Origin of the sequence: Pigmentibacter ruber (genome assembly GCF_009792895.1) — a bacterium.
Classification (GTDB): domain Bacteria; phylum Bdellovibrionota_B; class Oligoflexia; order Silvanigrellales; family Silvanigrellaceae; genus Silvanigrella; species Silvanigrella rubra.
On sequence record NZ_WSSC01000002.1, the window covers coordinates 230,687 to 288,357 of the forward strand.

General features: G+C 29.4%; 50 protein-coding genes (2 of these 50 running past the window's edge). 20 read left to right on the forward strand and 30 right to left on the reverse strand.

Features of this window, described 5'->3' with window-relative positions:
* From GOY08_RS07510 to GOY08_RS07520, 3 genes are all read left to right on the forward strand, one after another.
* A protein-coding gene (locus tag GOY08_RS07510) for a nucleotidyltransferase family protein (protein WP_158998278.1) crosses the window boundary here: on the forward strand, window positions 1-93 show its 3' portion. Its footprint begins 1,254 nt before the window's first position; the window shows 93 of its 1,347 coding nt (coding positions 1,255-1,347); its start codon lies beyond the left edge, outside the window; its stop codon occupies window positions 91-93.
* A complete protein-coding gene (locus GOY08_RS07515; protein WP_158998279.1) occupies window positions 93-2,636 on the forward strand; it encodes a PEP/pyruvate-binding domain-containing protein in 2,544 nt (847 codons plus the stop codon). The genes GOY08_RS07510 and GOY08_RS07515 overlap by 1 nt, the downstream gene beginning before the upstream one ends.
* Before the next feature lie 206 nt (window positions 2,637-2,842).
* On the forward strand, window positions 2,843-5,530 hold the full coding sequence (locus GOY08_RS07520) for a hypothetical protein (protein WP_158998280.1): 2,688 nt from the start codon (window positions 2,843-2,845) through the stop codon (window positions 5,528-5,530).
* Window positions 5,531-5,561: 31 nt separating this feature from the next.
* On the opposite strand, the gene GOY08_RS07525 is transcribed toward GOY08_RS07520, so the two are convergent.
* From GOY08_RS07525 to GOY08_RS07535, 4 genes are all read right to left on the reverse strand, one after another.
* Window positions 5,562-5,945 carry a (deoxy)nucleoside triphosphate pyrophosphohydrolase gene (locus GOY08_RS07525; protein WP_158998281.1) on the reverse strand — a complete coding sequence of 128 codons (384 nt, stop codon included), beginning with the start codon at window positions 5,943-5,945 and terminating at the stop codon, window positions 5,562-5,564.
* Window positions 5,946-6,079: 134 nt separating this feature from the next.
* Window positions 6,080-7,057, reverse strand: a complete 978-nt coding sequence (locus GOY08_RS07530; protein WP_158998282.1) for a hypothetical protein — start codon at window positions 7,055-7,057, stop codon at window positions 6,080-6,082.
* A gap of 435 nt (window positions 7,058-7,492) precedes the next feature.
* The gene (locus tag GOY08_RS15615) at window positions 7,493-7,627 is read right to left on the reverse strand and encodes a hypothetical protein (RefSeq protein ID WP_268892497.1); all 135 of its coding nucleotides are present in this window, start codon (window positions 7,625-7,627) and stop codon (window positions 7,493-7,495) included.
* Window positions 7,628-8,583: 956 nt separating this feature from the next.
* A complete protein-coding gene (locus tag GOY08_RS07535) occupies window positions 8,584-9,561 on the reverse strand; it encodes a hypothetical protein (protein WP_158998283.1) in 978 nt (325 codons plus the stop codon).
* 197 nt (window positions 9,562-9,758) lie between these two features.
* On the opposite strand from GOY08_RS07535, the gene GOY08_RS07540 reads away from it, so the two are divergent.
* Window positions 9,759-10,979, forward strand: coding sequence for an alpha/beta fold hydrolase (locus GOY08_RS07540; RefSeq protein ID WP_158998284.1), 1,221 nt, complete (start codon window positions 9,759-9,761; stop codon window positions 10,977-10,979).
* Between the two features lie 129 nt (window positions 10,980-11,108).
* On the opposite strand, the gene GOY08_RS07545 is transcribed toward GOY08_RS07540, so the two are convergent.
* From GOY08_RS07545 to GOY08_RS07555, 4 genes are all read right to left on the reverse strand, one after another.
* Window positions 11,109-12,590, reverse strand: coding sequence for an L-lactate permease (locus tag GOY08_RS07545; RefSeq protein ID WP_158998285.1), 1,482 nt, complete (start codon window positions 12,588-12,590; stop codon window positions 11,109-11,111).
* Window positions 12,591-12,658: 68 nt separating this feature from the next.
* Complete coding sequence (locus tag GOY08_RS07550; RefSeq protein WP_158998286.1) at window positions 12,659-13,351, reverse strand: methyltransferase domain-containing protein; 693 nt, start codon at window positions 13,349-13,351, stop codon at window positions 12,659-12,661.
* A gap of 88 nt (window positions 13,352-13,439) precedes the next feature.
* Complete coding sequence (locus GOY08_RS15620; protein WP_268892498.1) at window positions 13,440-13,571, reverse strand: hypothetical protein; 132 nt, start codon at window positions 13,569-13,571, stop codon at window positions 13,440-13,442.
* A gap of 120 nt (window positions 13,572-13,691) precedes the next feature.
* Window positions 13,692-14,141 carry a hypothetical protein gene (locus tag GOY08_RS07555; protein ID WP_158998287.1) on the reverse strand — a complete coding sequence of 150 codons (450 nt, stop codon included), beginning with the start codon at window positions 14,139-14,141 and terminating at the stop codon, window positions 13,692-13,694.
* Window positions 14,142-14,445: 304 nt separating this feature from the next.
* Here GOY08_RS07555 and GOY08_RS07560 point away from each other — a divergent pair, with 304 nt between their 5' ends.
* The 4 genes from GOY08_RS07560 (at window position 14,446) to GOY08_RS07575 (ending at window position 19,804) form a co-directional block, all read left to right on the forward strand.
* On the forward strand, window positions 14,446-15,828 hold the full coding sequence (locus tag GOY08_RS07560) for a DEAD/DEAH box helicase (RefSeq protein WP_158998288.1): 1,383 nt from the start codon (window positions 14,446-14,448) through the stop codon (window positions 15,826-15,828).
* Window positions 15,797-17,020, forward strand: a complete 1,224-nt coding sequence (locus GOY08_RS07565; RefSeq protein WP_158998289.1) for a DUF790 family protein — start codon at window positions 15,797-15,799, stop codon at window positions 17,018-17,020. Before GOY08_RS07560 ends, GOY08_RS07565 begins: the two co-directional genes overlap by 32 nt.
* Before the next feature lie 99 nt (window positions 17,021-17,119).
* Window positions 17,120-18,262 carry a hypothetical protein gene (locus GOY08_RS07570; protein WP_158998290.1) on the forward strand — a complete coding sequence of 381 codons (1,143 nt, stop codon included), beginning with the start codon at window positions 17,120-17,122 and terminating at the stop codon, window positions 18,260-18,262.
* 183 nt (window positions 18,263-18,445) lie between these two features.
* Entirely contained in the window at window positions 18,446-19,804 is a 1,359-nt protein-coding gene (locus GOY08_RS07575; RefSeq protein WP_158998291.1) for an alpha/beta fold hydrolase, read from the forward strand.
* A 23-nt stretch (window positions 19,805-19,827) separates the two neighbouring features.
* Here the strand turns inward: GOY08_RS07575 and GOY08_RS07580 are convergent, their stop codons facing one another.
* Window positions 19,828-20,775, reverse strand: coding sequence for a TerC family protein (locus tag GOY08_RS07580; RefSeq protein WP_158998292.1), 948 nt, complete (start codon window positions 20,773-20,775; stop codon window positions 19,828-19,830).
* Between the two features lie 235 nt (window positions 20,776-21,010).
* Between GOY08_RS07580 and GOY08_RS07585 the strand changes: the two genes are divergently transcribed.
* Window positions 21,011-21,499: a hypothetical protein gene (locus GOY08_RS07585; protein WP_158998293.1), complete on the forward strand. Its 489-nt coding sequence runs from the start codon at window positions 21,011-21,013 to the stop codon at window positions 21,497-21,499.
* Here the strand turns inward: GOY08_RS07585 and GOY08_RS07590 are convergent.
* From GOY08_RS07590 to lgt, 10 genes are all read right to left on the reverse strand, one after another.
* Complete coding sequence (locus GOY08_RS07590) at window positions 21,496-22,227, reverse strand: hypothetical protein (RefSeq protein ID WP_158998294.1); 732 nt, start codon at window positions 22,225-22,227, stop codon at window positions 21,496-21,498. The two genes, GOY08_RS07585 and GOY08_RS07590, sit on opposite strands and share 4 nt — an antisense overlap.
* Before the next feature lie 20 nt (window positions 22,228-22,247).
* Window positions 22,248-23,276 (reverse strand): anthranilate phosphoribosyltransferase, encoded by a 1,029-nt coding sequence (trpD, locus tag GOY08_RS07595; RefSeq protein ID WP_158998295.1) that lies wholly within the window; start codon window positions 23,274-23,276, stop codon window positions 22,248-22,250.
* Window positions 23,266-24,348, reverse strand: coding sequence for an alpha/beta fold hydrolase (locus tag GOY08_RS07600; RefSeq protein ID WP_158998296.1), 1,083 nt, complete (start codon window positions 24,346-24,348; stop codon window positions 23,266-23,268). Before GOY08_RS07600 ends, trpD begins: the two co-directional genes overlap by 11 nt.
* Before the next feature lies 1 nt (window position 24,349).
* On the reverse strand, window positions 24,350-25,699 hold the full coding sequence (glmM, locus tag GOY08_RS07605) for a phosphoglucosamine mutase (RefSeq protein ID WP_158998297.1): 1,350 nt from the start codon (window positions 25,697-25,699) through the stop codon (window positions 24,350-24,352).
* A 10-nt stretch (window positions 25,700-25,709) separates the two neighbouring features.
* Window positions 25,710-26,675 (reverse strand): CdaR family protein, encoded by a 966-nt coding sequence (locus GOY08_RS07610; RefSeq protein WP_158998298.1) that lies wholly within the window; start codon window positions 26,673-26,675, stop codon window positions 25,710-25,712.
* Window positions 26,675-28,069 (reverse strand): diadenylate cyclase CdaA, encoded by a 1,395-nt coding sequence (gene cdaA / locus GOY08_RS07615; RefSeq protein WP_158998299.1) that lies wholly within the window; start codon window positions 28,067-28,069, stop codon window positions 26,675-26,677. Before cdaA ends, GOY08_RS07610 begins: the two co-directional genes overlap by 1 nt.
* Before the next feature lie 11 nt (window positions 28,070-28,080).
* Complete coding sequence (locus GOY08_RS07620) at window positions 28,081-28,815, reverse strand: LolA family protein (RefSeq protein WP_158998300.1); 735 nt, start codon at window positions 28,813-28,815, stop codon at window positions 28,081-28,083.
* Window positions 28,816-29,301: an LOG family protein gene (locus GOY08_RS07625; RefSeq protein WP_158998301.1), complete on the reverse strand. Its 486-nt coding sequence runs from the start codon at window positions 29,299-29,301 to the stop codon at window positions 28,816-28,818. It lies immediately after the preceding gene.
* A 72-nt stretch (window positions 29,302-29,373) separates the two neighbouring features.
* The gene (locus GOY08_RS07630; RefSeq protein WP_158998302.1) at window positions 29,374-30,180 is read right to left on the reverse strand and encodes a phosphatase PAP2 family protein; all 807 of its coding nucleotides are present in this window, start codon (window positions 30,178-30,180) and stop codon (window positions 29,374-29,376) included.
* A complete protein-coding gene (gene lgt, locus GOY08_RS07635; protein ID WP_158998303.1) occupies window positions 30,177-31,334 on the reverse strand; it encodes a prolipoprotein diacylglyceryl transferase in 1,158 nt (385 codons plus the stop codon). Before lgt ends, GOY08_RS07630 begins: the two co-directional genes overlap by 4 nt.
* A gap of 120 nt (window positions 31,335-31,454) precedes the next feature.
* Between lgt and GOY08_RS07640 the strand changes: the two genes are divergently transcribed.
* Complete coding sequence (locus GOY08_RS07640) at window positions 31,455-34,997, forward strand: transglycosylase domain-containing protein (RefSeq protein WP_158998304.1); 3,543 nt, start codon at window positions 31,455-31,457, stop codon at window positions 34,995-34,997.
* Here GOY08_RS07640 and GOY08_RS07645 read toward each other — a convergent pair.
* Together GOY08_RS07645 and GOY08_RS07650 are read right to left on the reverse strand one after the other, a co-directional pair.
* On the reverse strand, window positions 34,994-37,219 hold the full coding sequence (locus tag GOY08_RS07645) for an ATP-binding protein (protein WP_158998305.1): 2,226 nt from the start codon (window positions 37,217-37,219) through the stop codon (window positions 34,994-34,996). The two genes, GOY08_RS07640 and GOY08_RS07645, sit on opposite strands and share 4 nt — an antisense overlap.
* An 11-nt stretch (window positions 37,220-37,230) precedes the next feature.
* Window positions 37,231-40,197: a response regulator gene (locus tag GOY08_RS07650; protein ID WP_158998306.1), complete on the reverse strand. Its 2,967-nt coding sequence runs from the start codon at window positions 40,195-40,197 to the stop codon at window positions 37,231-37,233.
* 173 nt (window positions 40,198-40,370) lie between these two features.
* On the opposite strand from GOY08_RS07650, the gene GOY08_RS07655 reads away from it, so the two are divergent.
* Entirely contained in the window at window positions 40,371-41,051 is a 681-nt protein-coding gene (locus GOY08_RS07655; RefSeq protein WP_158998307.1) for a DUF6901 family protein, read from the forward strand.
* 4 nt (window positions 41,052-41,055) lie between these two features.
* Here the strand turns inward: GOY08_RS07655 and GOY08_RS07660 are convergent, their stop codons facing one another.
* The 7 genes from GOY08_RS07660 to GOY08_RS07690 form a co-directional block, all read right to left on the reverse strand.
* Entirely contained in the window at window positions 41,056-41,856 is an 801-nt protein-coding gene (locus tag GOY08_RS07660; protein ID WP_158998308.1) for a response regulator, read from the reverse strand.
* An 11-nt stretch (window positions 41,857-41,867) separates the two neighbouring features.
* Window positions 41,868-42,251 carry an Hpt domain-containing protein gene (locus GOY08_RS07665; protein ID WP_158998309.1) on the reverse strand — a complete coding sequence of 128 codons (384 nt, stop codon included), beginning with the start codon at window positions 42,249-42,251 and terminating at the stop codon, window positions 41,868-41,870.
* 2 nt (window positions 42,252-42,253) lie between these two features.
* On the reverse strand, window positions 42,254-43,468 hold the full coding sequence (locus tag GOY08_RS07670) for a tetratricopeptide repeat protein (protein WP_158998310.1): 1,215 nt from the start codon (window positions 43,466-43,468) through the stop codon (window positions 42,254-42,256).
* A 34-nt stretch (window positions 43,469-43,502) separates the two neighbouring features.
* Entirely contained in the window at window positions 43,503-43,796 is a 294-nt protein-coding gene (locus GOY08_RS07675) for an HNH endonuclease (protein ID WP_158998311.1), read from the reverse strand.
* Between the two features lie 9 nt (window positions 43,797-43,805).
* Window positions 43,806-44,984: a hybrid sensor histidine kinase/response regulator gene (locus GOY08_RS07680; RefSeq protein ID WP_158998312.1), complete on the reverse strand. Its 1,179-nt coding sequence runs from the start codon at window positions 44,982-44,984 to the stop codon at window positions 43,806-43,808.
* 103 nt (window positions 44,985-45,087) lie between these two features.
* Window positions 45,088-46,080, reverse strand: a complete 993-nt coding sequence (locus GOY08_RS07685) for a hypothetical protein (RefSeq protein WP_158998313.1) — start codon at window positions 46,078-46,080, stop codon at window positions 45,088-45,090.
* A gap of 50 nt (window positions 46,081-46,130) precedes the next feature.
* Entirely contained in the window at window positions 46,131-46,976 is an 846-nt protein-coding gene (locus tag GOY08_RS07690) for a TrmH family RNA methyltransferase (protein WP_158998314.1), read from the reverse strand.
* Window positions 46,977-47,005: 29 nt separating this feature from the next.
* Here GOY08_RS07690 and hutU point away from each other — a divergent pair, with 29 nt between their 5' ends.
* Genes hutU through GOY08_RS07705 form a run of 3 tightly spaced genes read left to right on the forward strand, consistent with a single transcriptional unit; the run spans window position 47,006 to window position 50,486 of the window.
* Window positions 47,006-48,742, forward strand: a complete 1,737-nt coding sequence (gene hutU / locus GOY08_RS07695) for a urocanate hydratase (RefSeq protein ID WP_407947661.1) — start codon at window positions 47,006-47,008, stop codon at window positions 48,740-48,742.
* A 4-nt stretch (window positions 48,743-48,746) separates the two neighbouring features.
* The gene (locus GOY08_RS07700) at window positions 48,747-50,084 is read left to right on the forward strand and encodes an amidohydrolase family protein (protein ID WP_158998316.1); all 1,338 of its coding nucleotides are present in this window, start codon (window positions 48,747-48,749) and stop codon (window positions 50,082-50,084) included.
* Between the two features lie 36 nt (window positions 50,085-50,120).
* Window positions 50,121-50,486 carry a DoxX family protein gene (locus GOY08_RS07705; RefSeq protein WP_158998317.1) on the forward strand — a complete coding sequence of 122 codons (366 nt, stop codon included), beginning with the start codon at window positions 50,121-50,123 and terminating at the stop codon, window positions 50,484-50,486.
* A gap of 61 nt (window positions 50,487-50,547) precedes the next feature.
* Here GOY08_RS07705 and GOY08_RS07710 read toward each other — a convergent pair whose 3' ends face one another.
* Both GOY08_RS07710 and GOY08_RS07715 read right to left on the reverse strand, forming a co-directional pair.
* A complete protein-coding gene (locus GOY08_RS07710; RefSeq protein WP_158998318.1) occupies window positions 50,548-50,685 on the reverse strand; it encodes a hypothetical protein in 138 nt (45 codons plus the stop codon).
* A gap of 99 nt (window positions 50,686-50,784) precedes the next feature.
* Window positions 50,785-51,468: an L-threonylcarbamoyladenylate synthase gene (locus GOY08_RS07715; protein WP_158998319.1), complete on the reverse strand. Its 684-nt coding sequence runs from the start codon at window positions 51,466-51,468 to the stop codon at window positions 50,785-50,787.
* A 183-nt stretch (window positions 51,469-51,651) separates the two neighbouring features.
* On the opposite strand from GOY08_RS07715, the gene nuoD reads away from it, so the two are divergent.
* From nuoD to GOY08_RS07745, 6 genes are all read left to right on the forward strand, one after another.
* A complete protein-coding gene (nuoD, locus tag GOY08_RS07720) occupies window positions 51,652-53,355 on the forward strand; it encodes an NADH dehydrogenase (quinone) subunit D (RefSeq protein WP_158998320.1) in 1,704 nt (567 codons plus the stop codon).
* 10 nt (window positions 53,356-53,365) lie between these two features.
* The gene (locus GOY08_RS07725) at window positions 53,366-53,884 is read left to right on the forward strand and encodes an NADH-quinone oxidoreductase subunit NuoE family protein (RefSeq protein ID WP_158998321.1); all 519 of its coding nucleotides are present in this window, start codon (window positions 53,366-53,368) and stop codon (window positions 53,882-53,884) included.
* A 14-nt stretch (window positions 53,885-53,898) separates the two neighbouring features.
* Window positions 53,899-55,191: an NADH-quinone oxidoreductase subunit NuoF gene (gene nuoF, locus GOY08_RS07730; RefSeq protein ID WP_158998322.1), complete on the forward strand. Its 1,293-nt coding sequence runs from the start codon at window positions 53,899-53,901 to the stop codon at window positions 55,189-55,191.
* A gap of 5 nt (window positions 55,192-55,196) precedes the next feature.
* The gene (locus tag GOY08_RS07735; RefSeq protein ID WP_158998323.1) at window positions 55,197-56,666 is read left to right on the forward strand and encodes a 2Fe-2S iron-sulfur cluster-binding protein; all 1,470 of its coding nucleotides are present in this window, start codon (window positions 55,197-55,199) and stop codon (window positions 56,664-56,666) included.
* Window positions 56,667-56,679: 13 nt separating this feature from the next.
* On the forward strand, window positions 56,680-57,270 hold the full coding sequence (locus GOY08_RS07740; RefSeq protein WP_158998324.1) for a NuoI/complex I 23 kDa subunit family protein: 591 nt from the start codon (window positions 56,680-56,682) through the stop codon (window positions 57,268-57,270).
* Window positions 57,271-57,427: 157 nt separating this feature from the next.
* On the forward strand, window positions 57,428-57,671 hold the beginning of the coding sequence (locus GOY08_RS07745; RefSeq protein ID WP_158998325.1) for a metallophosphoesterase. 1,235 nt of this gene lie beyond the right edge of the window; the window shows 244 of its 1,479 coding nt (coding positions 1-244); its start codon is at window positions 57,428-57,430; the stop codon falls past the right edge of the window.

A 57,671-nucleotide genomic window follows, 5' to 3' on the forward strand; every position in this document is an offset into this window, starting at 1 on the left:
ATTGTAAGCGGTCTTTTAAAACTCTCATTTTTTTCATTTGAAAAAGAACAATATGATATAAATTTAATTAATCTCTATAAGGAAATGGAATAATGCAAATCTTAACTGGACAATTATTAAAGAAGAATACAAAGGATGTAGATTATGGAGGTAAAGGGGGAAATTGTCTTTTTTTAAAAAAAAATTCATATAATATTCCAGAAACTATTCTTTACAAATGCGATGAGATACAGAATTATTTAAAATTTAAGATAAAAAAATTTGATAAAATTATGCAAGAAATTCCCCTAGAATTTGATGAAATTAGAAAAGAAGAAGAGACAAAATATTTTAACTTACAATTAGAAATTTTAAATATACCTCCTCCTGCGAAATGGCATTTTGAAGTTAAAAAAATAAAAAAATTTCTTGGTTCAAAAATAATTATACGCTCTAGTATGAGTGTTGAGGATTCTAAACTATCTTCTTTTGCGGGATGTTTTGATTCTTTCCATATTAAAAATTATGATGAACTTAGCTTATGGAATGAAATTAAAAAGGTTCTAGCTTCGGCATTAACTAAAGCCAGTGTCAAAAGAATAATAGAAGTCACTCCTCATTTTTCTAAAGTAAAACTTGGTTTTTTTATTCAAAAATATATTGAACCAGAAATTCTTGGTGTTTGTTTTAGTAGAAATCCTTTAGACATTTGGGAACAAAATGGAATTTGTGAATATGCATTTGCCGGAAATTCTGTGGTTCAAGGAACGGGAACTTCTTTCACTATTTCAAGTGAAGAACAACCTCATTCAAAATTAACATCTTTCTGGTATGAAGTCTGGCAACATGCTTTTACCCTAGAAAAAAAATTTAAGGCAGCAATCGATTATGAATGGGTATGGGATGGACATGAATTTTGGATCGTTCAAGTAAGAAAGATTGCTACTGAAGATGCATATATGTTTGAAAAAACATTTGATGGAAATCTATGGAGCAGAGAATTAACATTAGAAAGATTTCCTGAACCTTTAACACCTTTAGCGTGGTCCTCAATATCAGACATTTTTGTAACTAATGTAAGAGTTTTGAATAAACAATTTGGAATTTTAGTCAAAAATATTGAGCAAATTGCTATATCATTTGGTGGATTTATTTATGCTAATCCAAACATTTTTAGTTATCCAAAAGGTATAAAAATTAGATGGTCTCACTTTTTTTCCTTTTTTACATCATCATTATGGAAAATATTATATATATTATTTTCTTTTATAATTAAACTGTTATTTGTAAAAGACAAAAAATTTGAAATCTCTTTTTTTAAACTCCAAATAATTTTGGTTTTAATTGAAGATAATTTTAATAATGAAGTAGAAAAATGGGAATATAATAGAGATGAATTTTTGAAAAATATAAGAAAATTTGATAAACTAAAAAATTCTAATTTATTGAATGATAATACTAAAATTTTGGAAAACATGGAAAAATTAAAATTAATAGGAGAAAAATTTCTTGAATCTGATTTTTCTATTTTCTTAATGAAGAATATTTTAGAAAAAAAATTAAATAAAATATTTCAAAATTTAGGTTTTTCTGCGGATGAATATTTGAGTTACTTAGGAAATTTTTCAAATCGGACTTTAAAATTTAATGAAGAATGCAGAGAGTTATTTTTTAAAATAATAAAAGACAATTATGGAGTATACTTTCTTAATTCTTTATCTGGAGTGAAAGATATCGATGATTTTTCTAAATTATTTGATTTGCTTTGTGCTCAATCCAAGAATTATTGGAATGAATTTTTAAGTAGAAATGGGCATGTACGTACTTCTTGGGACTTTATTAAACCTTGTTTAAATGAAGCTCCATGGGAGCTTGGAAAGATTTTAGCGCAATATTTATCAAATACTGGTTTATTTCCCAAATGTGAATATAAAATGGAATATTTTATGAATAAGCTTGATGCAATGTTAATAAAAATTAATAGAAGAAAGATAAATAAAATAATTTTATCTTCTATGGATAAGTTAAAATCTTTAATGCAAATGGATGAGGAACAACATTTTCTTTCAGGACTTATAATTCAGCAATCAAAATATTTAATTAAAAAAGCAGAAGATTTATTAATTGCAAAAAAAATATTATTAATGAAAGATAGTATTTACTTTTTACGAATTGAAGAATTAAAAGAGCAATTATTTTTCCCAACTTCAAATTTGCATTATTTGACTTTGAAGAGAAAGAATTTATGGGTTGCAAATTTATCAATCAAAAAACCTATGCAAATTCCTATCTTATATGAAAATAGGGATGATTTTAGAAACTTTAATACAGAGGAGAATATTTTTTATGGAGCGCCAATGAGCCCAGGGGAAGCTCAGGGAGAAGTGTATTTTGCTGAAGACTTATCTGATTTTGGTAATATTCCTAAAGGTGCTATTTTATTAACAACATCACCTAATCCTACTTTTACAGCAATTTATCCTACGCTCTCAGGAATTGTTACCCTGACAGGTGGGGTTTTATCACACGGTTTTATAGCTGCTAGAGAGTATGGCCTGCCAGCGATATCAGCTCCGCAGCAGATTTTTCAAGTTTTAAAAAAAGGAATGACCGTGAAAATGAATGGAAGATTAGGTCGATTAGAAATTTTATCATAGAACTTAATATTCCGAATAAATTTGTCTAACCCTAGAATAATATTATTTAATAAATTCAATACACTATAATTATATTGAATTTATATAGTTATTTATCATCAAGATGTAATCATATCTTAAAGAACATTATTGTAAAAATAAGTAGATAAGGAATTACTTATTGCTTTGATGATACATCGTTCTTAATAAATAAATATAGGTGCTAGATGTTAAGTGAAGCTAAGAAAATACTAAAAAATACTAAAACAAATATTCAAAATAAATTTCGTACTCCACATGAAATTGAAGCTGCTCTAATTAAAGAAAATCAAGCAAAAAAATATAGTAAATCTCAAATTGCTTCTGAAGTTCTTCTTTCTAAAAATGAATTTAATGCATTTTACAATGTAAATTATAATATATGCATTTCTTTTTTAACAACATTTATACTTATAATTAATCGTGATAAGAATTTTAATTTTTTAAATTATATTGTTCAGCAAGAAAAGAATTATGAAAGTTATATTAATTTCTTAACTGGTTACTACAATGCAAATAAGGAAACTATAGCTAGAGTGGTGCAAAAGTTTCATAATCGCGAGATTTTTTTGCATGAGTTTTCTGTTTTTATGCAACATTTAGACAGCATTCCAGATTCAAAAAACAAAGAGCTTTATAAGTACATTTTTAATCAAATAAAATATTTTCATGAAGAAAAATTAAATCTTTTTAGAGATAATATTTATACAATAAATTATGGCTATAAAAGTGAAGATTTTTTTGAATATTTTACAAAAGAACTACATACAATTGCTAAAAGTAGAAATATTGGTGATAAGGCAAAGTACTATATCCAGCTCTCACCAGCAGAAATATTTACATTGACAGCAAATACTTTAATTGATCTTCTTATGATAGCAATAGCAATTGTGTTACCTCCTGTTGGAGCTGGCGGTTATGCAGCTTCTATTGCTGCTAATGCTGCGTCACAAGCAGCAACAGCAGGAGCAATTGCTGGCGGCGCATTAGCAGGAAACTTTATTGGTTTGCTATTTGTGAAAGGGAAAGAAATTTTATCTGCTGATTCTTATAAAGTTCTAAAGGCAAAAATTCCTATTGAATTACTTTCGGAATATGATTTGCAAAGAAAAAATGATTTAATTACTAGCGGTCATTTGTCCTCACACAGTTCTAATTCAAAGTACATAGTTAATTCAAGTATGTCTCGTTTTGAGTTAGAATTAATTGAAATGAAAAAAATTAAAGAAATTGTTGAAAATGTAAAAAAATCAATTGCAAAAAATGGCCAATATAAATTCAATATATCTACTCTTTTTACATATTATGTTAATTTGATAGAAAGTATAGAAAAATTTAAAAAGAAAAATATTTCACAGCATGATCTTAAAAATGACTATATGAAACTGATGAATTATTATAGATACACCTTAATTTTAAAACAACCCTTGTTTATTCAGTTAGAAACTCTAAGATTGAGTTTATTTAAGTCGTTAAGTGTATTTTCAAATAATAACTCTTCTTTTTCAGAGTTTAAAAGAAAACACTTGCATAAAAATCCAACAAATCAGAAAGCTATTAGAAAAACAATAAAGAAATATGTAGAAAATAAAGATGAAAACTATCGAAACTCTTTTGTAGATTTTGTTCAAAATACCCTTTTAATGGGAGAAATGAATCAAAGAGAAACTGAGCAATATATAAATATCTTAAAGCAAGATTCAAAGATTCCAAATCAACTAAGGGATACATTATTTGGACCGCCTGGGAATGCTCCTGATTCTATTGCTGAACCTGCGAGTAGAGCGTTAAAAGGACTTAGTCCACTGCTATTTCCTAATATCCACGGTCCTGTTAATTTATCTTCCAAGGATATTGGAACTGGCGTAGGTTTATCAGTTTCATTAGGTTGTTTAATTATTTTTGAAGTGATTTCTGCAATTGTTTCGAAGGCAACAGGATTAACTGGGCAAGAAAGATATCAATCTCTTTGCTCAGTATTAGGAGGTTCTTATCATGCATTTAGAGTGATGCAGGCAGGAACTGGTGTTGTTATGATTACTAATAATTTTACACATTTTATTAAGGATTCTTTAGTAAATAATATATTAACAAATTACGCTGTAATGCCTTTAAAAATAATTGGAACGTTTGGAGTTGCATTTGTAGCTGCAAAAATAGATCAACATCAAGACAAATACTGGAAACAATTAATTGAAAAATATATTGCGCAACAATCTGAAGAAGAAAGAAAAAATATAGATAATAGTAATAAAAAGATCATCCGACCTGCTTATGAATTTTATAAATCTGAAAGAGGTATGGCACCAACTAGATACATGAAAGCTATTTCAGAATTGCAAGATAAAAGACTTGATAATATTTCTAGTTTAATAAGGAAGATTGATTTAAATATCTTAGAAATGATGGAATTATGTCAAAAGTATAATAAAAAAGAAGAGAAGCATAAAATTAGTAATGATAAAGTTGGAAATTTTACTTCTTATATAGGAGCGGTTGAGAGTGATATATATCAAAATAATTTAGAAGATGAAGATGGTCATTATCACAAAAGTGACATTGAAAAAATTGTTTCTTTGTATACTAAAATATTTATTCGTCTAATGAGTGTTGCAGTAGAAATACAAAAATTTGATGATTATCTGCAATATTTTGTTGATGGATTTTTAGGTGAGGTAGAATTATCATTAAGTTTATATATGCCTTTACTAAAAATTGATAATTCTAAAGTCACTGATATTATTAATTTTGCTAGTAATAACAATAATTTTCAGAATTTCTGCAAAGATTTTCATGATACTAGATTACAAAAAGACTGGTTAAAAAGAACACAAACTAAACATGAAAATAATGATTATATAGTGACATCTATTTAATATGAAAATTCGCAATTAAGCGAATATAATTTTATTGATTATAACTGAGTTTTTGAGCAATTGGGATATCAGCAGGAGCAAGAGTTATTTTCAATATATCAACTGGTTTTAACCATTTATATTGTGAGTGGACTCGTAATTCTAAATTTCCTTCTACTATATCCGAAATAACACCAATAAGTTTTATTTTTCCGAACTCATATTCATAAATTGTTTCAGAGAAAATATTTTTAGGAACAATTTTAATATTAAGTTCTTCTTTAATTTCCCTTATAATACACTGTTCAATAGACTCATTTTTTTCTAGTTTACCTCCAGGAAATTCCCAAAAACCTTCTAATTTCTGTCCTTTTGCTCTCTGTGCTACAAAATAAAATCCTTGATTTTCAATCAAAGCAGCCACTACTGTTTTCATGTATTTTCCTGTTCAATCAAAATAACTAGAGTCTCCCCTTTTTCTTTAGTAGCAAAAATTATTCTTAATTAGAAGTATTCATTTTGAAAAAATAGATCTTTTTCTTATTCAGCCAGAGTATATTGTAATATTGGTTAAAGATTTTCTGGTTCATAAGAAATGTATTTGCGCTTATTTTCGTCATAATAGATATAAAAGTACTTTTCTTTTAGTGGTTTATCTAATTCATGTCTTTGATATTCATCTATTGGTGAAGTTTGTGTTGGAAATAATTTTTTAGTCACATAAAAAGAATAAAGTCCTGTTTTATTTTCAATGATTTTATATTCTGCTTTATAGACATCATCTCTTGCGCAACGTTCTTGTTTTGGGAGTTTGTCTTCCATATCTTTTGCTATGACATCACTATCTTCATTATTGTTATAAAAACAATGTTCTGACCCATAATAATCCTTTACAAAACTTAATACAAACTTAATATTTCCTTTTTCGTTTGGTAGAAAAAACTCTTCAGTTGTTATTCCACCACCATGTGGAAGGGGATAACTGCGTTCAATACTAAAAATAAGTTGGTTATCATTTGCTATTTTAAGATACTTTACTTCAGAGCATTCATCATTTGTTAATTCACACGATAAATCAATTGCGTTACTTTTGGCTACAATTTCGTAAAATGGAAATTTATTAGGAACAAATTTTACTTTAAATAATTGAGCAATTGCATCTTTATGATTCAGTTTTTCGGTATTTTCAAGTTCACCAGTTACGGTAACATAATAATAAATTTGATTTTTTTCTTTATTTTGAAAAATAGAATTTATTTTTATGCAATATCTATCTATTAACGAAGTATAGCAATTTTTATCTTTGTTAAAATGTTCGGGGAAGTTTAAGAAGTCTGAAATTTTATATAAATCTCTTAAATCAATTCTTTTTTTTATTTCTTCAACTTTTTGATTATGAATAGTACTAAATATTTTTTTCCCACTTGTATTTAAATTAACTAAATTGTTTTTCTGTGAAAGATAATTTTTAATTAGAATACCTATGATAGTAGAAATAGATACAACTAAAAAAATAAAAATGATAGTTAATTTGTTTTTTGACCTCATAATTTTATTCCAATCAAATTATAAAAGTAAATTCTTATATTGTAGAAAAAAATATGTTGTCAATATTGCTATAAAAATATTTTCAAGGATCTAATTCATTTATTTATAGATAATATTAACCCTAAAATATAGAGAAATTATGTAAATATTTTCTTTATATTTTAGGGTTAATAAGTATAATTGCTAGAAAATAATGCATTTAATAAGAATACAATTATATGTCTAGTTTGGTCAAAATAAAGCTAATAATTTATATATTTAAGTTCACTTTTGATAATTTTCCAAAAGTAACATTGAAAATTAAAATTTAATTTATTGTACTAAGAAATAAAATTATAGATTATTTTAAATAAATTTTATTACAGATTAATTTCGATAAATTTGCAATTTTAAGAGAAAAGTATTAATTAATGGATAAAATATGAAAATATAAATTTATTTAGCTAGACTAGCTAGACTAGCTAGACTAACTAGATTAGCTAGATTAGCTAGATTAGCTAGATTAGCTAGATTAGCTAGATTAGCTAGATTAGCTAGATTAGCTAGATTAGCTAGATTAGCTAGAAACAACTTTCATCAATTTCTAGCTATCTTAAAAGAATGATACTTTATTTACTTATTTATTTTAAAAATACTATTTAAAATATAATTTTAAATATAAATAATGTTTTTATACGGAAATTACCCAGCCGACAGAATTAGCGTAAGTTGCATATTGTAGAAGAAGAAATGCAATACAATTTTTAACAAAAAAATTCATAATAATAACTCCTTAAATAATTTAGAATATGACAATAAAAATATAAATATTAATATATTAATTTAAAATATATATAATTATTTACAAATTTTTAGAAGAAATATAATTTAATATTAATTAAAAACAACTTATTTATATTTTGATCATGATCACTATTTGATTATAACAGTTGATTAATTAAAAACAGATTTAATCTGTTCAGTAAGAAAAATACTAATTTATTTTTAATAAATCAATATCAATTTATGAGCTTTAGAATTAATATCAATAAATTCTTATGATTATAAAATTTAAAATAATTTTAATTTTCTTTATTAGTAATAATTTTATTTTTTATCACCTTTTTTAAATGTTTATTAGAATTTAAAAATAAGCAATAAATTTAAATTTTTAAAATAAATATATTTAAAAAATTAATGATACTAAATTTTTGTATCTTAGTTATCTTATAAAATTTAATTTTTTATACATTTTTGATATATTTTAAAATTTAGCTCTTGGGACATTTTTTGATATAATTTAAAGAAATACATATTTTATTTACGAATAAGATATTTAGAATTAATATAAAATTAAATTATTTATTAACAAAGATATTTTTTAATTTTTAGAATATGTTTTAGAATAATTTTAATTGATAATTATTAATTTTATTTAAAAAGAAATAATTTTTTATAATATCTAAATTTATAAAAATTTAATTTAATTTTGATTATCAAAATAAATAGCATATTTTCGAATTTTGCTAAAATAATTAACAAATAATTTATTTAATTAAATTTTGCAAACCAATGATAGCCTCATCTTTGCCTGAACTAAAATTTGGCAGTGTTTTAATATTTGCAAGTAATACATTTAGGCTAATAGACGAATGAAATTTTCTGTTTAAATGCTGAAGTGAATGTAAATAATTTGGATTAGTTATATCATCGCTGTAATCTTCAGGTTTAATAAGCCAATGCAAAGTTACAATTGCTCTTTTTTCTATCGTGTCAATTACTAATGAATAAAATGCAAAATTAATATTAGGTGCATTGGCTAGTCCCATATGTGCATTGTCAGGTGATATCAAATTGTCATGCAAATTTACATTAAAAGGTATTAATTTATCCTCTTGAATGTGTTTTGACAGAGGTATTTTTTTTGTAATTGAATAGACAGAGATATAAAGATCTCTATTAAACAAAGATCCATATACATCTGGTATATTTGGATACGCCCAATTGTGAACCCTCAGAACATCAAGTGGGATAGCATGTGGGTTGATTGAATCCATTTTTGTTTGAACAAAAATAAATAAGTCTAAATTTTTTAAATCTTTTGATATTATTTCTTGTTTGATTTTATCTGGAATATTATTGCGAAATTCTTTTGAAAGTTCAAGGCAGTAAATATCAGAACCTCCATTTGGTGAATGATATAAAGCTATTCTTGGTGTTGGACAACGCTTACCTGTATTTAAACGCTTAGCATCAATATTAATTATTTTATCATTAAAACTAGGTATTTTGCTTAGGATTGGTGAATTTAAAAATAAATTTTTTCTAGTGAGCAATTCTGATTCTGAAATTCCAAGTTCAAATAAATGTAAAGAATTTGTCTGAGATCTGCTTTTACTACCATTGTCTGAATGGTTTTTTTGGCAGCTTATAAAAATAATCTGAATATATAGAACTAATAATAATTTCTGCATTTCTGTAATTTTTCTCCTAAGAAAGAAAAGAGATAAAGATATATCGCTCATTTTAATAGTCATCCTTAGCAAAATGACATTTACATTTTATTTGAGCATATCTTTTTATATAAGTATTTGATAATAAATATAAAATAAATAAATAGACCATTCGGTACAAAAAGCATTGACAAGAGAGTTGAAAGGATCTATCACTTCTGTACCAAATGTTCGGTTTTGGGAATATTACTCTTTTTAAGGAAATACTTATGAAAAAAAAATTATCTACAACTACTCCATTATCTTTAGCTTTTTTACTACCAGTATTCGGTTTTTCTGCTAATGCAATTGAAAAATCTAAACAAACAATAATACTAGTGCATTCTGCTTTTACAGGTTCGTGGGCTATGAATACTGTAGCTAATGAGCTGAGAAAAAATGGTTTTCATGTCGTTTTACCTGATTTGCCGGCGCATGGAAATTTTAAAATGTCTCCTAAAGATGTTAGGTTTGATAATTATGTAAATGTTGTCTTGCAAGAATTAGATAAACAAAAAGGAAAAGTTATCCTTTTAGGGCATAGCTTTGCAGGTACAATTATTAGTGAAGTTGCTGAAAAAAGAACTGATAAAGTTCAGACATTGGTTTATTTAGCTGGAGCTCTATTGCCTAATGGGATTTCTTTTTTAGATAAAATAAAAAATTCTAACTCCTTATTACTAAATAACTTACAGATTGATAATGAAAATGGAAATGCTTCGATAAAAGAAGGGATGATAAATTCAGTTTATGCGCAGGAAATTCCAGAAGCTGAATTTACAGGAATTGAAGAAAAAATGGTTTCAGAACCTATTGAACCTTTATCGCATAAAATAAACGTCAGTAAGGAAAATTTTGGTAAGATACCTAAATACTATATTCAAACTTTACGTGACAATGCAATTCCGCAAAAATTACAACGTGAAATGTATACAGAAACACAAGTTAAGCAAGTTTTTACAATTACATCGGGTCATGCTCCGAATCTCACACATCCTTTAAAAGTTGTTGAAATTATTAAAACTATTGATTCCATAGAAAATCATAAAATCTCAAAGAAAAAAGAAGAAAGAATTAAAAAAGAAATTATTGAAAAGACAGATCAATGGCAAAAAGGATTTAATTTAGATGCAAAAAATAAAAAGGCTAAGTATTCATTCAGAGATTATGCACCAAATGCTATTTTACAATCTATGCCTGTAGAGTTTGGAACTGTTGAAGGTAAAGATACAATCGCAAAATATTGGCAAACTGTTCTTGATACCGGTGCTGCTGATATGAAGTATTTAGATAGGAAAATAATAGTAGTTGATGAAAATACAGCATTACTTAGTTCACCTTGGTCGATGAATAAAATAAAAGGACAAATTACTTTAGAAAAATGGGTAAAAAAAGGAAATAAATGGTTTCTTGTTGAAGATAATTTTGAAGCATTAGAGTTTTTGAAGTAAATCAGTAGGTATCTCTTAGTACTTTTGAATTTCTAATAGATGCTTTCCTTTTTTAAGAAAAAATTTGAAATTTATTTTTTATTTCTTTAATCATATTCTAAAAGACTTTTTTTTTATATAATTAAGTGATTATTTTATAAAGATATATGAAATAAAAATAGTAAAAAAGAATGAAATAAGATAAAGAAAACTTACTTTCATTCCAAATTTAAGCATAGTATTTTCAAGTTTTCTTATTTCAAGTGAGCTACTAGAATGATAATCAGATGCTAATGTGATAATTAGGACAATAATTGGTAGTGATGTAAAAACAATATGACCAGCAGCAGAGTTTTGTCCTGCAACAAATAAAAGTCCTTGATTGAATGAATTCCCAATATCCATTTGAATAGTAAGAGCTAAGACGTTACCACCAACATTTGAACCTGCAATAAATCCACTGAGCATGCCAATTAAAGGTAAAATTAATAATTTTAGAAAATTAGTTTCAATATTAGAAATTTGTTCTGTAATTACTCCAATAATTCTGAATTCTAGCATAAATCTTGCAAGTAAAATAAATAAAAATAAACTTAATAAAACATTTTTAATTTTTTTCCATTCCTGCTTATGGTCCAACTTTTTTTTATATTTTAGAAGAAAGATAATGGTTGTCATTGTTAATGCTATCCCAGGGCTTACGAAAGGATTTAATTCTATACTTTTCCATTTTATACTGCATATATCATGTAGGAATTTATTAATCGATTGAATTCTAATGAGAACAATGAATGCTAGTAAAACAAAGTAAGGATAAAGTAATTTTATAAAATTAATAAAGAATTTTTTTATTTCTTGCTTTTTTGAACTTAAATTATAGTAAATGGCAAAAAATATAAGACATGATACAATTCCTGTAAGTATTCCCGATAATTCAGTTAATTTTAGGTAATTGAAATAAATTAATAATAATGCATAAACAAAGCCATGTGTAAATGCGAGATACCATTTTTTTCTTAAGAGATGAACTCCATTCACAACATATAGACTTACACACCCAACAATAGGAAATACTAAAAAACTAATTATAGCTGATTTTAAACCAACCGCAGAAATAGAATATCCTGATAAACTTGAACTTACTACTGTTGAAATTGCTAAAGTTCCCCAAGGAATAGTATTCAGGCTTAACATAGATAGAAAAAAAGCTTTTTGAGGAATATAAAGACGGAAAAAAATAGGGATACCAATTAATAAAGATATACCAAATCCAGTAAAACTTTCTATAGCAGGTAGTATTCCTAGAAGTAATATTAAAGTTTTTTTTTCACTTGATAGAGGGAGATTTTCAATTAAAGAAGATATTTTATCTATATTTCCCATTTTTTTTAGGAGATTATTAAAGTAAAGGCCTGGTATGATAATGATAGCTATTGTGCTAGTTAGAATGACACTTGAAAAAAATGCGCTGTATAAAAGATAATCTTGAAATTTAAAAAGTGGGAATAAAATAGCAATGGCTATAGAAAAAGTGCAAGATAATAAAGCAGAAAATGTAGCTGTTCTTTTTAAAATAAAAATTGAAAAGATACATAATGCAAATGGACTTAAAGCTATTAAAAAATAGATCATTCTACTCTCCAAAGGATAGAATGACTTCTTTAGCAAAATACAAAATAGTTGTCTAGAAATAGATTTTTTTACTTAGTATGAATAAATACACCTCCAGATCCATTTTTGGAAGTAAAAAAAAGTGCAACATCATTTAAAAAATTTTCTTTTATTTTACTTTTTTTATCTTGCATATTTGCATAATTAAAAGCTCGATTTTTAGTAAATTCTCTCCAACTACTTGTTAAATCTTCAAATAATGAATTTTTATATCCAACTTGTTCAGCTATATTATGCATTTCAGAAATTGTTTTTAAATTTTGGCAACCAATTTTATCTTCAGCAAATTTTATATCAGTAAAAGAGTTACTAACATAGTCCTCATTTCTAAATTTACAATTTTCTTTCATTAATTTGTAAATATTATCATACACTAACTTTTTATTTTTTATATGTAAAACAGCTAAGTTGGAATATACTCCATCAAATAAACCTTCTTTTTCTCTAATTTTTAATAGAGCATATTTGCTTGATAAATCAGCACAATAAATTTTAATTCTACTTTCTAAGCCTAATGCATGGATAATTTTGCATGATAAATCGGCATATTTTTTATTATATTCTATTCCAATAAAATTAGAGTTAGGAAGAAGATTGGCTTGTTCAATTAAATCAGAACCAAAGCCTGAACCAGCATTTAATATTTTATAATTGCTAAATTTATTTTGCAGTCCAAGGTCAAATAGAATTTTGTGCGCAATTTCATCCCCACCATAGCGCATATATAAATTTTTTTTAATTTCTGTTACTTCTAAATAATGTTTTAGTAGTAATTCCCTAATAATCCAATAGCTACTGTATTTATTATTACTATAAAGTTTTATTTTTTTTTTTAATATCAAATCTTTTAGAATTTATTGCGATAGAAGTTTGCGGATACTTTTTATTTAACTTAATTTCTTTTATAATATTTTCTATATAAAAATATTTTTTCTTTTTCATGAGAAATACCTACAAAATAAAATAGTGATTAAATCAAAATTTATTATACAAGGTATTGAAAAAAAAGTAAAATAATATTTCCTATAAAAAGAATTAAGTTGATTACCAAAAATCCTCAAATTAGTTATTGCTGACTTCTAATGAAGTACAATCAAGACCTTCTATAGGAACTCCTGTAAAGTTAGAAATATGATATTTACTATCAAAACTCAATACTATTGACATTCTTGAGACATTTCGAATGAGCATAAACCCTCTGTCTTCGAGACTTATTGGATTTTTATTTAATATTTTATTATGAACAAATGCCTCAGGATTTGTGGAAAGTAGAGGAGATTTTCCTTGATAAAAAATAAGTAAGGAGACAAAGCTTGGATTGAAACTATTACAAGTATATTTTATCCCATATAAGTTACCTTCAGTTGGATTTGGAATGTAATGAAAAATTCTCTCACTTTTTTCAAAAGTCCATAAATTACTTGTTGATCTTGCTAGTGTAATATTTGAGACAAAAGAAAAGCCTATTAAAATTAGTGCAAATAATTTTAGAAAAGTATATTTGAATAACATTTTATCTCCTATAATATTTTAATGGAAAAATGAATGAAATTTCTTTTTACAATTTGCAATACATATGTAAAATAAAAATATTATTTTGTAAATACATTTACTTTAAAATATTCTTCTAAAAATGTAACTATTTAAAGAATTTAATATAATAAAATTAATTATTATTCTAATTTGAAGTTATCAAATCAACTTTGTAGTTGATGTATCATAGAAAATAATTTAAAAATAAAAATCCAAAAGATTATACCTTGACTTTTAAAGCAGCATTTGTAAATGAAACAAAGGATTAAATGTAGGAGGGGACTTGATACACATCTCGTTTGATAAAGGAACAATACTAATTTCGAATATTTCGCAAACTCAAGCAAATAATTACCCTTTTTTAAAATGGGATAAAAGAGTATCATCATTTCGTGCAATGGCATACCATTACCGCAATTTGATCTTATCACTAAGAAAAGATCAAATTGAGTATCTGGATGTAGCAAAAGATTTTTTGCCTCAGAATTTCTCACTACAAATTAAAATTGAACCAAGGCCGTACCAAATCCAAGCTTTAGAAGCTTGGATAAATCAGCAATCTAATGGTGTAGTAGTATTACCGACTGGTGCAGGTAAAACGGTTTTAGCAATCCTTGCTATAGCAAAAATTCAGCGCCCTACTTTAGTGCATGTTCCTACTATTGATCTTATGTCACAGTGGTATGAAGTATTGCTAAAATTCTTTGGAAATAAAATAGGATTACTAGGTGGAGGTTATAATCAGCTAGAAAATATTACTGTTGCTACTTATGATTCCGCATTGATTCACGTCCCACAAAAAGGAAATAAATTTGGCTTTTTGATTTTTGATGAATGTCATCATTTGCCTAGTGAACAAATGCAATATACCGCAACCAGTTCAATTGCTCCGTTCCGTCTCGCTTTAACAGCTACTCCTGAAAGAGCTGATGGAAAAGAAAAATTATTGTATGAATTGTGTGGTGGAATTTGTTTTCAAAAAGACATTAAAGAACTTGAAGGTAAAACTCTTGCTCCATATGAAGTTATTACGTTTGAAGTTGAAATGTCTGAAAATGAAAAAAAACTATATCAAGAAAGTAGACAAATTTATTTGGATTTTATTCGCAAAAATAATATTAATTTCCAAGTAAAAAATGGTTGGCAACAATTTATCCAACTTTCTTCTCGCAGTCCTGAAGGAAAAGAAGCTTTTTCAGCATATTTAAAGCAAAAAAAACTATCACAATCTTCAGCAAATAAATTAAATTATGTATGGGATATTATAATAAAGCATAGAACAGATAGAATTCTTATTTTCACACAGGATAATGAAACAGCTTATTTAATAGGAAAGAGTTTTTATTTGCCAGTTTTAACGCATCATACTAAAGTTAAAGAAAGAGAACAGTTTCTTAGTCTTTTTAGGCAAGGAATTTATAGTATTTTAGTGACTTCTAAAGTCTTAAATGAAGGAGTAGATGTTCCAGAGGCTAATGTAGCTATAGTAGTTTCTGGTAGTGGAACAGTAAGAGAGCATGTGCAAAGACTAGGAAGAATTTTACGTGCTAAAGAAGGAAAAAAAGCAATTCTGTATGAATTAATTTCAGCTGGAACGAGTGAATATTTTGTAAATCAACGAAGGAAAATGCATAGTGCTTACGAAAAAAGAACTCTTGAACTTTAAAAAGAGTAAAGGTCGAATTCTTCCTAAATTTATTTCATCCGATAATCCTGAACTTTTACAGCTGGCTAAAAGTGCTTTGCAAATTTTTAACAATGCAATAGGTTTGACAAGATCTGAAATAGAAGAATTAATTGAGCAGCAACTTTTTATTGATATAAATGTTGAAGAAATTTTTCTTAAAGGTCTAGTAAAACTTTTGCATGATAGATTAAATTATGCTGAAATTATAGCAAGTGATATGAATGATTTTCGCCATAAATTATTTTCCAATGCAAGTTATTTATTAAAACAAAATTCGGAAATATTATTATCAAATTATTTAAAAGATGTAGCAACTACAGTTGGAAAATCAATTGAAGAAATCCAAAAAATTTTATACTCTGATTTACCTGAAAATAGTAAAGCTATTTATTTTAAAGATATTGAGGAAAAAAAATTATTAAATCGTTATAATCTTGCTTTAGTTCAAGGCTTATTGTTTTATAGTGAATCTGTTACAATTGAAATCGAGCAACATACAAATTCTAAAGCTGATTTAAGATTTTTACTGCGGCAATTAAAGTTCTATCAATTAGTTACTTACATCAAAAAAGAAAATGCGAAGTATTATGTTGAAATAGATGGACCAATATCACTTTTTTTACAAACTCAAAAGTACGGATTTAACTTAGCAGCATTTTTTCCAAATGTTGTGCTTCTCTCAAAATGGAAATTAAGTGCACATATTACAATTTCTAAATCTATTAGAAGTCAAGGGCTTTTAGAGTTAAGTGAGAAATCACCATTAGTTTCTCATTATAAAAATTTTTCTAGCTATATACCAGAAGAATTTCAAATTTTTTCAGAGTATTTTAATAGTAAATCAGAATATTGGAAAATTGATTCAAGTAATGAAGAAATATTATTTGATGGCAGTAATTTCTATTTTCCTGATTTTAAATTTGTTAAAAATAATAAAGTAGTATTTTTAGAGTTATTTCATGCGTGGCATAAAAAAGCTTTTTTACAAAGATTAGAAAATATTGAAAAAAATAATACTAATGATTTCATTATGGGTATTGCAAAAAATTTGATAAAGGATGCTGAAATTGCTTCCAAAATTCATGAATCTAAATATTTTCAGGAAAAAGGCTTTATTTTTCGAGAAATGCCTACAGTAAATCAAGTTATAGAAATTCTTAAATTATTTTAATAAAAAAAATATTAGTTCACTTACACTTGCTAGTACATGAAATTTGTTTTAGCGATTTATCCTGTTTTAAGTAAACTAAACTTTTATTGAAAGAATTTTATGTCGCCAATTTTTATATTTAAGGTCAATTCAATTTATAAGGATTTTAATTCACTAGAAGAAAAATTAAAAAGAATTGAGCATATTTTAAATTTCATTCATAATCAGTTATTACAATTAGAAAGTAATTTTTCTTTTTATAGTTGCTTAGGTATGAATAAACTAAATATTATTAGTGAAGAAAATTATATAAATTTTAAACAAATTTATAGGAAGAGTTTTAATAGTCAAAAAATTAAAGCAATTCTTTTAGCCCCTGAATATTTTATGTCTTTAACCAGACAGAATAAAATTATTTTAAATGAAGATAAACTTCTTATAGAAAAAAAATTTCATAAACTGTCTGAAAAATACAGTAATATTTTGATATTACTTGGGACAATAGCCAGCGAGAAAAATAATACCACAAAGAACGTGAATACAGATTCCACATTGTATGATACTATGAAAAAATACAAAGAGTATGTTCAAGCAAAAAAATTAAGAGGAATTGCTAACTATAAATCTCCTTATGAATTTTATAAATCTTCTTTAATAGAAGATAATTCTATGAAATCTATGCAGCACTTTAATTATTTAGTAAACCATGAATTCAATATGTACAATATTAGAGATACAAAAAATTTTTCAGATAGAGTCAAAGATTATCAAGATAATCGAAATAATTTTAGACTAATATCAAATAAAGCATATGGTTATTTGGCTGGAAGTCGAATTGTTAAATATAGTAAAATTGCTGGTTATGATGAAGAAAGTAATTATGGTAAACAATTATTTATACCAGGTATTAAATCAGAAAAAATATATCAGAAAGGTGTTGGTTTATATTCTATTCCTGTAAATAAAGAAAAGAGCCTCACATTAGGGATTGAAATTTGTTATGATCATTTCCATGGTATTGGGCGAAAATTTTGGCAAACAAACCCTGATATTCATTTAATAATGTCCGCTTCAGTAATAAATAAAGTAGGAAATTTTAAAGTAAAGCCAAATGGCTATGTGATACATACAAGTACTTCAGATTCTGAAGATAAAATATTTCACTACAAAAATTTAAGTTTTAATATTTTAAATGAACATGATATTAAAATTTCTTATGGAAAAATAAATTATAATTTGAAATGTGGTTTAATTTATATTTAAATTATTTATTTTAAAATTAAATAAAAAATAGGAAGATTTTTTTAATAAAAAATTTTCTATATTGAATATAATTATTGATAAATTTTATGAATTAATATATTTTAAATGCCGGGATGCTATTGTGATTATAGCAATAAATTCTATGTAGAATATTATTTTTATTGATTAATTTTAAGGATTGATATGAAAAAAATAATTTATACTTTTTTGATTTTGAATCTTTTATTAGTTACGGTAAATTTATATGCAAAAAACGAATTAATTCAATGGAAACAATGTAATTCAGTCTTAAAAGGTGAACATTTTAAGACTGAATGCGGTGTTTTCAAAGCCCCTCTTGACTGGGAAAATTTGAATAATACTAGAAAAATATTTGTAGATTTTATAAAAGTAACTGAAGAAGTACAAAAAAATAAAAAGGATGCTTTATTTGTAAGTCCTGGCGGACCTGGTGGTAATAGTGTGGAATTTGCAAAAATAATTGCAGAAAAAAATCCTGATTTATTAAAAAAATATGACATTATAGGTTTGAATTCTCGAGGTTTTTCTGAATCTATGAATTTACAAGACTGTAATAAATTTATTGATTATAAACAATTATTAAATCCTATAAAAAATCAAAATGATTATTTAAATATTAAGGAATACAGTCATTCTCTTCAAAATGAGTGTCTCTTAATTAATGGAGATATCATGAATTTCTTAAGTGTTGATCAAATTACTCAGGATTATATTGGACTTCTTGAACAATTGAATTATTCTAAAATAAATTACTTTGGAGCTTCTTATTCCTCTGTAATAGCTCTTAACTTAATAAACTCATTTCCTAAATATATCGATAAAGTAATAATAGATAGTAATTTAAATCAAGTTCAAACTTATAAAGAGAGAATTATTGGTCAAAATAAAGCTATAAATAGATTATTTGATCATCTTAATATAAAAAAATCTTTACTAAGTGATTTTGAATTAATTAAGAAAAAATACCCTAAAATAAATGAATATATAATTCTTAATTCAATAATGGAGATGATAAAAGGAAATGGTTTTAAATTAGAAGATTTAAATAAAAAGTTAACTCTACTAAAGGAAGGTCAAGTAGATTTTTATGAGGTATTTAATAAAGATGAATCTGGTAATCAGAATACTTATCCTTTATGTTTAGATATTCCTTCGAATGATCTTCCTCTTAGTGATGTCACTGAGAATATGGAAACAGCAAAAAATGATTTAAAAGAATTTGGTAAAGTAACTCCTTATGTATTAGCTCAAAATATTTGCTCTGGTTGGGATGTAGCAAAAAAAGTTGAATATAATATTCCCAATAATATTCAAGTATTAATTTTAACCTCAGATTATGATATTATAACTCCAAAAGAATGGTCGCTTTCTTTAGTACCTATCATTCCACAGAATAAAGTGGTATCTTTCAATGGAAAAATCCATGGTGTGTATATGAAATCAAAGTGTGCTAGAAAAATTGCTAATGAATTTTTATTAGAGAATATTTTTCCTAAAGATAATATAAATTGTACTGAGTAGTTTTTGAAAGTTTAAACAAGAATTTATTTTTTCTTAGCTTCGACTTTTGCAACATACCAAGAACTTAATGCTGCGGTTAATAACGTTGCAATAATAACAAGAAGTGACATCCAGCTTGGTATCTTAACCCAATCCATTAAAAGCATTTTTAAGCCAATAAATCCAAGTATTACAGCTAATCCTGGTTTTAAATAACGTAATTTTACTATCCAATCCGCAAGAACAAAATAGAGAGCTCTTAATCCTAAAATAGCTAAAATATTAGAAGCAAAAGCAACGAATGCATCGTTAGTAACGGCAAATACTGCTGGAACAGAATCTATAGCAAAAATAAGATCTGTTATTTCAATAACAATTAAAGCTAAAAACAAAGGTGTAGCTTTGCGAATGCCATTGTGTTTTACAAAAAAAGATTGTCCTTCAATTTTATCAGTTGTTGGAATGACTTTCTTAAGTTTACGGATAATAAAACTATCATTAGAGTTACTTTCATCGTCGGACTCAAACAAAAATTTTATACCTGTATAAACTAAAATTCCTCCAAATAGATACATGATCCAATGAAAATTATGTAATAAATGTGCACCAAATAAAATGAAAAGACCGCGCATTATAATAGCGCCTAGGACACCATAGAAAAGGACTCTATGCTGATACTTAACTGGTACTTTGAAGGATGAAAAAATAAGAAGTATGACAAAGATATTATCCATACTTAAAGTTTTTTCGACCAAATAACCAGTAAAAAATTCTATGCCTAATTGTGAACCATAACTCCAAGCAAACCATCCATTGAACATTAGAGCAGCACAAATCCAAGCAGCACTCTCAATAAGCGCATGTTTGGTTTTATTGCTTTGTTTTGTCATTTTAAACAAGCTCAAATCGACTAAAAGCAGAACTACTATGCCAACTGTGAAGGATAGCCATATCCAGGGAGGGATGGTGGAAACATTTGATAAGAAATCCATAATATTAAAACCTCAAAAGAAAACATTAACAATTTTATTGATTTTTTAGAACTAAATCAAGTTTAGTATAAAGGATGACCCCTTAATTTAAAAATAATTAATATTTACAAAAGCTTAAATCAAAATATAAGAATCTCAAAAAATATATCAAATAATTTTTTTATGGTTAGCTTTAAAAATTGACAACGATTTTTAATTAAGGCATTCGTTAAAAATAATTAAGGGAAGGATTAACATGAAATTAAAAACACCAAAATTATTTTTAATTATTTCATTATTTGTAAATAATTCAATCTATGCAAATCAAAATACTGAAAATGAAATTTCTATTAGTGAGCTAGATACTATCAAGGCAAATTGCTTGGCTAAAAATTCCAGTCATATGGATCAAATTAGAGGTTTTGGAAAGTTTAATATTCAATCTGAGTGGTTGCTGAGGTTCTGTATCAATAATGCTATTGAAATAAAAATATATAATAATGATAACTTGAATAAAAATGTTAAAGAGGTTTATGAAACTACATTTTTTAAAATTCAAGATAGAATTAATTATTTACAAAATTTTGATGATAATGAATCACAAGTGAAATTAAAATGCTTTCAAAATTTAAATAATTCAATGTATTTTTCTGTTGCTACTAAAGATCCAGATTTTATTAAAAGAGCTCTTATTTCTTATTATATGAGTGCAAAAAATGATTGTGTAAAAAGAAATTATTATTAATGTACTTCAAAGAAAATTTCGTATCCAACTTGTTGGAGAATTTGTTTATCTTTAACTTCTAAATTATTGATCCAAGCTATTCTTTTTGCTGAAGATGGAATAAAACTTGAAAGTTGTATTAAATTTTGCATATTATTTTTAAAATTATCTGAATTTACTCCGGAAATTGCGATATATGGAGCATCGCTCTCTAGTACTGTAAATAGTTGTTTTTTATTATGAATTAAAAAAATCAAGGTAAATTTATACTCTCTAGCAATTTCTGTAAGAAGTTGAATTTCATAAACATCTTGCATATTGCAATATATAATTAAGCCATTAAAGCCTTGGAGGATAGAATCATAAATTTCGTATTCTTCAGTAAAAAAACCAGTTCTAAAAATTAAAGAATTATTCGACTTCTGGATTATATATTGTTGCCAATCAAAATTTATTGGAGAAGTAAATAAACAGAATAAATCATCACTGGGAGTTAATTCAACTAAATTTCTTTTTGTTTGGAAAAGTTTGGAGAAATCTTCATCATTAATATAATTTGGAATTGTAACCCAAGAGGATGTATTAATTTTTTGTTCTATTTTTAATGAAAAGCAAGTATCAATTAAATTTTTTTTAAAATATTCGTCTGTTTTTTTGCGGATTTCAGTGATTGATAATTGTTGCTTTTGCAAATTTGTTATTTTCTTTTGTTGCTCAATAAAAAAATCTAAAATTTTTTTTTTTGCCATATAAACTCCAAAAAAAAATATTAATGGGTTTTATTTTTCCAAGATTCAAGAATTTTAAAAGCCCTGCCACTTCTAATAGTTTCTTTTGCTAACTGTAGGCCTTCTTGCAAAGTATTGCATTTGTCTGCACACCAAAGGGTTGCTGCTGCATTTAAAGATACAGCATCTATAATAGCTTGTTTAGATTTATTTTGGAGAGTATCAATTAACACTTTTGAATTATATTCTAAATCTTTTCCTAGCAAATCTTTTATTTGATAAATAGGAAGACCAAAATCTGTTGGTTTAATAACTTCATGTGTGATTTTTTCTTTGTCTAGTTTAGAGATATAAGTTGCTGAGCAAACTGATATTTCATCTAAACCATCCTCTCCATGTACGACAAGCGCTTTTTTCCTTTTTAATTGTTTTAAGCAATTAATAAATAACGGTAAATAATCTTTTTGAAATACTCCGATATATTGCCCAGAAAGATTCAATGGATTTGCTAATGGAATGATGAGATCAATAATAGTTTTAAAGCCTAAAGTTTTTCGAATATCCATTAAATGTTTTAAGCTTGGATAGACAATTTTGGAACTTAAAATAGTGATATTTTCTTCTTCAAGTTGTTCACAAGCTTTTTCTGAATTTGCAGCAGGAAAAATATTTAATAATTGCAATACCTCCAAGCTATTAGCTTTCTGTAGATTACCTGCCCCTGTAAATTTAGCAACTTTTGCACCAGCTGCAGCAGCAATAAGCGCTGATGTTGTCATGATATTTAAAGTTGTAATTCTATCTCCGCCTGTTCCACTGCAATCAACTAAATTTTCATATGATTTATTTGTTTTGAATGCACTTTGAGTCTTTATTGTTTTTAATATTTTAATGATAATTTCTTCAGAAACTGGAAGAAAACGAAATCCAGTTAGAACTGCTGCTATTCTTACATCAGATAAAGTACCATCTATCATACTGAATGTAAGAGCTTCTGCTTCATCAATTGAAAAACCGCGACCAGCAAAAACCTGTTCCATTATTGGAGAAAAATTTTTATCAATAATCATGATCTCGCTCTTTTTTTAATATTAGCGTTGTTTTATAAGAAAAACTTGATGATAAAACTAGTTGTGTAAAAATATTATCTTTAATACTTTTTAAATTCAAGAAATTATTAATTTCTTGATAACAAGTTGCAGGAGCTTCTAAAGATAAAACATGTGCACAATCGTCAACCCACTTTGCTGTAATATTCTTTATATTATTATTTAAAAGTATGGGTATTTTACAAGATAATAATTTATCTTCTTTACCCCATAACAATAAAACAGGACATTTAATATTTTTTAAATTGTCATCAACAAAATGATCTTCTTTAGTTGAATTAAGCAAATCTTTAATTTTTTCATCTTTCAAGTTGCGGTATAATGCTCTTTTGGCTGTTTTACTTAGAATTGGAATACCAGTGAATGGAAATGCTTTCATAATTCCAGGATACAATTTATGAAATTTTCTCCAACTTAAGAATGAGAGGGTATCTCTTAAACCAAATGGATTTACTTTTAATCCTGCTGGATTTAGTAAAATTAATTTATTAACACGTTTTTGTTGGGTGCTTGCTATATACATTGACAACCAACCACCTAAACTTAGTCCGCAAAGATCTACTGTGTCTTCTGTTACTTTAGAGATAAATTCTATTAGAGATTCAGCATGTTCTAAGAAATTCATAACAGAATTATTAGCTTGGCTAAAACCTGCCATATGAAATAAATCTGGTATAATAATTCTTCTTTTATTTTCCAGCATTTTTCCTAATATCCACCAACTTTGTGCGCTGCTACCTAAACCATGAACAAAAATAATTGGTTTTAGATCAGATTTTGGATTGCTATCATAATAGTGAATTTGTCCATATTTAGTAGTAATTACACTAGATGAAAATCCAGTCAAATTTAAAGCAGATTTTAAAATTTTTGAGAATGATTTATCTAATGCAATTTCTGTAGACTTAACTACTTCAAGATTTTCTACTTTTTTTGCTGGTCTAACAACAAACTGCAATAATTTTAATTGCAAATATCTGTTAATATGCATATTAGAAGATAAAAAATGAAAGTTAAAATTTTTTTGTGGCATTTCACCCAATCTCTTTTAAAAGTACTTGCTCAATTCGATTAGCCATGGATTCAATTTGCGCAAGCTCAGGCCCTTCTAAAGTTATTCTAGCTAATGACTCTGTACCACTGTAACGTAATAGAACCCTTCCTGAAGAACCTAACTCTTTTTCAAATTCTCTCACAATTGAAGTCGTTAAGGGAAGAGTGTCAATGGGAGGTTTTTTACTAACTTTTACATTTTTAGTAATTTGAGGGAACTTTTTCATAATAGAAGCTAGTGCTGAAATTTTTTTATGAGTCAGACACATTATTTCTAGAACTTTTAAGCAAGCTATTAAGGCATCGCCAGTTGTGCTAGAATCCAAAAAGATAAGATGTCCTGACTGTTCTCCACCTAAGCAAATGTTGTTAAGTAACATGCTCTCCATGACATTTCTATCGCCTACATTTGTGCGCAAGACTTTGATACCTGCATTTTCCATCGCAACATCAAATCCTTTATTACTCATTATCGTAACACAGACACCATTATTTTTTAATTGATTATGTGATTTCATTTCCAAAGCACATAATGCAATAATATTATCTCCATCTAAAATGTTACCTAATTCGTCAACAACTATAATTCTATCAGCATCCCCATCTAAAGCAAAACCAATATCAGCACCAACTTCTTTAACTTTTTTTGCTAATATTTCTGGGTGTAATGCACCACTTCCTTCATTAATATTAAATCCATCTGGATTGTCGTGGATGATATGAACTTTTGCACCTAACTCTGCAAAAACTTTTGGGCCCACTTTATAACCAGCGCCATGAGCACAATCGAGGACAATTTTAAATCCATCTAATTTTAAATTTTTTGGAAATTTTTCTTTGAGAAATACCGCATATTGGCCTATCGCATCATCAATTCTTTTGGCTCTACCTAATTCTTTTGACGTAACTAAATGTTTGTCGAGTTCATTACTATCCATCAAGTTTTCAATAAATAATTCTTCGCTATCAGGAAGTTTAAAACCATTATGATCAAATAATTTGATACCATTATCTGAAAATGGATTATGACTTGCTGAAATAACAATTCCAGCATCGGCTCGCATGCCTCTAGTAAGATAAGCAATTCCTGGCGTAGGTAAGGGGCCTACAAATAATACGTCAACACCAACACTGCATAAACCTGAAGAAATAATTCCTTCAATTAAATATCCACTTACTCTTGTATCTTTGCCAATTAAAACCTTAGGTTTATCAATTTTTCTTTTTAAACTAATTCCAAAAGCTTGAGCAAATTTTAATAAATTAACAGGAGCCATTATGCCGGCATTAGCTTCGCCACGAATACCGTCAGTACCAAAATATTTTCCCATAAAATAGCCTTTAAGGATTGAGATGAACTGAAATGAAGTCAGGAATGATCTTAACTAAAGATACATTTCCTGGAATTTTTAAGATAATAGGTTTGTCTTGCCAACCTGGTTTGAGGTCTGTAGCATCGATAAAAACTCTAACGTCGGAAGGATCGAGTTTATTAAGTATAATCCTTTGACCTGATACTTCAACATCTACTGAACTTGGACGTAATTGTATTTTTGAAAAATTTCTTTTTGCTATGTTTTTAATTTCAATTGGGACAGAACGAAAGGTTCTATTAAATTTTTTTGGACCCAACGTGATAGCAACAACAACGCTTTTTTCAATGGACTTAATCGCTGAAGATTCTTCAAGTTCAATATTTGCATCTGTAATTAAATTTTTATTAATGCCTTCTATAACAATAGGGATTGTAAAAATATTTTGTGTTCTTGCAAGCTGTTGTCTTGCACCTGAAACTTTAATTTGTGAAGGTGTTACTTTAACTTGTTCTACCATTAAACCTGGTTGTGGTTCTCCTTTCAAAACCGCTTGGATAGGAAGAATTTTTTCTTGAATTTTGTCAATATCAACATCTATATATGGTCTCTCAATGATCATATTATATTGTTTAGGCAGTCTTGGAAAATTTTCTCTTCCAACTTTTACTCTTACTTTTCCAGGTGTTTCACTAATAATTTCAATTTCTCCAGTCAATTCGATGTCTGTAGGAGAAATTGAAAAAATAGAATTTTGTTGTTTTATTGTTACATCTAAGGTTCTTTCTTTTTGCCCAAGAATGATCATAGAAGGAGATGTAACTAATTTTACTCTAGCAACTTTTTCAAAAGTAAGATCTTTATCAGTTCTAACAATGAAAAAAATGACAATAGAAAATAAAAATGAAAGAACTTTTAACCAAAAATTATTAGTTATTAATTTAAATAATTCTCTTGCAATTGAAAGATTTTCTTGCTGTGGTCCAACTGGCATTATTTCGGTTCATCCTTTTGTTTTTTATCATTCAAATTAATATCATCTTTCTTATTTTTTTCTTCGTCTTTTTTGTTTTTCTCTATAGGAGGATCTAATGGAATTCCACCAATTGAAACATCTCTTGGAGGAGGTGATTTAGGAATTGGAGGATCAAAACGATCTTCAGGAGCAATTTCTGTTATTGCTTTTAAAGCTTTATTTTTTTCACTACCATTTTTATTTTTATGATCATCATTTTCATTTAGATCATTCTCATCTTCAATGATATTTTCATTAATATTTTGAGTAATATTTAAATTTTGATTTTTACTTAAAATATTACTTGAAATAAATTGCATATCATTAGACTTAATATCTTTTATTTTTGAGCTTCTTGGGAATCTAATATGAATATTATTAGGTATATTTGAGGCAATTTTATTTTCATATTCAACTTGTTGTATTGAAAGTTCTGCTTGTTGCATTGCCAAATTTTCAAGAGAAGATACTTTTCTTTGTAGCTGCTTATCGCTTTTTTTATAATTTTTACTAAAAGGAGAATTTAAAAATGATTTAGATTTTATATAAATTTTATGAATTTTAAAGATTACAAAATTTTCAAACCAATACATAATTTTAGAATTTTGTCCTCTTGGGAGTAATAAAATAGAAAGCATTTTTCTCGCTGCTTCTGAAGAACTTTGTCTTTGTAAGTTACCTTCCCATGCGATAGAAATATTTCCAGTTTCTTCACTTACGACTAAAACAACAGCATCTGTTTCTTCTGATATACCAACTGCGGCACTATGTCTTGTCCCCATCTTTTTTGAAAATCTTGGATTTTTAGATAAAGGTAATTGAGCAGATGCACAATTAATTCTATCTTTTTTTATAATTACAGCACCATCATGTAGTGGAGAAAATGACTGAAAAATGCTACTTAAAAGTTGCTCAGACACAACAGCATCAAGCATGATACTGTGATCATACAATTTATCTAATCCCACAGAACGTTCAAATACTATAAGCGCTCCAATTCTTTCATGACTTAAAGATTTAGCGGCATTTGTAATTTCTTCTATAATGTTTGTACCAGAAACGGAATCAAGACCAGTAGCAAAAGGTCCTCTACCAAATCGAGTTAGAAGACGGCGTATATCATCTTGAAAGAGAACTATAACTACAATAATAAAGGAGGAGTAAAATTTACTTATAATCCAATGCAATGTATCAAATTGTAGCATACTTGAAAAAACATAAGTAATAAAAATTACGAGCATGCCTATCAACACTTGGGCCGCACGAGTACCTTTAAGCATTGATATAATTTGATAAAGCAAAAATGCGACCAATGATATGTCGATAAATGCTTTCCAAGAAATTATAGATTTAATTGACTCTAAGTAATTCATTCCTTCCCATTTTATAGCTTATCCACAACGATTCCCTGTGGTGGTTTAAACTCAAAAACTTCATCACTAAATTTTTTAGATGAGTAGTCATTGAAAAGTAATCTTGTTCTGTTTCCGTTGGTTTGAACAATTCTTAACTCTTGAATGAGACCTGTCTTCACCTGAATAACAGCGTATAAAACTTTTTGCTGTTTGTCTTCTTTAGGGATGAGTCTTAAATGGATATCATCGTCATTTTGCAGTGGAGGAGTGTCAGATTTAACATACGGTGTATTTATGTTCTCGTTTGTCTTTTGATCATCAGGTTTTTTCCAAGCGGATACGTTATAGAATTTTTTGATATTTGCTAGATTAGTTAACAGTTGAACAAATGCTAATTCATTAGCATTTGCTTGCAAGCTTTGAGCATGTTTTAATTCGGGAATATATTTCCAAAAATTTTTACTATTAGAAACATAAATTTCTTGACGAGGGGAAATAATTTCAAATCTAAAAGATGCTGGTTTTTTGATATGAAGAATTCCATCAGATGATGAAATTTTTTCACGCAGAGCAGAATATATCTCTTGTTTGAAATTAACTGAAAAAAAGTCTTGTTTTGAAGCAGTTTTTAAAATTTCAAGGTATTTTTTTTCAAAAATAGTTTCACTACTAGCATCTTGTTTTTTTTCAGCAAAAACTGATGAAATAATAATTAAAAAGGAAAAAATTATACCAATAAATTTAATAAAGTTATTTTTCAACATTTATACCTCATTAAAAAAATAATTAAATTCATAAACATTTTGACATATACAAAATAATTCTGAACTTGGATTTATAAAATTAGTAAGAGAAAGTTCTTCCATCCAATTTATAAAATTACTGTAAAAATTACTATAATTATAAATAATTATAGGCTTTTTTTGTGATAATTTTTTATTATAATTTATACAAAAAAGAAGGTCATCTAAAGTTTCTAATCCACCAGGCAAAAAAATTAGGATATCTGATTTAATAAATTTTTCTTCTTTACTTTTAATTAGACTAAATTTGTTTAGTTTATTTTGTTGTAAACTTCCTTCCATAATAGAAGCTGTTAATGGAGAATTTTGTTGATTTTCTAAAATTATATTACACGATAATTTTCCAAAATAGGTACCAATATTATATCCTTCTGAAATTAAGTCATTTGGTAAGTTATTTGCTGTGGAATAATAAAAAGCAATAACTGGCGGATGAACTGTATTCATTATTAAGACCTCCATTGTTGAAGATACTAATTTATTTTTTTAAAAAAAAGAATAAAAAAATGAGAAGTTCAGTTAAATATTGAAATCAACATTTATTCCGTACCATGATTTATTGACTTCATCACGGTAGACAATAGGTGACATATTTAAATTATGAATAAGTTTTTCTTGTTTTTTTTCATTAACTTCTTCCACTCTAAAAAAGACAAAAGCTGAAATAATTGTTCCTACAATAGCTCCTGTAATTACATCACTAGTATTATGAGCATTATCGGTAACTCTTGAGGCAGCAATAATACTTGCTCCCGTAAAAATCAAGCTAGCATAAGTCCAATTTAGCAAAGAAGAATCTGAATACTTGAATAATAAAGCAGAGGAGTAAGTTGCGAATGTAAAAGCATGTGAAGCGTGACCACTAAAAAATGAATATTTATCATCAATTGAAGGCTGATTTCCTTGAGAAACCTTCTTATCATAGAAAGGTCTTTTTCTTTGGAAAGTAACTTTAGCTGTAGAAGTAGCAACTTCTGTCAAAAGATGTGCATGTATCCAACCGATACCGTGCCTATATGTTGGAAAGTCACTTGAATAGAGGCTAAGACCTCCAATAATTGCAGCAGAAGTACCTAAAGCATAAGGTAATAGTTTCGAGCGAGGATATGTGGTCTCTTTGGGATCTTTATCCGCAACTTCATTATTAAAGGGCCATAGTGGTGTGGATCGCATAGAACTATATTGATTAATTCCAGCAATAAGACCAATTTCAAGAGGAATTGTAAAAATGTCTTGTTTCCATTCCCCAGGATTAAAACTAGACCAATTTGATAATTTTTCTTCATAATGCTGGGGAATAGTTTGTGGAGGAAGATCTAAAGTCATTTCTTTTTCTCTGAGTTATGCATTCTTATAAATTGATCCATTCTAGTTTGCCATTCTTGGCCTCCTTCTAGGATATTTTTGCGTGATAGATACATCAAAAAACACCCAAAGAAAAAGAAGAAAAAGCATAATATTTGACCCATAGTAATTACTTGCCAATTAGGTGTTCCTGGAAACGCATTTAATGGTTGCCAAGTAAAATTATTTAAATAGAAATAGTTAATTTGAGCGTCTGCAGCTCTAAAATATTCAACAATAAAACGATAAAAGCAATAAAACATAATGAAACAAGCAGATATTGTGCCTTCTCTGTGTTTCCAACGGGAAATAATAAATAAAGTAACAAAAAGCCCCCAGCCTTCACCCAAACTTTGATAAATTTGGCTAGGATGTCTTGCAACATTTCCGCCATCAGGAAAGATAATTGCCCAAGGGACATTGCTTTCAACAGCGCGCCCCCATAGCTCACCGTTTAAAAAATTTCCAATTCGTCCCATACCAATTCCTATAGGAATAATGCGAACCAATTTATCAGTTAAATGGAAAAAAGGAATATTGTTTTTTCTGCAATAAAAAATGATTGCTAATGAAACTCCAATTATTCCACCGTGAAATGAAAGCCCACCTTCCCATGTAGCAATTGCATCTAGAGGACGATCTTTATAGTAATCCCAGTTGTAAATGAAAACATAAACTAATCTAGCTCCAACGAGCATTCCTAAAATACAAAAAGTAATTAAATTCATTAACATGGCTTCGGTTAGCATCAGAGTTTTTTTGCGAATCCAGTGCATGCAGCCAACATAGACGGCAATAAAACCAATTAGGTACATTGTGCTATACCAGCGTAAGCCCCAATTTACATTTAATACTTGCAAACAGTACAAGACTCCTAGAACAACAAAGGAATAAATAAGTATCGTTTGAATGAGTTCCCAGTTCTGGAGTTTTTTTAGAGCAATTGAATTTTTAGGATTTTTTAGCTCTAGTTTTGTGTTTTGAATTTTTAGGCGTGTAAAAAAATAACCTCCACCAAAAACAATAAGAAGAGAAAGAATCCCCCACCAAGTAGTTACCCAATTAAAATTTATATTTTTGACTTGAAAAACAAAGGGACTTAAGTCAAATGTCCAATAAGATTGCGATGGTATCATGTCCTGCTGTCTCCTCTTGTATGCTTTGAAATTTATCATACACTAGCTTTCTGTATGACAGTAGGTTGCTTTGATCAAGCAAGCAATGCGTATTAAAGTATGCTTGATTTTGGAGTTTATATGAAAAAGATTCTCTTCCTTTTTTTGTTTTTAATTTTCCTTTCTTGCATACCAGTATTTGGTGGAATTGGTTATGTAGCTTGGCAAGTTTATGCTGGAAACTATGCGGATTTCGAAAAATCAAGAATTATTGAAATTCTTTCGAAAGAAACAGTTCTGTATTATGCAGATGGTCAATCACAATTAGGAAGTTTGTTTGGTCAAGAGCATAGAATCTATGTAAATATTGATCAAATTCCACAAGCAATGAAAGATTCTATAGTTGCTGCGGAAGATGAAGATTTTTACACCAATATTGGGATTGATCCAAAAGGGATAGTTAGAGCTGCAATTCATAATATAATATTTAAAACAAGGCAGGGTGCTTCAACTATAACTCAACAAACAGTAAAAAATTTATTTGGACGAAAAGAAACAGATTTATATACAAAATTTCAAGAAATGATAAATGCTTTCAAACTTGAAAAAATGTATTCAAAAGATCAAATTCTTGAGTTTTACTTAAATCAGTTTCATGTCACAGGTAATGGCAGAGGAGTTGGTGTTGCAGCAAAATATTATTTTAATAAAAATGTAGAGGATTTAAATTTAATAGAATCTGCATTTATTGCAGGAAGTGTAAAAGGACCTGAAAAATATAATCCATTTACTAAAACTTCTGTTGTTGCGCAAGAAAAAGCTAGAAGAGAAGCATTAATTAGAAAAAATTATGTTTTAGAAAGATTATTAAAAACTCAAAAAATAACTAAACAGCAATATGAAGAATCAGTAAAGGAACAGGTTCCGTTCAATCAAGGTAAGTTCCAGTTTAATGAATTAGCCGTAAATCAAATAATATTAAAACAACTTTCTCGACCTGAGATTTTAACCGCAATAGGTGCAAATAATGTTGATGAAGTTGGTACAATGGGATTAAGACTTACGACTACTTTAGAAAAAAATATTCAATCTGCTTCTCAATATGGGTTAAGACAAAATTTAAGTCGTATACAAATTATTCTTAATGGTTTTAGTGCTGAGCCTCAATCAAATTTTGTAAATATTCAGCGACCAGATCTATATGGATTTTATGTAGGTAAAGTCGAATCTATAGATAAATCAGCAGAAAGTGAGAAAGTAACAGTTAGTTTTGGAATTCCTACTTGCATTATTAATACAGAAGCTCTTGGAAGAACCGCAATTATAGCAGATCAGCCTTACAAACGTGGAAAGAAAAAATCATTAGAAGTACTGTTATCATCACTTCATGTAGGTCAGTATGTTTTAACTAGTGTCAGTAAGATAAAAGATAATCAATTATTTTGTGATTTAGAATCAAGACCAAGAGTTCAAGGTGCTGCGATAGTTTTAGATAAAGGAAAAATAGTGGCAATGGCTGGTGGGTTTTCTTCTAATGAGTATAACCGTGCTATTTTTGCTGAGAGACAACCTGGTTCTTCCTTCAAATTACCAGTTTATTATGCGGCTCAACAATTAGGTTGGACAGTACTCGATCCTTTGCCAAATATTCGTGATGCTTTTATTTGGCAAGGAGTTTTCTACTTTCCTCGTCCTGATCATGCTATTAGTAGTTTAGAAACAACAATTTTGGGAGCAGGAGCAAAATCAGAAAACTTATCCAGTGTTTGGTTATTAAAACATTTATTGGATAAATTAACTTATGATCAATATCTTGACCTATTAAATTTCCTTGAAATTTCTGGGAAGGGAAAAACTTTAGAACAAACATTAAGCTTAATTGCTAATAAATTTAATGCTTCTGCTGATAATGAGATTTATATAAAGAGTGGGATATTAGAAAAAGTTAAAACAGATATGTTATCTGATTTAAGTGTAATTGGCAACAATAGATTAAAAATTTTTCTAAGAACATTACATTATGGGAATGGCTTCGAAAAGCAAGAACAAATCATTGGAGACGATAAGGAATTACCTCCAAAAGAAAAAGAATTAAGATTAAATATCTTAAAAAATAACTTGTTACGTTGGAATAAATTATCAATACAAGCAAAAAAAGCGATTGATTCGTTAAATAAAATTGTAGGAGGATCTAATCTTGCAGAAGTTGACAGAGATTTATTATCTTCTTTTGCCAAAAATGATGATGGAAATCTTGTTTTTCTTGGAAATAGTCCTTGGAAACCAGAAGTTACTTCTGCTTTAGTTTCTTCTACTAAATTAACTCCGTTAAATTTTGATTCATTGTTAACATACGTTAAAGCTAATCCAAATTTATTAAATTCATCTTCAGTGTTACTTGATGGTATAGTAAACGTATCAATTATAGATTCCATAAATTCTGATTTAAACAAAAAATGGAAAGATGTACAATCTGCTCCTGCATTAGAAAGATTATATTGGAACTCTGATTTTAGATATTCGTTAGCTATGTACTACGCTGCGAATATGGTAAATGATATGGGTGTTCAAGAACCTTTAAAATGGGTACCTTCTTTTTCTTTAGGTTCAAATGATGTTACACTTGCAGACCTTGCTTTAATGTATCAAACATTTTTAACCGGTAAAACGTATCGTTACTTTAACACGGCGCAACCTAATCAGTTGTTACTTATAAAACGTATTGAGGATGCAAATGGAAACTTATTGTGGGAAGCAAAAGCAAAAGAATTTCAATTTTCAGATAATTTTTATTCTGCACCTACATTAAATACATTGCGCGGCACGGTAACAGCTGGAACGGCATACATATTAAATAAAAGTGTTATTCTTCGTTCAAACGATGAAGAAATTGATAAACAATTATTATCGTCACCAATCAAAGTACCAGCTTTTGGAAAAACTGGTACAACAAATGAATATAAGAATGGTACATATATTGGCTTCCTACCATACCCTACTACAAAAGGAGATATTCTTTCCCCCGATAATTCATTTACTATAGCAACATATATTGGCTACGATAGTAACGAACCAATGGTAAGAAAAGGGTATAGAGTTTACGGTGGAGCAGCTATCCCTGCTTGGGAAGAAATTGCTGTAGCAATCATTAAAGACCAAGATTACGCTGAAAAACTAGATTGGAAATTTCTGCATAGTAAAAAAGCTCACGTCATCCCGTTTGACTATGGATCTGGACTTTCACAAGTCGTTGTTCCAATAAATTCAGGTGTGACTGTCTCAGCACAAGATCCAGATGATGATGAAAAATCTCAGGTAGATAACCCATATGCCAACGATTACTCTGACACTGGACAACGTTTATTTAAAGTTTACTTACAAGGTTCAACTTCTGATGGAGTATTTATTCCAAAAAGGAAGGTGTCATTTTACAATCCCGTACCTCCACCATCTGCTCCTGTAATAAGTTTAGGAACTTCAGAATCAACTTCTGAAAGTCCTGAAAAACAGACTAATACAGCTCCCATTGTCCCTGTTCCTTTATCAAGTTTTTCAGGCAAACAAACAAATGATGATAAATCATCATTAGATTCAGCAGATGATGAAGAGCTGCCAAAGGCAAAATTGGGTGATAAAAGTAACGATGATATTCCTCCTCCACCACCTGTTTTACAAAAAAATTAAGCTGTAGATTTTATTTTTGTAACTTTTCCACCCCAGAACTCAAGAACCTGCTTGAGTTCTTTCATATCAATTGGCTTGCCAAGATAACCTTCCATTCCAGCATCTAGGCATACTTGCCCTTCAGCACCTCTTGCATGTGCTGTCATTGCAATTATGTGTGGTCTTGAAGAACTTTTTGGATATTTTTGAAGTATTTTTTTAGTAGCCTCAATTCCATCTAATTCAGGCATTTGCACATCCATTAATATGATATCGTAACTATTGCGGGTCAAAGATTCTATTACTTCATTTCCATTAGCAACAATATCACATAAATAACCAAATTTTTTAAGCATATTAGTAATGAGTTTTTGATTAACAACATTATCTTCTGCAACAAGTATTCGTAAAGGAAATGTATCAGATAATTTATTTTGCTCAGTTTTAATTCCTGCACTGTTACCTTTTCTTTTTGCATTTGATGTATCTAGCAACGTATCAAATAACTGCGAATATCTTAATGGTTTTGCTATAGAGGCAGCAAAGCCTATTGGAATAACTTTTTCATCTGCATAATATGTATTTGAATTTTTAAGGAGTGCGATAAAAATTATTTGTCGGTCCATATATTTTGCGATTAATTCATTTCTAATTCTTTCTGAATCAAAATCATCAACTGAAATTAAAACAAAACTAGGTGAAATTTGCGAAGGAATTTCTATTGATTCTTGCTCGCTAGTAGCAATATATGTTTCAACACCCCATTTTTCTATTCTGTCTTTTAAAATATCACCTTGAAGAGTGCTTTTTTCTAATATAAAACAAATTTTATTTTGCAATTGCATAAGTTTATTAGAATATTCAATTTCTTTTTCCTTACTTGCATTAAAGCATTCTTCGGGGTTTATTTTAATGGTAAAGCTAAAAGTAGAACCTTTTCCAATTTCACTTTTGACACCAATATTACCCCCAAGTAGTTCCGTTAGACGTTTTGCAATGCTCAAACCTAATCCTGTACCGCCATACTTTCTAGTTGATGAATCATCAACTTGTGAAAATGATTTAAAGAGTTTTCCAATATCTTTTTTAGAAATTCCTCTACCAGTATCTATCACTTCAATTCTAATGTAGTGTTTTTTTTCTTCGCGTTCATTTTTTACTCTAACTGTTGCATAGCCATTGTTTGTAAACTTAATTGCATTATCTACAAGATGTGTAGTTATTTGTTGAATACGTGTATAATCACTCACAATTATTTTTGAAACATCTTCATCAATAGTATATAAAAGTTGAGTATTTTGACCTGCAGCTGCTGGAGCTAAAAGTTCAAAAACATTCTCTATGCATGAGTTAATTTCAAAAGGAATATGTTCTAATTCTAGTTTATTGGCTTCTAATTTTGAATAATCTAATATTTCATTTATTATGACAAGTAAATTATTTCCGCATATTCTTAAAGTTTCTAAATAGTTTCTTTGTTCTTGATTGAGCTTGGTACCTATTAGGAGTGTTGCCGAACCTAAAATTCCATTTAATGGAGTTCTAAGTTCATGGCTCATATTGGCTAAAAATTCCCCTTTAAGTCTAGTTGATTCTTTAGCTTTTTCTGCAAAGAGGAAAATTTCTTGGTTCCGTTTTTCCATGTCATCTTGTAACTTTCCTAGGCGTAAATATTCAAACACTGATACTGTTAAGGCGTGGAAAAATGCTGATAAATTAATATAAGTAACTATTAGAAGCTCAATTAATTTGCCTGTTTTATTTGGATTAATATAATTATATATTGAAAATATAAAATATGGAATAGCTAAAAAATAAATGCATTTTATCCATGGTTCCATTCTACTCACTGGTAATTTAAATTTCAAATTTATTCTTAGAATATATATATAAAATGCAAGAAGAGGTATTTTAATAAGAAAAGGTGATATTTTCAAAAGACTTTCATCATTAATTAATGTAATTGTTAATTCAGTCCAACATATTATTGAATATATAGCTGCTATATTAGAAAAAAGTAAATATTGTTTAATACCACTTAAATAAACCAAACGAAAAAGTAAGAATATAGCTGTAACCATCCAAGCAGACAAACAGTAAAAGCTTATATAAACCTTTGGATTAATAAAATTTGTATTCGCTAATTGTAGAGATAAACAAGCAACAAAAAAACATGCAACAGTTCTTATATCTGATAAGAAGTAAGAAACTTTCCAATAAAATTTATTATCTATTCCGTACATAAAAAACCTTATTATTTAACATTTCCCCATTTTTTCAAATTCTCTTCTAAAACTTTTATCTGAATTGGTTTTGTCATGTAATCATCCATTCCTGCATTTAAGCAACGTTCCTTATCACCAGCCATTGCATTTGCAGTAAGAGCTATGATGATAGGCTTAGGGTTTATTTCATTACTTGCTTTTATATTTCTACTTGCATCAAGACCATCCATAACAGGCATTTGTAAGTCCATTATTATGATGTCAAATTTTTCTTTTGTTGCAGCTTCTACTGCAAGAGCTCCATTTTCAACAAGTTTTGCTGTATAACCAAGTTTCTTTAAAATACTTAAGATCAGTTTTTGGTTAACAACATTGTCCTCAGCAACAAGAATTTTTAATTCTTGAGTAGATTTTGTAGTACTTTCTTGAGATGACATAGATGCTAATTCCTTAAGAGGTTCTTTTTTACTATCTAAATTTTTTTCTACATTTTCTTGATTTGAAATATTTATATTTGGAGAATTTTCACTGTTTTTAAAGACTTCAGGAGCTGAATTTTGTTTATTTTTATTAAGATCTATATTTGTCTCAGACAATTCAATCCATTTTTTTAGAGAATCTTGTAGAACTTGGAACTGAATTGGTTTTGAAATATAGTCGTCCATTCCAGCATCGAGACATCTTTCTTTATCACCGGGCATTGCATTTGCGGTGAGAGCAATTATTTTAGGACGTTTTCTTCCTCTAGAATTGATGATTATATTTTTTGTGGCATTTATTCCATCCATTTCGGGCATTTGTAAATCCATCAAAATAATATCATAATTTCCACATTCTTCTTCTTCAACTGCTAGTTTTCCGTTTTCCACTAGCTTTGGTTCAAAGCCCATTTTCTTTAAAATGCTTACAATTAATTTTTGATTTACAGGATTGTCTTCAGCGACTAAAATTTTTGTTTGTTTAATTTTTTCGGTAGATAAGAAATTTCCTAATAAACTTATTGATGCATCTTGTTGTGTTTTTATAGTAGAATTTTCGATTTTTTTCTTTTTATGAATGATATTGGTTATTGTCTTTGCTAATGTTTCAGTTTTTAAAGGTTTTGTAATTGTTTCATCAGAAATTTGTGGTAAATCAGGATTCGCATTTTTACCTAAAGAAACAAGTGCTATGGAAGGGATTTTTCCTATTGGGTTAATTTGATTTGCTTTTAAAAACATAATAGCTTTTTTGCTTTCAGAAACAATGTCAACTATTAAAATTTTAAATTCTTCTATTCCTAATGTATTTTGCGCTTCCTCAAATTTTGAAACTATTTTTGCATTAATTTTCCATTGTTTAAATCTTCTTCCCAAAATATAACGCATAGTAGGATTTTCTGAGATAACCAAACATTTTAAACCTATAAATTCTTCTGTGTTATACCTTGCTGGAGTCGTTATATTTGGAATTTGGCATTTTAAAGTAAAGATAAAACGAGTTCCTTTACCAACTACACTTTCTACCCAAATTTTACCTTTCATGAGTTCTATAAGTTGAGCAGAAATAGCAAGACCAAGTCCAGTACCGCCAAATTTTCTTGAAATTGAAGCATCGGTTTGTGAGTAAGCTTTGAATAATTTTTTTATTTTACTAGCAGGAATTCCTATACCTGTATCTTTTACTTCAAAAAGTAATTCTACAATGTTATCCTCAATTTGATCAATTTGAGTCACACCAATAAATACTTCACCTTTTTCTGTAAATTTAAGTGCATTATTGCAAAGGTTTAAAAGAATTTGACCAATTCTTTTACTATCACCAATAATTTCCTGCGGAACAGAGGGTTCAATAAAATATGTTAAATCTAGACCTTTTTCAAAACTTTTTGGACTAACAACATCAATAACACTTTCAACTAACTCTGAAACATCAATTACTTCTTTGCTTAATATAATATGACCAGATATTAAATTTGGTAAATCAAGAACTTCATTAATAAGCTTCATTAGATTGTTACTACTAATTGTAATCATACTTAAAAGTCTACGTTGTTCATCACTTATGTCTGTGTCATTTAATAACTCAGCATGTCCAATAATGCCATTTACTGGTGTCCTAATTTCATGACTCATAGTTGCTAAAAAATTTTCTTTTGCTTGTTCTGATTTTTGGGATTCAATATGCATCAAACTAAGTTCACCCATTTTTCTAGCTAGATTAATTGAAATTTCATGAATTTTATTAAATTCTGTTGTAAGTTTAATTTGATTTCTAAAAGATAAAATTCCTAATGTAAAAAAAGTAGCTATTTCATTTAGAAAAGGAAATATAGTAGAACTATAATTTAATTGACTACCTAATTGGAATGTTGTGCAAAAAAGTGCTGTAAATAAAGTACATAATATTAATTCATTTTTTTCGTTTTTTAATGGTAAATTTTCAATTGAAGTAATTAAAAAACTTATTGGAACTAAATAACAAAAACAAATAGTGTAATTTCCATTAATATTTAATAGACTAAAAATTGGTATGATTAATAAACTCATATATATAAAGTAAAATGTAGGATTTTCTTCTTTCTTTACATCAAAAATCATATTATTATGTTTTTTGATAGTAAAAATTAAAGAAATATTTAATACAATTGCATACCAATTTAGCATATTTAATGTAGAAATGATTAGAAATCTTTCTTGATCCAAAAGAAAATTGTTAGTAGATAAAAAAAGTTTAGCAAAAAGATTTGTCAGGATAAATATTTGCGAAAAGTAATGAATTATTGAATAAGGTTTTCTAGAGAACTTTCTTCTAAAAGTAAAAAAAGAAATCAAGGAAAGTGATAACAAAATATTTCCAATAAAGATGACAAGTTCAAATTTATTAAAGATATTTTCGATTGCTTTTGTATAACTAATAAATCCTAATAGAAGTGAAAGGGCAAAAACACCTATTACCCAATTTCTTCTGCGCAAAAAAGTAATATTTTGAACTTTTTCTTCTAATTCAGGAAACATTTAATTTTTCCTTAGCAAACTTTTTTCCCAATCACCTAATCGGACATTTAGGAATTGCTCTTTTCTTTTGAGTCTTAAAAAATGACAGCCTGCTAAATTATTGACATTATCTTCAGATAAAAAAGAGAAAACCGACATTTTAGCATTATTAATGGATAACTAAGAGGGGTAGATTGATAAATATAACTTATAAATTTATATTTACAAATAATAGAGAAGTGAAGTTTACTGTTGATTTGGACAGACCAGTATTATTTACAACTAATCCCAAAGATCCAGATGTGGAATGGACTAATTTAGATTTTAATAAATGTTCAAATTGTCCTTTAAATAGCGCAGAAATAAAAAAATGCCCCACAGCTCTTGATGTTCAACATGCAATGCTTGAATTTCATGATGTTCTATCAACAGAAATTGTAAAAACTTATGTTGAAACTGAAAATAGATCTTATTTTAAAGAATGCGATGCACAAACAGGTTTAAAAGCCTTGGTGGGACTAATTATGGCAACAAGTGGGTGTCCTATTTTAAAGGAAATGAAGGGGATGGCATATTTTCATCTTCCTTTTGCAACAATTGAAGAAACAGTATTTCGCTCTGTAACGACATATTTACTTAAACAATATTATAAATTTATTGATAAACAAGAACCGGATTGGTCTTTGCAGAATATTCCAGCTTATTTTGATACCATTCAGATAGTTAATGAATTTTTTTTTCAAAGAATTAAAGCTGCGAGCAAAGCCGATGCCAATTTAAATGTGATAGTTTCGTTATCATCGCAATCACAATTAATTTCTTTATCTATTGATGAATATCTAGAATCTTTGAAAGAACTCATTGTGGGAAAATAGACAATTACAATAACTGTGAATTAATGATAAACTTATCATTTTCAGGTAAGCACTTTAAAACTTTAACATTAAATTCACCACTTTTCTTTAAAGTAGTTGCAGCTTTTGGGCTATCTATAGTTAATTGAGATCCTTCTTTAAACTGAAATTTAGCTGAAAAAGTAACAGTTGTTTGGGATAATTTGGTGATTACAATTTCAACATCTATAGGCATATTTGTAATTTTAGCTAAGATCTCAAGACTTGATTCTCCTGTTTGAGAAGCTGTAGGTGCTACTTTTGTTGCAGTTGCTGCGCTAGGAGTAGGTGTTCCAGGTTTTGCGGCAATTGGTGTTGCGGTTTTTGGTGCCTGAGCTGGGGCTGCACTTGCTTGAACTGGTGCAGAAGCTTGTGCTGGTTGGGCTGAACCTACTTTTGGTTTTGTTGGTGGAATACTTCCATCGAGTAATTTTTTTAATTTTGTTTTCAAAACTTGAATATCAACTGTTTTATGAATGAGGTCATCGGGATTTAATTCTTCTATCTTTGCTTGATCTAGTTCACCTTTTTTTCCAGTAAGAAAGACTACTTTTATATCTTGTTTTTGCTTTAACTTATTAATAAATTCTAAGGTTTGATATCCATCTAAATTCGGCATGAGAACATCAAGTATGACCAAGTCAATCAAATGATCATTCAAAATTTTAAGCGCATCTAATCCACTTTTTGCCTCATAAAAAGCATATCCAAGTGAATTTATAATCCCTTTTAAAAAGATTCTTGTTTCAGCTGCATCATCAACAATGAGTATGGTTTTTGTAGCCACTTTTTCCTCTATTATGAAGCTTCTAGCTCTTTTATTTTATTTTTTAATACATCAGGTACAATTTTTATAACAGCATCTATTCTTTTGAATACATCAGGAGCATCGTCTAGTTTTTTTGAAAATCCAATATCCTCTAATATTTGGCAATCTTCAGCCAGTGACACTAAGCCAATAAGTCTTGAGCTAGATTTCAAAGTATGAGCAGCTCTCTCAATAATTGCTGCATCACTATTTTGCATAGCAGAAGAAAGTTCCTTAATTCTTTCTGGAAGATTATTTAAGTATACACTCATTAATTGGACAATAAGTAAACGATCAGAATACTCTTCATCACCATTACCTAATTCTTTCATGCTATTAATGACTTCTTCATCTAGCAAGTTTTTATTATTCATAGTTATTTTGGAATAACCCCTCTATATTTTGGTTCAGCAGGTGTTTCATTTAATTTATCAATTTCTAAGATTTTTTGTTGAGCTCTTTCAAATTTAGGATCGTATTTTAAGATTTGTTGACAAACTTTTTTCGCGCGATCATAATCTTTCATACTAACTAAACAAAGAACTTTGTTATACATTATTTTAACATCATTTGGAGTAATTTTAAGAGCTAAATTATAACTCGAAATTGAATCTTCAAATTTCCCCATTTCTTTATAGCAAATTCCAATACTATTTAAAAAACTTGGATTTTTGGGATCTTGTTCAACAGCCCTTTGAAGAAACTCAAGTGCTTTATCTTTTTTCTTTTGTGCAAGAAAATTTCTACCAACTTGTGCATAGAGTTTTGGATACACAATTTTCATATTAATTGCGCGCATTAAATAACTCTCTGCTTCTTCATATAATTCGCAGCGCGTTAATACATTTGCAACTTCTTCATAACGTATTGGATTTTTCGGATTTATTGATAATGCTTGATCAAAAGCTTTTAAAGCAGCTTGTTTTCTATCTGAAGCAAGTAGACAAACCCCAAGATCAAAATAAGCTTGAGGGTAATTTTTATTATTTTGCATAGCTAATCTTAAATTTTTTTCAGCTTCAGGAATATTTCCTAAGGCTCTATAACAGCGTGCTACACCAACAAATGCTCTTGCAGATGATAGGCTTTTGGCTGAAATATTCTTATAAGCTTCAAGAGCATTTTCATATTCACCACTAATGTAAAGATAACGAGCCAGCTCGTAGTCTATTTCAATATTGCCTGTATCACGGTATTTTACTAATGTTTGAGAAATTTGAGTAGATAAGTCTTTCATGACAAATGGAATTTTTAAATATCCATCGGGAGCAGCTTCGGGGAAGCGTAGAGTATCTTCCTTAGTTAACTCTGGGCCTACCATTAAAATAGGAGTTCTTTTTATTTCAACGTTTTCTCTTAATTCAGTTAAAAATTCTAGTCCATTTATTTGTCGCATATCTTTTTCACAGATTATGAAATCAAAGTTTTTTTCCTGCAAAAATTTTAGCGATTCTCCTTCACTCACTCCCTCATAGACATTTTTAAAACCTAATGTTTTTAACGACTTTACGATTCCCTCACGTGAAGCTGGAGAATCATCAACAACGATAAAATTCATTTCTGGTGAAAGTTCTATGACGTTTCCTGCCATATTTTTTCTCAACCTCAGAAAAAGGATATTTTTTTCAGTCTATCATGTCCTTCTTGAAAAGTAGATCGACTGGTGTGTCAACCCCTTTATTTTTGTTACATTCTCGGCAAGCTGGAACAACATTGCCTGGAGTGGTGGTTCCAAAACGGGCTAGCGGAACAATATGATCCATGGTAAGGTCTTTAAAAGCAAATTTTTTTCCACAATAGTAGCATAAACCAGAAGCACATTTTTGTTGCCACCAACGGCTTTTCTTTGCGGCTTTTACTTTAGCTTTTTCACGCCTGATGTGTTCTTCATCAGCAAATTCATAACTATTTAACATCATATATTTTTTCTATGCTGCACGTGGAGAAGGTGTTTCATCTCCATTGTTTGGTTTTATTTTTATTCTTGAAATAGGGAGCTTTATGGTAAAAGTAGTTCCTTCTCCAACAACAGAAGCTAATACTAGATCACCTGCATGTTCTTTGACAATATTTTTTACTATACTAAGTCCTAATCCTGTTCCTTCGCCTTTCGGCTTTGTAGTAAAAAAGCTATCGAAAATTTTTGGCATAATATCTTCAGGAATGCCTTCTCCTGTGTCTGAAATACTGATATTAAATGTTTGGCTCTCTACATAAATACGTATTTGTAATTCTTTTTTTGATGCCGTCCGCATTGCATCACATGCATTGCTCATTAAATTCATTAGCACTTGTTCAAATTTATTGGGATAACATAACAACTGCGCTAATCTATATTTATCTTCTATTTTTATTTCAACTTTTACTACCAAAGAGCGGATTTTTTGTTTTACTAAAAACAAACTATTTTCTATCACTTCTTCAATATCTTTATATTCTTCCTCTTCTTCTTTAGCGTCTTTTCTTGAATAATTTCTTAAATGATCTACAAGTTTATTTATTTTGCTACAAGCTTTGTTAATTTGTAACATGTGTGAATTTACACAATCAATATCTTTTGTTTCTAAATGTTTTAAATCGTCTTTAATATCTTCACAAGTTAATTGTATCATTGTTAGTGGACCGCGGATATCATGAATTACAGTAGCAGAGAGTTCTCCTAAAGCAGCCAATTTTGAGATATGTAAAATTTGTGAATTTAAATGTAGATTTTCTTTTTTCAATCTAATATTTTTAATGCATTTTTTAATAATAGGAATGACATCATTTTTTATTGAAAATGGTTTTTGAATAACTTCAAAGCATTCCGATTTATGAGATTTTTCAAGAATTTTATTATTTATATAACCTGACATAATAATAACTATAGCATCATCATTTTTTCTTTTAATTCCTTGAATTAAGGAAAAACCATCTCCATCGGGTAATTGAACATCAATTAAATACAGATCAAATTCGCTATCAGCTCGGAAAATTAAACTTTTTGCTTCATTGTATTTTTTTACAATTTTTGTTGTAAAATTAAAGGCTTCTAATTCTTTTTGGAGACGATTGGCAATATCCTCATCATCTTCTATTATTAGGATGTTTAGCTTCCCTAATTCCATGTTGAACCTTTAGTTCCTCTTTCTAAAATCTTGACAATAAGGAATCGGTAAAATTCAAATTAAATTTAGGTAATTAAAGATTTCTAAACTACCTTCGGAACTGTTAACTATCTGTTTCTTTATCTGTTTTTTTAGTTTCTTTAATTTCTTGCTCAATTTTTTTTCTTTCTTTTTCATGAATAAATTTTCTTGTTTCAAATGCAAATTCAATTTTGGAAGCATATTCTTTGAAATTGTTTATAATTTCAATAAGTTCTATATGGTCATTTTTATTTTGTAAATTTTGATAAATTTCATTAATTTTTTCAATGCCTTTTCCTGATAAATCTCTACAGGTCTCAAGGGTCTCAATACAATCTAGTTGGTATGTGTGTGCCTCATTTAACACTTGTAAAGTATTTTCAATAATAGACTTTCTAACTTCTCTTCTAGAAACATAAATAAAACTCCCACCCAAAATTGTAGCGGCAAAAAAAGTTATAATAAAAACTGAAGGAAGATATTCTAAAAGTAAATCATCTGAAATTCTAATACTTATTGCTTTATCTTGAATTAATCTTGTTAATATTTCTAAAGTAAAAGTAATTTTATTAAAGCTTTCGCTTTCTTTTTGCATGAATTTTAATATTTCATTATAATTTTTTGAATTTGATTCAAGAAAATTTTCTATTTCTCTCTGTAAATTTAATGTGTAATTATTAACTATAGGAAGAAGCTCTTGAGCTTTATTAGTCATAAATGCATCAATATTAAATTTATTAATTTCTTTAGTATGAGAAACAATTGCTATAAAATCTTTTCTTAATTCTTTTAAAAAATTTGAATTTATTTGTTGCAACTCTTTTTCACTTATTTTTTCTCTATCTGTTAAGATAAATTTATAAATATTTGAATTACTTCTTGCTAAAGTTTCTTTTGTTTCCAGTATTTCTTTTTGTGCAAGAAAATAGTGATCTGTTAGACCTAGAATTTTTTTCTTTAACTGATTAACATATATTGAACCAAATAAACTATTTAATAGTAAAAAACATATTAGTAGTACTGCTAAAAAATTGATTATCCAACCCAAGTGAGGTCTGCGCTTGATAAGTTGCATAAATCTTATTTCCAATAAAGTTAAAATATAAACTTATATCGGCGAAAAATTTATGAAGAGATAGGCTGAAAAAATTTACCAGAACGTACAAATTCAAACCAAGGCAATAAGTGAGGATGACGGTTACTAATAAATTCTAGTGAGTTAGGACAATTTTTAGCAATCCAATGCTCTAATATTAGTTCTTTTTCAAAATTTGATAAAAGAAAAGATTTTTGAAAACTAGAAAGTTGTTCCCTTAAATTTTGTATAATAATACCTGCACAAACTGAGACATTTAATGATTCAGTAAATCCATACATCTGAACAGAGACGTAACAATCAGCGTAATTTTTCCATTCTGGAGAAACCCCGTGCAATTCACTACCGAAAATAAGAGCTATTTTGTTTTCCCCAAGAAACTCCTTAAATTCTTCCTTATGAAAGGAATTTGAAGCAAATGAAGGAATATGACTAATATAGTGGTCTGCTGTACGCGAAAAATCAGGTAAAGAAACTAAAGCTATTTTGTAATTACTTTTTTTTAATATTTTTGCACATTCAGCTATACTTTCTAACCTTTTGGGTAAAAGCCACTGACTGGCTCCTCTGTCGATAGTATCTGCTGTTCTAAATCGCATGGCATGATTTGAGTACAAGAAAAATAAATCCATAAATCCAAATGAATCAATAGTTCTTAAAATAGCACTGATATTATGAGCATGATGAGTATTTTCAAACACTGTTAATACTTGTCTGCTTCTGCTTTGAACGATTCTTTCCATTTTAGCCATGCGATTTTCAGTAAAAAAGCCTTTTAATGTGGCTGAAATTTTTCCAAAGTTATTTTCAAAGTTCTTTGGAATGAAGTATTGTGTAGGCACATTTGAAGAAGTAGTCGATTCCGTCAAAATCATTTTTTTCCTTTCTCCCCTTTTTTGCGAGGATGTCTATGTCTACTCAAAATATAAACCTTTCAGCAACAAGAAAATTTATACCTGGTCAGCCTGCCCCTACTGGAATTCAATTAAATACAAAAGGATGGTTACAAGAAGCTCCTCTAAGAATGCTGTTAAATAATTTAGATGCGCAAGTAGCAGAAAATCCTAATGAATTAATTGTTTATGGTGGACGTGGAAAGGCTGCTAGAAGTTTACAAGATTTTCAGCAAATTATAACAGCTTTGTGTGAACTTGAAGACGATGAAACCTTACTTATTCAAAGTGGAGCTGCAGTTGCAAGAATTAAAACATGGGTTAATGCGCCAAGAGTTCTTCTAGCTAATAGTAATTTAGTTGGAAATTGGGCAAATTGGGAGCATTTTGATGTCTTAGAAAAACAAGGTCTAATGATGTATGGCCAAATGACAGCTGGGAGTTGGATCTATATAGGTTCTCAGGGTATTGTACAGGGTACATATGAGACATTTTATGAAGCATTTCAGCAACATTATCAAGGCAATACAAAAGGAAAATTCATTTTTTCTAGCGGCTTAGGTGGAATGGGAGGCGCTCAACCATTAGCAGCAGTTTTAACAGGATCTTGTTTTTTAGGAATAGAGGTTGACCCAAAAAGAGCTGAGATGCGATTAAAATCCCGTTACTTAGATGAAATACATTGGGACATTGATTCTGCAATGAGTTCTTTAAATAACGCTCTGCAAGAAGGAATTGCAAAAAGTATTGCTCTAGTAGGAAATGTAGTCGATATTCTTCCTAAACTAATGGAACGCAAAGATTTTACTCCTAGTTTAGTTACCGACCAAACTTCAGCACATGATCCTACATATGGTTACGTTCCAGAAGGATATACTCTAGAACAATTAAATATTGAAAGAAAAGAAAATCCTAAAAAGGTTGAACAAAAAGCTCTGCAATCAATAAAGAAACATGTTTCTTATTTGCTTGAATTAAAAAAAAGAGGAATTCCAACATTTGATTATGGAAACAATATTCGTGCAATGGCAAAAAAGGTGGGATTAGAAGATGCTTTTAATATAAAAGGATTTGTTCCTGAATACATTCGTCCATTGTTTTGCAAAGGAAAAGGACCATTTCGTTTTGCATTATTGAGTGGTGATCCCCATGAATTAGAATTAGCTGATAAAGCTTTAATGAATTTATTTCCACAACATGATGATATTCAAAGATGGTTAAATTTAGCTCCCAAAAGAATATCTGTTCAAGGTTTGCCTGCCAGAATTTTGTGGTTGGGATATGGAGATAGATTAAAAGCAGGTTTACTCTTAAATGAGATGGTAAAAACTGGGAAAATAAAATGTCCAGTTGTTATTGGAAGAGACCATCTTGATTGTGGAAGTGTTGCTTCGCCATATCGAGAAACAGAAGGAATGCAAGACGGAAGCGATGCAGTTGCTGATTGGGCATTACTAAATGCATTTGGAAATATCTCTAGTGGAGCTACTTGGGTTAGTTTCCATCATGGCGGTGGAGTAGGAATGGGTTACTCCTTGCATGCAGGAATGGTAATTGTTGCAGATGGAACTTTAGAAGCTGATGAACGTTTGAAAAGAGTTTTAACTTTTGATCCTGCAATGGGAATATTTAGACATGCTGACGCTGGATACGAGATTGCAAAAAATATTGCGCAGGAAAAGATGAGTAAAAATGTAACTTGCGAAACGCCTTGTTACTATCCACGTAATCATTTTTCTCTGAGGTGAATTCATGGCTGGAAAGATCTGGTATACAAAAAAAAATAAAAAAATAATTTTTAAAAATTCTCCGTGTGTAGTTACTTTTCAAGATTGGAAAGAACTTGAGCATAATATTTCTACACAAAAAGACATGAAAATTTTAAAAAATTGCGATGTTATTATTGACGATGGAATTTTTCAAGCTATAGGTGAAAATGAAAGTAACAAAATAAAGAATATAGAAGATTATCAATTAATTGATGCATCAGAACTTGTACTCATGCCAGGGCTTATTGATTGTCATAATCATCCTATTTTTGCAGGAAGTCGAGCTAACGAAACAGTTCTAAAATCCCAAGGGATGACTTATGAAGAGATTGCTGCAAAAAATGGTGGTGGTATTGCAGCAACGATGAAAGCGACGAGAGAAGTTTCGAAAGAAAAGTTAAGTGAAATTTTTAAGACGAATGCAAAAATAGCTTTATCAAGGGGTGTGGTTCTTTTAGAAGCAAAAACAGGTTATGGATTAAATCCAAAAGAAGAAAGAAAAATGCTTGAAGCAATTTATCATTCTTATTTGGGCGAAGATTTTTATGAACTTCCTGCAGTCGCACCAACTTATCTGGGTCCGCATGCTGCAAGTCCTGAATATCGTGGGCTGGATAATTATTTACAAGCCTTAATAGAAGATTTACCAAATATTGCTTCAATGGGTGAAGAAGCTACTAAAAAAGGAATAGCATTTCCTCTAGCGGCGGATATTTTTTTAGAAAGAAATTATTTTTCCAAAGAACAAGCTGAACGTTGGTTGGGAGCTGCACTACAACATGGTTTAGATGTGCATATTCATTCAGATGAATTTTCCCGTTGCGGAGGGGCAGAATTAGCTGCAGAATTAGCTAGACGAATTGAACAAACGGCCTCGAAGAAAAGAATTAAAGGACGAGTTTTAACCGTAGATCATTGTCAATATTCTACTGAATCAGATTTGGGAAGACTTGCAAGTTTAGGTGTAGTAGCAGTTGCGTTACCTTGTACAAGTTTTTTTAGTAGAATTCCCTATGTAGATGCAAAAAAATGGCGCTCTTCAGGTGTGCGAGTTGCTATAGCAAGTGATTATAATCCAGGAAGTTCAATCATGAACAATTTATGGTTTGCTTGTTACTTAGCATTATCTCATTGTGCCTTTTCTCTGCCTGAAGTCTTTGCTGGTGTTACTATAAATGCTGCCATCGCTACAGGAACAGAAGAATTTTATGGTACTTTAGAGCAAGGGAAAAAAGCATCCTTAGTTGCTTTTGAAGGCAATTGTGTAGAAGACTTTTTTGCTTCACCAATTGGCGATCATGTAAAACATGTAGTTGTTTAATTGTAAAATTTTTCATTTTTATTAAAGGAAATTTACATGGCAAATTCAAAGACGTTAAGAATAGTTTATTGGGTTGCAACTTTACCGTTTATTGCTGTCATGCTTTTCTCAGCTTACATGTACTTTACTCTTTCTCCACAAGCATTAGATGGAATTAGAAGCCTAGGATATCCTGTATACTTATTAAAAATTTTAGGAACTGCAAAATTACTTGGAAGTTTAGCAATTTTATTTGGTTTTTTTAAGACATTAAAAGAATGGGCTTATGCTGGATTTGTCATTAATTTATTGGGAGCTGCTGCTTCGCATTATTTTGTTCATGATCCCATTATGAAAGTTTGTGCTCCATTATTTGTTTTAATTTTTGTTCTAATTTCTTACATGCTTTGGAAGAAAAAATAATATTTATGAATTAAAAAAGGGAGTGCAACCGCACTCCCTTTAGTTTTTAGCAATTAAATAATTAGCGCATTAACATCGCTTCTGAAACTTGTTCATTGGGTTGAACAACAGGTTTTTCAGAGCGTCTCATAAGCATTGCACATGAAGTGCTTAAAAAACCAACAAGTAGAATTCCACAGATAAACTTACCTAGTTTCATAATTACCCTCCTAGTAATAAAAGCCTAGTTCTGGATATTACTTTATTAAAACGTTTATGTAAAGTTTTGTTTTTAAAATAATCAATTAAAATAAATTTATTAATTTGTATTGAAAATACCAATTAAATCTAAATCAATTCCTCCATCACGAATGAGTACTGGTGGTTCTTGAGAAAAATCAATAATAGTGGATACCTTTATTGGAATTTGTTCTCCGTCATCAATAGCAATATTTATTAAATTTTTTGCAGCTTGGTTCCAAATTTTATTTACATCCGTCCACCAAAAATCATCTTTGGTATCCTCGTTAAAATAATCTTGCTCAATGAGTTCCTCTTCATCTGTAACACTTGTAACTAGCAAAGGATGATCAAATTCTCTCACGATATTTTCAACAATGGGATGACTTGAAATTCGCACACCAACTGTTTTTCTTTTTGGGCCCGCAGCAATTTTAGGAGTATTTTTTGAGCAAGGAAGAATAAGAGTATATGCTCCAGGCCAAACACGTGATGCCAAACGAAAAATTTGAGTTGAGAGGTATGCTATTTTGCTTACTTGCGAGATATCTTTGCAAAGTAAACTAAATGGTTTATTTTTTGGGTGGCCAGGGCGGAGCTTTAAAAATTTTTCATGAGTGCTTTCTAATGAAGCACTTCCTATATAACAAAATCCTGTTTCACTTGGCGCAAGGATAATTCCTCCGCCGTCAATTATTTCGATCACTTTTTTGATCTGCCTTTTATCAGGATTCTTTTGATGTATGCTTAAAAATTGAGTCATGAGATTGCCTTCTTTCTCATTATGAGAGAATGAACTTTTACAATGTGAAAATGAGTTTGTCATTTTATCTTTTTTGGTTGCTTGAGATTCTTTCACATTTTGTTGAAGGCAAGTTGACATATGTTTTGTTATGAATTCTTATGGCACCGAAAATGTAGCACGCCAGGGGAGGAAATATCCGAGATGGATGCTTTTTACGCTACTATTATTGAAGATTTAAAAAATATTGTTGCTGCTGATGCTTGGCAGTTTGAGGAAAGAGAGCGGTTTGCTCAGGAGCAAACACTTATCATCCCAAAAGAAAAAATTGTGGAAGTTATGTTATGTTTAAGAGACAAACATCATTTTCAATTTCTTATTGATGTTACAGCGGTTGATTGGCCTCAGCGTAACAAGCGTTTTGATGTTGTGTATCATTTACTTGCACCAGTTGAAAAAAAACGTTTGCGTGTAAAATGTGTTGTTGGTGAGCAAGAATCGATTTCTTCTATTCAACATATTTGGAAAAGTGCAAATTGGGCAGAGCGCGAAACTTGGGACATGTTCGGAATACAATTTGCAGGACATCCCGATATGCGTAGAATTTTGACGCATCACGAATTTCAAGGGCATCCTCTTCGGAAAGACTATCCTGCGGATAAAAATCAATCCATGCGTGGAGAAGCATTAGAAAATACTTTTGATAAAGATCGCGAACGTCTGATGAAAAAGTATGATCATGAAGATCTCATGTGGATAAACATTGGTCCAGCACATCCAGCAACTCATGGTACTTTAAGGTTTATGTCTGTGATTGATGGAGCTGAGCGCATAAAGGAAATGGATGTAGAAATTGGTTATTTACATAGATGTTTCGAGAAAATGTGCGAAACTCACAATTATAATCAAGTCATTCCCTATACAGATAGATTAAACTATTGTTCAGCTCCAATGAATAATAGTGCATTTTGTGAAACAATTGAAAAATTAATTGGAGTTAAAGTTCCACCAAGAGCGCAAGTAATGCGTATGATTATTGATGAACTTTCAAGAATTATAGATCATTACGTTTGTATTGGTGCAAATTTAGTAGATTTAGGAGCTATCACAAGCTTTTTCTACTTGTTTGAAGAACGTGAATTAGTTTATTCATTGTTTGAAAAATTATGTGGAGCTAGATTAACTGTTTCTTTAATGCGTATCGGTGGAATGGGATTTGATATCCCTGACGGCTGGTTGGTTGAATGTGAAAAAGTTGTCGACAGCATTGAAAAGAAACATATGGAAATAGAATCTTTGGTAACAAATAACAGAATTTTTGTGCAACGGACGAAAGGTTCTGGAATTTTACCAAAAGATCTTGCGGTGCAGTTTGGGTATACAGGTCCTTGTTTAAGAGCAACAGGTTTTGAATACGATATTAGAAAAGAAGAACCATATTGGATGTATGATCAGGTTGACTTTGATATTCCAGTAGGAACAAACGGTGATACTTATGATCGTTACCTTGTTCGGATGGAAGAAGTTCGGCAAAGTATAAAAATATTGCGCTGGTGTTTTAAAAACATGCCTGATGGAGCAATAAATGTTCCAGATAAAAATATTGTGTTACCTTCTAAAAAAGATGTCTATGGTAACATTGAAGGACTGATGAATCATTTTATGTTAATTATAAATGGAGTCCAACCTCCTAAAGGCGAGGTGTATCACAGACATGAAGCTGCAAACGGAGAGCTTGGTTTTTATGTGATATCTGACGGCAGTGGAAATCCTTATAGAGTAAAATGTCGTGCTCCTTGTTTTTCTATCTTAAGTGGATTCCCAACAATGGTGCATGGAAATTTCTTAGCTGATGCAGTATCAGCACTTGGAAGTATCAATATTATTGCAGGCGAACTTGATAGATAAGGGGCAATTTATGCCAGTTTTTTCACCAGAATTGATCAAAATAATAGAAGGCTTTGTAAAGCGCTATGAAACAAAGCGCTCAAGTATTTTGCCTATCTTGCATGCAATCCAAGACGAAAAAGATTGGATTTCTGATGCTGATGTAGATGAATTAGAAAAACAATTTGGTCTTTCAGCAGTTGATGTGAGAGAAGTTTTAACATTTTATACTATGTATCGCAAAAGCCCCCCAAAGCCATACCGTTTTGAAATTTGCAAAAGCATTTCTTGTTGGTTAATGGGGGCAAATGATTCTATAAAAGCTGTAAAGCACGAAATAGAAAAAGCTCAGAAAGAGGGAAGAGATCTTCCTTTCGAAGTGCATGGAGTAGAATGTTTAGGGCAATGCGGTTATGCTCCATCAACTTTGATAAATAAAGATCGACATAATAACGTAACACCTGAAAAGGCTCTTGCTCTAATTAAAGAATATAGTGCAAAAGAATTGCCAAAAGCTGCAATTAATTGCGCAAATAATTTGAAGAAATAAAAGGAGACTGATTCATGCCAGTTATTACAAACGAATACCAAGGCCGGAAGCCTGACGAGTATCGTATATTGCTTGGACTTGAAGGTCATCCAGACTCACGTAGTATTAAGACGTATAAAGAAAAAGCAGACGGTTATAAAGCTTTAGAAAAAGTTTTAAAAGGTGGAATGTCATCAGAAGATGTTATTAATACCGTGAAAGCATCGGGCTTAAGAGGCCGAGGTGGAGCTGGTTTTCCAACAGGATTAAAATGGAGTTTCGTTCCAAAAGGGCCTGGTGAAAAATATTTAATTACAAATTTTGATGAAGGTGAACCTGGAACTTATAAAGATTGTTACATTGCTGAAGTAACACCGCATTCACTTGTAGAAGGAAAAATTATTGCTTCATATGCAATTGGTGCGCAAAAAAGTTATATCTATGTGCGCGGTGAATTTTACAATGAAATTAAATGGTGCGAACAAGCTATACAAGAAGCTTACGATGCTGGTTATTTAGGTGAAAATATAATGGGCTCTGGATTCACACATCATATGGATGTCTATTCTGGAGCAGGGGCATATATTTGTGGTGAAGAAACTGGATTAATTTCATCGTTAGAAGGTAAAAAAGGGCAGCCTAAATTAAAACCACCATTTCCTGCTGTAAAAGGTTATTTAGGAAAACCAACAGTTGTAAATAACGTTGAATCTCTTGCTGTAGTTCCATGGATCATAAATCACGGTGCTGAAGCGTATAAAAAATTTGGAACTGAAAAATCACCCGGAACAAAGTTATTTAACGTTAGTGGTCCTATTGCGCGCCCAGGTTGTTACGAAATCCCCTTAGGTTATCCACTTATGCGTTTTCTAAATGAAGATTGTGGAGGACTTATCCAGGGTAAGAAATTGAAAGCAGTGATCCCAGGAGGATCATCTGCACCTGTTCTTACTGCAAAGGAATGCGAATCTGTTACTTTAGATTATGAATCAATTGCCGCTGCAGGATCAATGCTTGGATCTGGCGCTATAATTGTTATTCCTGAAGATGTTCGTATGCCTGATGTACTTGAAAATTTAATGGACTTTTATTCTCATGAATCCTGTGGGCAATGTACTCCTTGTCGTGAAGGAACAGGTTGGTTGTATAAAATGTCCAAACATATTTTGAAAGGGAATGCTTCTAAAGCAGATTTCCAAAGAATTAATACTGTTGCAAATAATATGCGAGGTAAAACTATTTGTGTTCTTTCAGATGCGGCTGCGGATCCTGCGAGAGCTATCATTGCAAAATTTGCGCATGAATTTGAACCATATTTAAAAGGATAATTATAATGTCAGAAACTGTTACGTTAACAATTGATGGCAAAGAAATTACTGTCCCAAAAGGAACTTCGGTTATTGAAGCCACCGAATTATTAGGAATTGAAGTTCCTAGATTTTGTTGGCACCCAGGTCTTTCTGTTGCAGGTGTTTGCCGTTTTTGTATGGTTAAAATTGAAGGCATGCCTAAGTTGCAAATTGCTTGTAACACGACTTGCACTGAAGGAATGAAAGTTACGACAACAAGTGATGATGTAAAAGATGCTCATAAGTGGGCGCTTGAATTTCATTTAATCAATCATCCTCTTGATTGCCCAATCTGTGATCAAGCGGGCGAATGCGAATTGCAAAATTATTATATGAAAGTTGGAAAGTACTCATCACAAATGGATGAAGATAAAGTACTTAAACCAAAAGCACTCGACGTTGGTGACAACCTTGTTTTAGATACAGAACGTTGTATTTTATGTTCACGTTGTGTTCGATTTGAAGATGAAGTAACAAAAACAAGTTCTTTGGGTATTTTTAATCGTGGTGATCATTCTGTAATTGGAACATTTCCAAATAGAAAAATACAACATAACTATAGCTATAATATTGTTGATATATGTCCAGTGGGTGCCTTTACAGCAAAAGATTTTCGCTTTAAGTGCCGTGTCTGGTTTTTAAGTGAAACGAAAACAATATGTCCAGGTTGTTCAACCGGCTGTAACGTTACTTTGTTTCAAAATAAAAATCAAAGACAATATTATCGATTAAAGCCAAGAAAAAATAAAGAAGTTAATGGGCATTGGATGTGTGATTATGGCCGTACAATGTATGAACATTTAAATGCTGAAGAAAGATTAGCTGTTCCGTTAGCTGGTGGAAAATCACTATCATGGTCAGATGTTAATAAAAAGCTTACTGAAAAACTTGCAACCTATAAAGGTAAGTCTGAAAAAGTAGCTTTAGTATTAACTCCTCAATATACAAATGAAGAGTATCAAGTCATTCTTGAAACGTTAAAAAATGTTATTGGAGTGCAATTCAAAACATTTATATGGCGTGATCCTAGCGAGAAACTAAACGACTTTGATGGTATCTTGTTTCGTGGTGATAAAAACCCTAATACCGCAGGTCTAAAGCAGGTATTAGAAAATCAAAGTATAAGTGCTGTTTCATTAGGTGATAGTTTCGCTCCTCTGGCTGAACAACATGCGGAAGTTGTTTTTGTTTTTGGTCCAGAAATGGAGAAGTCTTATACGCAATATGCAAATGAAATAAATCGTTTTGCTGAATTACCAAATGTTATTTATTTTGGCTCTTCTAAAAATCCAGCAACTAAAAAGTTTTCTTTAGTTATACCGACAAAAGTTTTTGCTGAAAAAAATGGAACGTTTGTTAATTACAATGGAATCAACCAAAAATTAAAAGCAAACCCACCTGTATTTCCAGCAATGTTAGGTATTGAAGATATTTTTTCTGCAATAAAAATTTAAGAGGCAAAAGAGTATGGGATATATAAATGTATCGAAAGATCCGCAGAAGAGTTTAAAAAATGGTTATTTAACAACAACGTTACTTGGATTGGGTCAAACTATATCAACTTTTGCTAAGCAACTCTTAAAACTTGAAGAGTCTGTTACTGTACAGTGGCCTGAAGTCGAATATAAATATTCTGAACGTTTTAAAGGCGCACATTTTTTAACAAAACGTCCTAATGGGGAAGTGCGTTGTACTGCTTGCTTTTTGTGTGCAACAAATTGTCCCGCACAATGCATTACAATTGTTGCTGGTCAAGCAAAAGACAATGGGATTGAAAAATATCCAGTTCGTTTTGAAATAGATATATTGCGTTGTGTATTTTGTGGTTATTGCGAAGAAGCTTGTCCTGTCGATGCGATACGCTTAGGATCTGAATACTCAATGGCTGGAATGCCTGAACAAAAATGGGTTTATACTAAAGATTATCTACTTAATAGACCAGAAAATAAAAAACGCTTAGGAGATAAGCAGATTTCTCGTAAAGAAGAAAATACAAAAGATGAATCTGTAAAAAGTCAGTTACCTAATATTCATCGCGCACACTCTTCTCACCATTAATTAGCGTATAAAATTTTCCATATTTACAATAATTTAAAAAAAATATTAAATTATTATTTTTATTTACTTGAAAGTTAAAATTTATAAAGTATAAGTATTTTTATGTTTATTAAACAATAAACATAAATTATTTAAATCTATATAGGAAATAAAATAAATGAAAAAAATTAACTTAATTGCAATGCTGTCACTTTTTGCTGTTTCTTGTTCTACTAAATCTAATGAATTTCAAGCTGAAAAAGAAAAAAATGTTTTAGCTGTGAGTGATATCCATTATAATCCATTTTCTCTTTGTGATGCTGAAAAAGCTGATAATAAATTGAGTACAAGTGAGAGTAAATGTAACGCACTAATGAAAGAATTAAATTCTGCTGAAGTTAAAGATTGGGATAAAGTTTTTG

Coding starts and splice junctions, on each gene's coding strand:
- GOY08_RS07570 (WP_158998290.1), top strand. CDS start 17,120: ATGTCGCCAATTTTTATATTTAAGGTCAATTCAATTTATAAGGATTTT.
- GOY08_RS07680 (WP_158998312.1), bottom strand. CDS start 44,984: ATGGAATTAGGGAAGCTAAACATCCTAATAATAGAAGATGATGAGGAT.
- GOY08_RS15620 (WP_268892498.1), bottom strand. CDS start 13,571: ATGAAAAAGAAAAAATATTTTTATATAGAAAATATTATAAAAGAAATT.
- GOY08_RS07535 (WP_158998283.1), bottom strand. CDS start 9,561: ATGAGCGATATATCTTTATCTCTTTTCTTTCTTAGGAGAAAAATTACA.
- glmM (WP_158998297.1), bottom strand. CDS start 25,699: ATGGGAAAATATTTTGGTACTGACGGTATTCGTGGCGAAGCTAATGCC.
- GOY08_RS07525 (WP_158998281.1), bottom strand. CDS start 5,945: ATGAAAACAGTAGTGGCTGCTTTGATTGAAAATCAAGGATTTTATTTT.
- GOY08_RS07725 (WP_158998321.1), top strand. CDS start 53,366: ATGCCAGTTTTTTCACCAGAATTGATCAAAATAATAGAAGGCTTTGTA.
- GOY08_RS07705 (WP_158998317.1), top strand. CDS start 50,121: ATGGCAAATTCAAAGACGTTAAGAATAGTTTATTGGGTTGCAACTTTA.
- GOY08_RS07690 (WP_158998314.1), bottom strand. CDS start 46,976: ATGATTTTGACGGAATCGACTACTTCTTCAAATGTGCCTACACAATAC.
- GOY08_RS07540 (WP_158998284.1), top strand. CDS start 9,759: ATGAAAAAAAAATTATCTACAACTACTCCATTATCTTTAGCTTTTTTA.
- GOY08_RS07530 (WP_158998282.1), bottom strand. CDS start 7,057: ATGAGGTCAAAAAACAAATTAACTATCATTTTTATTTTTTTAGTTGTA.
- GOY08_RS07590 (WP_158998294.1), bottom strand. CDS start 22,227: ATGGCAAAAAAAAAAATTTTAGATTTTTTTATTGAGCAACAAAAGAAA.
- GOY08_RS07610 (WP_158998298.1), bottom strand. CDS start 26,675: ATGCCAGTTGGACCACAGCAAGAAAATCTTTCAATTGCAAGAGAATTA.
- GOY08_RS07685 (WP_158998313.1), bottom strand. CDS start 46,080: ATGCAACTTATCAAGCGCAGACCTCACTTGGGTTGGATAATCAATTTT.
- GOY08_RS07515 (WP_158998279.1), top strand. CDS start 93: ATGCAAATCTTAACTGGACAATTATTAAAGAAGAATACAAAGGATGTA.
- GOY08_RS07625 (WP_158998301.1), bottom strand. CDS start 29,301: ATGAATACAGTTCATCCGCCAGTTATTGCTTTTTATTATTCCACAGCA.
- GOY08_RS07550 (WP_158998286.1), bottom strand. CDS start 13,351: ATGCGCTATGGTGGGGATGAAATTGCGCACAAAATTCTATTTGACCTT.
- GOY08_RS07545 (WP_158998285.1), bottom strand. CDS start 12,590: ATGATCTATTTTTTAATAGCTTTAAGTCCATTTGCATTATGTATCTTT.
- GOY08_RS07715 (WP_158998319.1), bottom strand. CDS start 51,468: ATGACTCAATTTTTAAGCATACATCAAAAGAATCCTGATAAAAGGCAG.
- GOY08_RS07555 (WP_158998287.1), bottom strand. CDS start 14,141: ATGTTATTCAAATATACTTTTCTAAAATTATTTGCACTAATTTTAATA.
- GOY08_RS07630 (WP_158998302.1), bottom strand. CDS start 30,180: ATGACTTTAGATCTTCCTCCACAAACTATTCCCCAGCATTATGAAGAA.
- cdaA (WP_158998299.1), bottom strand. CDS start 28,069: ATGAATTACTTAGAGTCAATTAAATCTATAATTTCTTGGAAAGCATTT.
- GOY08_RS07620 (WP_158998300.1), bottom strand. CDS start 28,815: ATGTTGAAAAATAACTTTATTAAATTTATTGGTATAATTTTTTCCTTT.
- GOY08_RS07520 (WP_158998280.1), top strand. CDS start 2,843: ATGTTAAGTGAAGCTAAGAAAATACTAAAAAATACTAAAACAAATATT.
- GOY08_RS07710 (WP_158998318.1), bottom strand. CDS start 50,685: ATGAAACTAGGTAAGTTTATCTGTGGAATTCTACTTGTTGGTTTTTTA.
- GOY08_RS07645 (WP_158998305.1), bottom strand. CDS start 37,219: ATGTACGGAATAGATAATAAATTTTATTGGAAAGTTTCTTACTTCTTA.
- nuoD (WP_158998320.1), top strand. CDS start 51,652: ATGGATGCTTTTTACGCTACTATTATTGAAGATTTAAAAAATATTGTT.
- GOY08_RS07580 (WP_158998292.1), bottom strand. CDS start 20,775: ATGGATTTCTTATCAAATGTTTCCACCATCCCTCCCTGGATATGGCTA.
- GOY08_RS07700 (WP_158998316.1), top strand. CDS start 48,747: ATGGCTGGAAAGATCTGGTATACAAAAAAAAATAAAAAAATAATTTTT.
- GOY08_RS07665 (WP_158998309.1), bottom strand. CDS start 42,251: ATGAATAATAAAAACTTGCTAGATGAAGAAGTCATTAATAGCATGAAA.
- lgt (WP_158998303.1), bottom strand. CDS start 31,334: ATGATACCATCGCAATCTTATTGGACATTTGACTTAAGTCCCTTTGTT.
- GOY08_RS07670 (WP_158998310.1), bottom strand. CDS start 43,468: ATGGCAGGAAACGTCATAGAACTTTCACCAGAAATGAATTTTATCGTT.
- GOY08_RS07575 (WP_158998291.1), top strand. CDS start 18,446: ATGAAAAAAATAATTTATACTTTTTTGATTTTGAATCTTTTATTAGTT.
- GOY08_RS07640 (WP_158998304.1), top strand. CDS start 31,455: ATGAAAAAGATTCTCTTCCTTTTTTTGTTTTTAATTTTCCTTTCTTGC.
- GOY08_RS07740 (WP_158998324.1), top strand. CDS start 56,680: ATGGGATATATAAATGTATCGAAAGATCCGCAGAAGAGTTTAAAAAAT.
- GOY08_RS07585 (WP_158998293.1), top strand. CDS start 21,011: ATGAAATTAAAAACACCAAAATTATTTTTAATTATTTCATTATTTGTA.
- GOY08_RS07675 (WP_158998311.1), bottom strand. CDS start 43,796: ATGATGTTAAATAGTTATGAATTTGCTGATGAAGAACACATCAGGCGT.
- hutU (WP_407947661.1), top strand. CDS start 47,006: ATGTCTATGTCTACTCAAAATATAAACCTTTCAGCAACAAGAAAATTT.
- trpD (WP_158998295.1), bottom strand. CDS start 23,276: ATGATTATTGATAAAAATTTTTCTCCAATAATGGAACAGGTTTTTGCT.
- GOY08_RS07600 (WP_158998296.1), bottom strand. CDS start 24,348: ATGCCACAAAAAAATTTTAACTTTCATTTTTTATCTTCTAATATGCAT.
- nuoF (WP_158998322.1), top strand. CDS start 53,899: ATGCCAGTTATTACAAACGAATACCAAGGCCGGAAGCCTGACGAGTAT.
- GOY08_RS07735 (WP_158998323.1), top strand. CDS start 55,197: ATGTCAGAAACTGTTACGTTAACAATTGATGGCAAAGAAATTACTGTC.
- GOY08_RS07650 (WP_158998306.1), bottom strand. CDS start 40,197: ATGTTTCCTGAATTAGAAGAAAAAGTTCAAAATATTACTTTTTTGCGC.